General features: G+C 67.8%; 53 protein-coding genes (1 of these 53 running past the window's edge). 26 read left to right on the top strand and 27 right to left on the bottom strand.

Annotated elements, in window-relative coordinates:
- The 6 genes from ACP699_RS12960 to ACP699_RS12935 form a co-directional block, all read right to left on the bottom strand.
- On the bottom strand, positions 1 to 128 hold the beginning of the coding sequence (locus ACP699_RS12960; RefSeq protein ID WP_017831195.1) for a carbohydrate ABC transporter permease. 766 nt of this gene lie to the left of the window's left edge; 128 of the gene's 894 nt are visible here — the first part of the coding sequence; its start codon is at positions 126 to 128; its stop codon lies off the left edge, out of view.
- Between the two features lie 2 nt (positions 129 to 130).
- Positions 131 to 1,444, bottom strand: a complete 1,314-nt coding sequence (locus ACP699_RS12955) for an ABC transporter substrate-binding protein (protein ID WP_302794345.1) — start codon at positions 1,442 to 1,444, stop codon at positions 131 to 133.
- Positions 1,445 to 1,523: 79 nt separating this feature from the next.
- Complete coding sequence (locus ACP699_RS12950; RefSeq protein ID WP_426171662.1) at positions 1,524 to 3,161, bottom strand: amylo-alpha-1,6-glucosidase; 1,638 nt, start codon at positions 3,159 to 3,161, stop codon at positions 1,524 to 1,526.
- Complete coding sequence (locus tag ACP699_RS12945) at positions 3,158 to 4,102, bottom strand: carbohydrate ABC transporter permease (RefSeq protein WP_017831192.1); 945 nt, start codon at positions 4,100 to 4,102, stop codon at positions 3,158 to 3,160. Before ACP699_RS12945 ends, ACP699_RS12950 begins: the two co-directional genes overlap by 4 nt.
- On the bottom strand, positions 4,099 to 5,061 hold the full coding sequence (locus ACP699_RS12940; protein WP_017831191.1) for a carbohydrate ABC transporter permease: 963 nt from the start codon (positions 5,059 to 5,061) through the stop codon (positions 4,099 to 4,101). The genes ACP699_RS12945 and ACP699_RS12940 overlap by 4 nt, the downstream gene beginning before the upstream one ends.
- 5 nt (positions 5,062 to 5,066) lie before the next feature.
- The gene (locus tag ACP699_RS12935; RefSeq protein ID WP_055869232.1) at positions 5,067 to 6,380 is read right to left on the bottom strand and encodes an ABC transporter substrate-binding protein; all 1,314 of its coding nucleotides are present in this window, start codon (positions 6,378 to 6,380) and stop codon (positions 5,067 to 5,069) included.
- Positions 6,381 to 6,543: 163 nt separating this feature from the next.
- Between ACP699_RS12935 and ACP699_RS12930 the strand changes: the two genes are divergently transcribed.
- From ACP699_RS12930 to ACP699_RS12895, 8 genes are all read left to right on the top strand, one after another.
- Positions 6,544 to 6,987 (top strand): hypothetical protein, encoded by a 444-nt coding sequence (locus tag ACP699_RS12930; RefSeq protein ID WP_141387264.1) that lies wholly within the window; start codon positions 6,544 to 6,546, stop codon positions 6,985 to 6,987.
- A gap of 79 nt (positions 6,988 to 7,066) precedes the next feature.
- A complete protein-coding gene (locus ACP699_RS12925; RefSeq protein ID WP_426171658.1) occupies positions 7,067 to 8,137 on the top strand; it encodes a M4 family metallopeptidase in 1,071 nt (356 codons plus the stop codon).
- A complete protein-coding gene (locus tag ACP699_RS12920; RefSeq protein WP_017831187.1) occupies positions 8,112 to 8,417 on the top strand; it encodes a protealysin inhibitor emfourin in 306 nt (101 codons plus the stop codon). The genes ACP699_RS12925 and ACP699_RS12920 overlap by 26 nt, the downstream gene beginning before the upstream one ends.
- Before the next feature lie 60 nt (positions 8,418 to 8,477).
- A complete protein-coding gene (locus ACP699_RS12915; RefSeq protein WP_426171656.1) occupies positions 8,478 to 8,813 on the top strand; it encodes a hypothetical protein in 336 nt (111 codons plus the stop codon).
- Positions 8,814 to 8,896: 83 nt separating this feature from the next.
- Positions 8,897 to 9,142 carry a hypothetical protein gene (locus ACP699_RS12910; RefSeq protein WP_426171654.1) on the top strand — a complete coding sequence of 82 codons (246 nt, stop codon included), beginning with the start codon at positions 8,897 to 8,899 and terminating at the stop codon, positions 9,140 to 9,142.
- Positions 9,143 to 9,253: 111 nt separating this feature from the next.
- On the top strand, positions 9,254 to 10,009 hold the full coding sequence (locus ACP699_RS12905; RefSeq protein ID WP_426171652.1) for a ribonuclease H family protein: 756 nt from the start codon (positions 9,254 to 9,256) through the stop codon (positions 10,007 to 10,009).
- Between the two features lie 29 nt (positions 10,010 to 10,038).
- A complete protein-coding gene (locus tag ACP699_RS12900) occupies positions 10,039 to 10,428 on the top strand; it encodes a DoxX family protein (RefSeq protein WP_055876235.1) in 390 nt (129 codons plus the stop codon).
- Between the two features lie 103 nt (positions 10,429 to 10,531).
- Positions 10,532 to 11,257: a Pr6Pr family membrane protein gene (locus ACP699_RS12895; RefSeq protein WP_426171650.1), complete on the top strand. Its 726-nt coding sequence runs from the start codon at positions 10,532 to 10,534 to the stop codon at positions 11,255 to 11,257.
- Here the strand turns inward: ACP699_RS12895 and ACP699_RS12890 are convergent.
- From ACP699_RS12890 to ACP699_RS12870, 5 genes are all read right to left on the bottom strand, one after another.
- Positions 11,248 to 12,600 carry a flavin monoamine oxidase family protein gene (locus ACP699_RS12890; protein WP_151486725.1) on the bottom strand — a complete coding sequence of 451 codons (1,353 nt, stop codon included), beginning with the start codon at positions 12,598 to 12,600 and terminating at the stop codon, positions 11,248 to 11,250. The two genes, ACP699_RS12895 and ACP699_RS12890, sit on opposite strands and share 10 nt — an antisense overlap.
- Before the next feature lie 146 nt (positions 12,601 to 12,746).
- Positions 12,747 to 13,724 carry an SRPBCC family protein gene (locus ACP699_RS12885; protein ID WP_055876225.1) on the bottom strand — a complete coding sequence of 326 codons (978 nt, stop codon included), beginning with the start codon at positions 13,722 to 13,724 and terminating at the stop codon, positions 12,747 to 12,749.
- 2 nt (positions 13,725 to 13,726) lie between these two features.
- Entirely contained in the window at positions 13,727 to 14,116 is a 390-nt protein-coding gene (locus tag ACP699_RS12880; RefSeq protein ID WP_426171647.1) for an ArsR/SmtB family transcription factor, read from the bottom strand.
- 116 nt (positions 14,117 to 14,232) lie between these two features.
- Positions 14,233 to 15,432 (bottom strand): hypothetical protein, encoded by a 1,200-nt coding sequence (locus ACP699_RS12875; RefSeq protein WP_426171645.1) that lies wholly within the window; start codon positions 15,430 to 15,432, stop codon positions 14,233 to 14,235.
- Positions 15,429 to 15,980, bottom strand: coding sequence for a DUF4365 domain-containing protein (locus tag ACP699_RS12870; RefSeq protein ID WP_426171643.1), 552 nt, complete (start codon positions 15,978 to 15,980; stop codon positions 15,429 to 15,431). The genes ACP699_RS12875 and ACP699_RS12870 overlap by 4 nt, the downstream gene beginning before the upstream one ends.
- 150 nt (positions 15,981 to 16,130) lie before the next feature.
- Here ACP699_RS12870 and ACP699_RS12865 point away from each other — a divergent pair, with 150 nt between their 5' ends.
- The 3 genes from ACP699_RS12865 (at position 16,131) to ACP699_RS12855 (ending at position 21,393) form a co-directional block, all read left to right on the top strand.
- A complete protein-coding gene (locus ACP699_RS12865) occupies positions 16,131 to 17,579 on the top strand; it encodes a hypothetical protein (RefSeq protein WP_426171641.1) in 1,449 nt (482 codons plus the stop codon).
- Complete coding sequence (locus ACP699_RS12860; RefSeq protein ID WP_426171639.1) at positions 17,576 to 19,954, top strand: hypothetical protein; 2,379 nt, start codon at positions 17,576 to 17,578, stop codon at positions 19,952 to 19,954. The genes ACP699_RS12865 and ACP699_RS12860 overlap by 4 nt, the downstream gene beginning before the upstream one ends.
- 668 nt (positions 19,955 to 20,622) lie before the next feature.
- Positions 20,623 to 21,393: a DUF4145 domain-containing protein gene (locus ACP699_RS12855; protein ID WP_426171637.1), complete on the top strand. Its 771-nt coding sequence runs from the start codon at positions 20,623 to 20,625 to the stop codon at positions 21,391 to 21,393.
- 215 nt (positions 21,394 to 21,608) lie between these two features.
- Here ACP699_RS12855 and ACP699_RS12850 read toward each other — a convergent pair whose 3' ends face one another.
- Positions 21,609 to 22,550 carry a hypothetical protein gene (locus ACP699_RS12850; RefSeq protein WP_426171635.1) on the bottom strand — a complete coding sequence of 314 codons (942 nt, stop codon included), beginning with the start codon at positions 22,548 to 22,550 and terminating at the stop codon, positions 21,609 to 21,611.
- A 301-nt stretch (positions 22,551 to 22,851) separates the two neighbouring features.
- Complete coding sequence (locus ACP699_RS12845) at positions 22,852 to 23,502, bottom strand: TetR/AcrR family transcriptional regulator (RefSeq protein ID WP_426171633.1); 651 nt, start codon at positions 23,500 to 23,502, stop codon at positions 22,852 to 22,854.
- Between the two features lie 82 nt (positions 23,503 to 23,584).
- Here ACP699_RS12845 and ACP699_RS12840 point away from each other — a divergent pair, with 82 nt between their 5' ends.
- Entirely contained in the window at positions 23,585 to 24,079 is a 495-nt protein-coding gene (locus ACP699_RS12840) for a DUF6326 family protein (protein WP_426171631.1), read from the top strand.
- Positions 24,080 to 24,208: 129 nt separating this feature from the next.
- A complete protein-coding gene (locus ACP699_RS12835) occupies positions 24,209 to 24,961 on the top strand; it encodes an SDR family NAD(P)-dependent oxidoreductase (RefSeq protein ID WP_055869213.1) in 753 nt (250 codons plus the stop codon).
- A gap of 3 nt (positions 24,962 to 24,964) precedes the next feature.
- Here the strand turns inward: ACP699_RS12835 and ACP699_RS12830 are convergent, their stop codons facing one another.
- Both ACP699_RS12830 and ACP699_RS12825 read right to left on the bottom strand, forming a co-directional pair.
- Positions 24,965 to 25,282 carry an ArsR/SmtB family transcription factor gene (locus ACP699_RS12830; RefSeq protein ID WP_235562564.1) on the bottom strand — a complete coding sequence of 106 codons (318 nt, stop codon included), beginning with the start codon at positions 25,280 to 25,282 and terminating at the stop codon, positions 24,965 to 24,967.
- Positions 25,279 to 25,752 (bottom strand): SRPBCC domain-containing protein, encoded by a 474-nt coding sequence (locus tag ACP699_RS12825; RefSeq protein ID WP_288969195.1) that lies wholly within the window; start codon positions 25,750 to 25,752, stop codon positions 25,279 to 25,281. The genes ACP699_RS12830 and ACP699_RS12825 overlap by 4 nt, the downstream gene beginning before the upstream one ends.
- Positions 25,753 to 26,119: 367 nt before the next feature.
- On the opposite strand from ACP699_RS12825, the gene ACP699_RS12820 reads away from it, so the two are divergent.
- A complete protein-coding gene (locus ACP699_RS12820; protein WP_426171628.1) occupies positions 26,120 to 27,664 on the top strand; it encodes an SDR family oxidoreductase in 1,545 nt (514 codons plus the stop codon).
- Between the two features lie 3 nt (positions 27,665 to 27,667).
- On the opposite strand, the gene ACP699_RS12815 is transcribed toward ACP699_RS12820, so the two are convergent.
- The 3 genes from ACP699_RS12815 to ACP699_RS12805 form a co-directional block, all read right to left on the bottom strand.
- Complete coding sequence (locus ACP699_RS12815) at positions 27,668 to 29,668, bottom strand: BCCT family transporter (RefSeq protein WP_426171626.1); 2,001 nt, start codon at positions 29,666 to 29,668, stop codon at positions 27,668 to 27,670.
- Between the two features lie 135 nt (positions 29,669 to 29,803).
- Positions 29,804 to 31,519, bottom strand: coding sequence for an ABC1 kinase family protein (locus ACP699_RS12810; RefSeq protein ID WP_426171624.1), 1,716 nt, complete (start codon positions 31,517 to 31,519; stop codon positions 29,804 to 29,806).
- 48 nt (positions 31,520 to 31,567) lie between these two features.
- A complete protein-coding gene (locus tag ACP699_RS12805) occupies positions 31,568 to 32,203 on the bottom strand; it encodes a PadR family transcriptional regulator (RefSeq protein ID WP_426171622.1) in 636 nt (211 codons plus the stop codon).
- Positions 32,204 to 32,428: 225 nt separating this feature from the next.
- On the opposite strand from ACP699_RS12805, the gene ACP699_RS12800 reads away from it, so the two are divergent.
- The 3 genes from ACP699_RS12800 (at position 32,429) to ACP699_RS12790 (ending at position 34,915) form a co-directional block, all read left to right on the top strand.
- Positions 32,429 to 34,084 (top strand): glycosyltransferase family 2 protein, encoded by a 1,656-nt coding sequence (locus ACP699_RS12800; protein ID WP_426171620.1) that lies wholly within the window; start codon positions 32,429 to 32,431, stop codon positions 34,082 to 34,084.
- Positions 34,085 to 34,199: 115 nt separating this feature from the next.
- Positions 34,200 to 34,688 carry a DUF2975 domain-containing protein gene (locus ACP699_RS12795; protein WP_055869207.1) on the top strand — a complete coding sequence of 163 codons (489 nt, stop codon included), beginning with the start codon at positions 34,200 to 34,202 and terminating at the stop codon, positions 34,686 to 34,688.
- Entirely contained in the window at positions 34,688 to 34,915 is a 228-nt protein-coding gene (locus tag ACP699_RS12790; protein WP_055869206.1) for a helix-turn-helix domain-containing protein, read from the top strand. Before ACP699_RS12795 ends, ACP699_RS12790 begins: the two co-directional genes overlap by 1 nt.
- 71 nt (positions 34,916 to 34,986) lie before the next feature.
- On the opposite strand, the gene ACP699_RS12785 is transcribed toward ACP699_RS12790, so the two are convergent.
- From ACP699_RS12785 to ACP699_RS12760, 6 genes are all read right to left on the bottom strand, one after another.
- Positions 34,987 to 36,243: a hypothetical protein gene (locus ACP699_RS12785; RefSeq protein WP_426171617.1), complete on the bottom strand. Its 1,257-nt coding sequence runs from the start codon at positions 36,241 to 36,243 to the stop codon at positions 34,987 to 34,989.
- 187 nt (positions 36,244 to 36,430) lie between these two features.
- Positions 36,431 to 38,638, bottom strand: coding sequence for a chitobiase/beta-hexosaminidase C-terminal domain-containing protein (locus tag ACP699_RS12780; RefSeq protein WP_426171615.1), 2,208 nt, complete (start codon positions 38,636 to 38,638; stop codon positions 36,431 to 36,433).
- A gap of 168 nt (positions 38,639 to 38,806) precedes the next feature.
- Positions 38,807 to 39,676: a 3-methyl-2-oxobutanoate hydroxymethyltransferase gene (gene panB, locus ACP699_RS12775; RefSeq protein ID WP_426171613.1), complete on the bottom strand. Its 870-nt coding sequence runs from the start codon at positions 39,674 to 39,676 to the stop codon at positions 38,807 to 38,809.
- Positions 39,673 to 40,557 (bottom strand): pantoate--beta-alanine ligase, encoded by an 885-nt coding sequence (gene panC, locus ACP699_RS12770; RefSeq protein ID WP_426171611.1) that lies wholly within the window; start codon positions 40,555 to 40,557, stop codon positions 39,673 to 39,675. The genes panB and panC overlap by 4 nt, the downstream gene beginning before the upstream one ends.
- Complete coding sequence (locus ACP699_RS12765; protein ID WP_426171609.1) at positions 40,554 to 41,315, bottom strand: DUF2520 domain-containing protein; 762 nt, start codon at positions 41,313 to 41,315, stop codon at positions 40,554 to 40,556. The genes panC and ACP699_RS12765 overlap by 4 nt, the downstream gene beginning before the upstream one ends.
- Before the next feature lie 176 nt (positions 41,316 to 41,491).
- Positions 41,492 to 42,496 (bottom strand): LacI family DNA-binding transcriptional regulator, encoded by a 1,005-nt coding sequence (locus ACP699_RS12760; RefSeq protein WP_151486709.1) that lies wholly within the window; start codon positions 42,494 to 42,496, stop codon positions 41,492 to 41,494.
- A gap of 151 nt (positions 42,497 to 42,647) precedes the next feature.
- Here ACP699_RS12760 and ACP699_RS12755 point away from each other — a divergent pair, with 151 nt between their 5' ends.
- From ACP699_RS12755 to ACP699_RS12740, 4 genes are read left to right on the top strand one after another with little or no spacing between them, the layout of a single operon-like run.
- Positions 42,648 to 43,898 (top strand): sugar ABC transporter substrate-binding protein, encoded by a 1,251-nt coding sequence (locus tag ACP699_RS12755; protein ID WP_127481576.1) that lies wholly within the window; start codon positions 42,648 to 42,650, stop codon positions 43,896 to 43,898.
- 2 nt (positions 43,899 to 43,900) lie between these two features.
- Positions 43,901 to 44,998 carry a carbohydrate ABC transporter permease gene (locus tag ACP699_RS12750; RefSeq protein ID WP_426171606.1) on the top strand — a complete coding sequence of 366 codons (1,098 nt, stop codon included), beginning with the start codon at positions 43,901 to 43,903 and terminating at the stop codon, positions 44,996 to 44,998.
- On the top strand, positions 44,995 to 45,837 hold the full coding sequence (locus ACP699_RS12745) for a carbohydrate ABC transporter permease (RefSeq protein ID WP_017831150.1): 843 nt from the start codon (positions 44,995 to 44,997) through the stop codon (positions 45,835 to 45,837). The genes ACP699_RS12750 and ACP699_RS12745 overlap by 4 nt, the downstream gene beginning before the upstream one ends.
- On the top strand, positions 45,834 to 47,699 hold the full coding sequence (locus ACP699_RS12740) for a glycogen debranching N-terminal domain-containing protein (RefSeq protein ID WP_426171603.1): 1,866 nt from the start codon (positions 45,834 to 45,836) through the stop codon (positions 47,697 to 47,699). Before ACP699_RS12745 ends, ACP699_RS12740 begins: the two co-directional genes overlap by 4 nt.
- A 31-nt stretch (positions 47,700 to 47,730) precedes the next feature.
- Here the strand turns inward: ACP699_RS12740 and hutI are convergent, their stop codons facing one another.
- Genes hutI through hutH form a run of 3 tightly spaced genes read right to left on the bottom strand, consistent with a single transcriptional unit; the run spans position 47,731 to position 52,105 of the window.
- A complete protein-coding gene (gene hutI / locus ACP699_RS12735; protein ID WP_426171601.1) occupies positions 47,731 to 48,894 on the bottom strand; it encodes an imidazolonepropionase in 1,164 nt (387 codons plus the stop codon).
- 12 nt (positions 48,895 to 48,906) lie between these two features.
- The gene (gene hutU / locus ACP699_RS12730; RefSeq protein WP_426171599.1) at positions 48,907 to 50,571 is read right to left on the bottom strand and encodes a urocanate hydratase; all 1,665 of its coding nucleotides are present in this window, start codon (positions 50,569 to 50,571) and stop codon (positions 48,907 to 48,909) included.
- Complete coding sequence (hutH, locus tag ACP699_RS12725) at positions 50,564 to 52,105, bottom strand: histidine ammonia-lyase (protein ID WP_055876177.1); 1,542 nt, start codon at positions 52,103 to 52,105, stop codon at positions 50,564 to 50,566. Before hutH ends, hutU begins: the two co-directional genes overlap by 8 nt.
- Before the next feature lie 58 nt (positions 52,106 to 52,163).
- Between hutH and ACP699_RS12720 the strand changes: the two genes are divergently transcribed.
- From ACP699_RS12720 to ACP699_RS12700, 5 genes are all read left to right on the top strand, one after another.
- Positions 52,164 to 52,946, top strand: a complete 783-nt coding sequence (locus ACP699_RS12720; protein ID WP_055869197.1) for an IclR family transcriptional regulator — start codon at positions 52,164 to 52,166, stop codon at positions 52,944 to 52,946.
- A gap of 68 nt (positions 52,947 to 53,014) precedes the next feature.
- On the top strand, positions 53,015 to 54,223 hold the full coding sequence (locus ACP699_RS12715) for an OmpA family protein (protein ID WP_055876175.1): 1,209 nt from the start codon (positions 53,015 to 53,017) through the stop codon (positions 54,221 to 54,223).
- A gap of 18 nt (positions 54,224 to 54,241) precedes the next feature.
- Positions 54,242 to 54,775, top strand: a complete 534-nt coding sequence (locus ACP699_RS12710; RefSeq protein ID WP_426171596.1) for a hypothetical protein — start codon at positions 54,242 to 54,244, stop codon at positions 54,773 to 54,775.
- On the top strand, positions 54,775 to 55,500 hold the full coding sequence (locus ACP699_RS12705; protein ID WP_055869194.1) for a response regulator transcription factor: 726 nt from the start codon (positions 54,775 to 54,777) through the stop codon (positions 55,498 to 55,500). The genes ACP699_RS12710 and ACP699_RS12705 overlap by 1 nt, the downstream gene beginning before the upstream one ends.
- On the top strand, positions 55,497 to 56,432 hold the full coding sequence (locus ACP699_RS12700; RefSeq protein WP_426171594.1) for a sensor histidine kinase: 936 nt from the start codon (positions 55,497 to 55,499) through the stop codon (positions 56,430 to 56,432). Before ACP699_RS12705 ends, ACP699_RS12700 begins: the two co-directional genes overlap by 4 nt.
- Positions 56,433 to 56,636: the final 204 nt, after the last annotated feature.

Below are 56,636 nucleotides of genomic sequence, written 5' to 3'. Positions count from 1 at the left end.
AGCGAGGCGCCCAGCGGATAGGCGAAGAAGAACAGGAGCAGGGCGGCAGCCGGCAGCACGAACCAGCGTCCGGCCCTACCCGGGTCCAGCCGTCGACGGCCGGACCCGGGCGAGGTCCGAGAGGTCATGGTTACTCCGCGACCTCTCGACCGGTGGAGGTAGCGAGCTGCTTCGCCGCGTCGGCGAGCACGGTGGCGGGGTCGGCGCCGTTCAGCACGGCGGCGGCGACGGCGTTGGCGACGATGTCCGAGGCCTCTGCACTGTCCGAGGTGTAGACGATCGGCGGGATCTGGCCCGTGAGCTCGGCGAAGGTCTCGTAGACCGGCTGACCGCCGAAGTACTCGACCGGCTTGGAGAAGTAGTCCGACTCCAGCGCGGGCAGGTACGACGGGAAGAGACCCTCGTTCGTCATCATCGACACCTGGTTGTCGGCATCCGCGAGCACGAAGTCGACGAACGCCGCGGCCAGCTGCGGGTTCTTCGCCTGCGCAGGCACCGCGAGGCCGGATCCGCCGTTGTTCGACGTGCGGGCGCCGCCCTCGTCGAACACCGGGAGCGGGAGCACGGCGTACTTGCCGCTCAGCTCGGGGGCATCGCCCTGGAGCGTGCCGATCCACCAGACCGCGTCTGCGGTCACGGCGGAGTCGCCGTCCTTCGCGGACGTGACCCGCCCGTCCCATCCGGTGACGTTCTTGATGAGACCGGCCTCGTTCATCTCCTGCAGCATGGTGAGCACGCGCACGGCTTCCGGCGAGTCGAGCGTGATCTCCCCCGCCTCGTTGAACAACCCCTGCCCGAGCTGCTGCAGCAGCATCTGGAAGCCGCCACCGGCGGAGAGGTCGGTGGACAGCAGCGTGTGTCCGGTCTTCTCCTTGATGACCTTGCCCGCCGCGATCAGATCGTCCCAGGTCTCCGCGGCTTCGATGTCGACGCCCGCCTGCTCGACGATGTCGGTGCGGTAGTACAGCGCAACGGTGCCGGAGTCCCACGGGGCGATGCGCAGCGAGCCCTCGGAATCCGATCCCGCCGACCACTTGAACGGGTCGAAGTCGGCTTCGTCGTCGCCCAGGATCGGGTTCAGATCGAGCATACCCTTCGGGAACTGCGTGATGTAGCCGGGGGCCGCATCGGTCTCGATCGTGACGACGTCGGGCAGCCCGGTGCCGGCCTGGAAGCCGACCGACATCTTGTCGTACGCGTTGTCGTATCCCACGTCGACCACCTTCACGGTGGTGCCATCGTGAGCCTTCTCGAAGTCGGCGGCCAGACGCTCGAGCGCGACGGCGCCCACGTCCCAGGACCAGACCGTGATCTCGCCGTCGAGCGTCGCATCGGGGTCGAGCGCGACCCCGGATCCGCCGCCGGGCACTCCTCCGGCCGCACATCCGGCGAGGCCGACTCCCACTGCCACGAGCGCGGCGATTCCGGTGAGCTTCTTCTTCATGACTGACTCCTTCGTCCGTGAAATGAATATTGAATACAACAGGAGAGCGCAGAGCCCCGCGATGTTCCGCGACGCGGGGTCAGCTGAGCTGCACCGCGAGGTCGACGAACAGCGCGGCCGACCAGCCGAAGGCGGTGGTGGCGGTGCGGGCCTTCTGGCCCGTCTGCGGATTGAAGTACTCGTGCGGGCCCCCGCCGTGGATCACCAGGGCCACGGTCTGCTCACGCAGCTCCCGCGCGCGCTCGGGATGCCCCGACGCCTCCAGCCCCTCGGCGACGAGCATGCTCGTGTTGACCCACACCGGTCCGCGCCACATGCGCTCCTCCGAGAAATCGGGATCGGAGGCCGCGACGGTCGGCAGCCCCCAGGGCAGGGCGAAGCGCTCGGGGTCGTCGACGGCCTGACGCAGCGCCGCGGCGATGGGAGCCGGCAACGTGCCCGTGAGCAGCGGCATCAGCCCGACGACGGTGTCGCTGAGCTGCGGCTCTCCGCCGCCGAAGGCGAGGAACCGGCTCCGCTCGGGATCCCACATGCGCAACAGCAGCTCCTGTGTGGTCTCGGCCCGCGCACGAAACCGCTCCACGTCGGCATCCGGCTCGTACTTCACCAGCAGGGAGGCGAGCTCCCGATCCTGCTGCACGAGGTAGGCACCGAGGTCGGGAGCCGCGGTCGGCAGGGGACCGTCGAAGATCGGGCTGTCGTCGAGCCCGGAGGAGTACGGATGCCCGTACTCGGGCATCCCGTCGTGGTCGAGGTCGCTCCCGGCGAACCACCAGTCCTGCGAGCGCACGATGCGGGCCAGCTGCGTGCGCGCATAGTCGGGAGCATCCTCGACCTCGAGCACCTTGCGCAGCGCCCACGCGGCGAGCGGCGGCTTGGTCAGGGGCACGGGCGCACTCGGATCGGCGATCTGCGATCCGGCACGACGCAGGTTCGCGCGGTCGCTCTCGGGAAGGTCGTCGCTGGTCGCCAGCACTCCAAGCTCGTGCACGACATCGGGCAGCTGCCCGTCGGGCTGCGGGAACCGGAAGGCGATATCGAGCTGCTCACGAGCGAGCTCGGGGTCGCCGTGCCGCAGGCCGACGGCGATGAAGTAGGCATCCCACTGCCAGAGACCGACGTAGCCGATCTTCGACGGCACGATCGCCCTGGCATCGCCCAGCGACGGCAGCTCGACGATGTTCGCACCGAGCACCCACCAGCAAAACGCCGCCATCTCCTGCAGATCGTCGCGCACGCTCGGGCACTTCGCGAACCAGTCGGCCCAGATCGCCTCGGTCGCGGCGAGCGCTGCGCAGTGGTCTCCGCTCTCCACCGCGACGGCACGATCCGCGGCGACGTGCAACCGGATGCCGCCGCCGAGCAGATGCTCCTCGACATGACCGTCCGGACGCCGCAGCCGCACCCGCGCCCCCGGTTCTCCCCCGAGGCTCAGCGTCGACGGATCGGCGAAGGTCAGCGTCGCCGCAGCAGCGCCGAACGTCACTCGCGCAGGATGCACGTCGGTCACCGGAAGCACCTCGCCCCCGGCGCCGATCACGGTCAGCGCATCCAGCACCCGGCAGTCCGACAGCCGCCGCTCGTACTCCGAGGTGTGCACGCGCACGCCCTCGCCGTCGTCGCCGCGGAACACCAGCACGCGCGAGCGCGGCAGCGTGAAGGGCGCGGACACCAGGTCGAGGCGGCGCCCGGCGAGCGCGGCGGCATCCGTCATCATCGCCCTCCGAGTCCCGAGGCGGCCATGCTGTTGAGGATCTTGCGTTGACCGATCACGAACACGATCAGCATCGGCACGGTCGCGATCGCGGAAGCCGCCATCACGAGTCCGTAATTGATGGATCCCTGCTGGCCCTCGAAAGCGTTCAGGAGGAGCGGCACCGTGAACAGGTCGGGCGAGTTCAGCAGCACGAGCGGGAACAGGAAGGCGTTCCAGACGTCGAGTGCGACGATGATGCTGAGTGCCGCGAGACCGGGCTTGAGGTTCGGGAGCACGACACTCCAGAAGATGCGCCAGCGGCCGGCGCCGTCGACGATGGCCGCCTCTTCCAGTTCCCGCGGCAGGGCGAGCACGAACTGCCGCATCAGGAACACCGCGAAGGGGTTCGCCATGATGCCGGGCACGATCAGCGCGAGATGCGAGTCGACCCAGCCGAGGTTCGACATCAGCAGGTAGAACGGGATCAGCGTCACCTGCTTCGGGATCATCTGCGTCGCGAGGAAGACGATGAAGAGCACCTTGCTGCCGCGGAACCGGATCCGCGCGAACGCATATCCCGCCATCGACGCCGTGAGCAGCGTGCCGACCACCACGAGGATCGCGATGTACGCGCTGTTCAGGTACGCCTGACCGAACGGGACCGCGTTCCAGGCCTGCGTGTAGTTCTCGAAGGTCCAGGGATCAGGGAGGAACTGCAGCGGGTTCTTCAGCAGCTGCGGCAGGGTCTTGAACGAGGTCAGCAGCATCCAGACGAACGGGAACACCATGCCGATCCCTGCCACCACGAGCACCACGTGCAGCAGGGTCGACCCGAACCGGCGGCGCGCGCGATCGACGGAGGGGCCTCCCCGCCCGCGCGAGCGGTATCCGGGCGCGGTGATGGCGATGGTGGAGTCGGTCGCCGGAGCGGGGCCGGTCAGCGGAGGAGTCTGAATGCTCATGCGGGGTCATCCTCGTAGTGGACGAACTTCTTCTGCGCGCCGAACTGCACCGCGGTGATGACGAGCGTCAGCAGCAGCAGGATGATGCTCGCGGCACTCGACGGACCGAACTCGAAGCGCCCGAAGCCCAGATCGAAGATGTGATAGACGATCGTGCGGGTCGCGTTGTCGGGGCCGGCGTCCTGCACCAGCACGTAGACCGTGTCGAACGTCTGCAGGGAGGAGATGAAGGCGACCACCGACGAGAAGAACACGATCGGGGACAGCAGCGGCAGGCGGATGCTCGTGAACAGCCTCCAGGGCCCTGCGCCGTCGATGCGGGCGGCCTCGATCACCGAGGGGGAGATGTTCTGCAGCCCGGCGAGGAAGATCACGACGTTGAGGCCCATCGAGGACCAGATGGTGACGATGCAGACGGCGAGGAGGGCGAGCTTCGGGTCCTGCAGCCAGTCGGGCGGGGTGACCCCGAAGACCTTCGAGATCGTCGTGGACAGCAGCCCGTCGGAGCGGAACATCTGCTGCCAGATCATCGCCACCGCGACCGTGGAGGTCACGACCGGGGCGAAGAACAGGATCAGGTAGAGCGTGCGCGTCTTGAGCTTCTCGAGCGCGACGGCGACGATCACCGAGAGTCCGAGGCCGATCGGCACCGTGACGATCGCGATGATGAGCGTGTTGAGGATCGCGCGACCGAGGAGCGGGTCGGTCAGCTGATCGGCGAAGTTGGCGAAACCCACCCAGGTGAGGTCGGTCAGACCGTCCCAGTCCGCGAACGCGAGCACCAGGCTGGCGGCGAACGGCAGCACGACGAACAGCCCCATGCCGATCATCTGAGGGCCGACGAAGACGTAGCCCCACAGGCGGTCGCGGCGACGCCAGAGCGCCTCCTTGCGCAGGGGCGGGGCGGATGCCGCAGGGGTGACCTGCGGCATCCGCCCGTTCTCGGTGAGAGTGCTCACTCGTTCTACTCCGACCGTTCCTTGACCAGGTCGGCGATGGTGTCGAGCGTCTCCTGTGCGTCGGCCTTGCCCTGGTAGAGCTTCAGGAACTCATCGGCGATGGCGGTCGGCAGGCCGGGCACGCGTGCCTCGGCGGGGTAGTCCTCGAAACCGATGTCGCGCATGTCGAGGAAGGTCTGGGCGTGTGCGGGATAGTCGCCCTCGAGCACGACCTCGTCGGCGCCCTTGATCGAGGGGACCGCGTTGCCGCCGCCCTGCAGACGGAAGGTCTGCCCCTCGGCGGAGAGGAACTCGGTCCAGAACGTGAAGGCCGCGTCCTTCACCTTGGTCTTGCCGTTGATCGCGAGGAAGCTGGTCGCCACGCCCGTGGGAGCGGCCTCGCCGTCGGGGGTCGGCCACTGCACGATGTCGTAGCTGTCCTGCTCGCCCGTCGCATCGACCGTGCCGATCGTGTAGCGGCCCTGCACGAAGAAGCCGGCCTTGTGCGTGACGAACACGCTGTCGGCGCCGGCGCCGTCAGGGAGCGTGTCGGCGACGACGAAGGTGCCGTCCTCGAACAGGTCGCCGAGCTGCTGCACCGACTCGACGGTGTCGGCATCCTTGTTCGCGACGAAGGCTCCGGAATCGTCATAGGGAGCATCGAGGCCCTGCGACGAGAGCCAGCTCCAGTGCGTCGCCCAGTAGTTCCAGTACATGGTGCCGGTGAGACCCGCGTCGTGGAGCTTCTTGTTCATCTCCAGGAACTTGTCGGTGGTCCACTCGCCGTTCTCGGCCAGGGTCGCGGGGTCCTCGGTGATCCCGGCGGTCGCCAGCGCCTGCTTGTCGTACCAGAACACGTCGGGATTGGAGTCGTTCGGAGCAGCGTAGACCTCTCCGTCGTTCTCGGCGGCGCCGAAGAGACCGGGGAAGAAGTCGTCCTTCTTTGTCTTGCTGTCCTTCGAGTCCATCAGCTCGCTGAGCGGCATCAGGCGCTTCGAGTCGACGAACTGACCGATCTTGTCGTCACCGACGTAGAACACGTCGGGCGCGGTGTTGCTGGTGAGCTGCGCGAGCAGCTTGGAGTGGTAGTCGCCGTAGTCGGCGACGGGCTGCAGCTTGACGGTGATGTCGGGGTGGCGCTTCATGAAGTCCTTGTTGAACTCCTCGTAGCGGGTGAGCTCGTCGGCCGTGCCCCAGGTGGACCAGACGACCGTGGCCTTGCCGTCGGCGTCGACACCCCCTCCGCCTCCTCCGCCCCCACCGCTGCACGCGGCGAGTCCGAGTGCCAGAGCGCCGGCGGCACCCAGTGCCAGATACCGCGTCACGTTCGCACGTGCCATCTCGCTACCTCTTTCATCATTGGAAGATCTAGGTCGGGATCACCCCTTCGGGCGTACTGGTATTCTGTATACAGAACGCAATCCTGTCAAGGATCGCCGGTCCGGATCGCTCCATCGAGACCATCCCGTGACGTGCCGGTCACCCGTGGCGCAGACTGGATGCATGACCGATTCCGATCCGCACCTGCTCGGCCCCGGACTCCTGCCGACGCCGTTCACCGCCGCCGAGATCCGCGACGCCACCGGAACAGGCACCGTGATCCGGCTTCTGCTGGAAGGCCCCGACGGCCCGATGGCCGAGCACGTCAACCGCTTCCACGACACCGATGACGAGGGAGCGACCCTCGACCGCTGGGCCGCGGAGGACCCCAAGGCCGTCGTCTCGAACCGGGTGACCTGGGCCGAGCTGCAGGGCCATGCCGCCTTCGACGCCGGCACCACGAGCGTGTCGACCGTGAGCCTGTCGACACCGCTCGGCGCGCTCACCTGCCGCCGGTACGACACCGACGACGGCATCTTCTGGTTCTCGATCGACCACCCGGGCATGCCCGTGCAGTACGAGTCCGGCGGACTGCGTACGACCGTTCTGAGCATCGAGCGCGACTGACCGGGGCGTCGAGCGGAGAAGTTCCCCGGAACGCGGGCGAGACCGCTCGAACGTCGGCCCTCCGGCGTAGGGTCGCAGCATGAGCAGCACAGCATCCGCACAACATCATGGAGTGGTCCCCTCCTATCTGCTCGCGCGCCTGGCCGAGTCGGGTCGCTTCCCGAAGGCCGCGGCCGCCGCACGGCAGACGCTCACGGCCGGCCGCCCGCCGTTCCGCGCGCGCATCGACCTCTCGATCGACGAGAACGGCGACCTCGTGGCCCAGCTGTCCGAGGCCCCGAACCGCACGATCAGCGATGCGGGCAACACGCAGCAGCTGCCGGGCGCGATCGTGCGCGGCGAAGACGACGGGCCCGTCGAAGACCCCGCGGTCAACGAGGCCTTCGACGGACTCGGCGCCACGTTCGAGATGCTCCTGGCCGCTTTCGATCGCAACTCGCTCGACGATGCCGGGGCGCCGCTCGATGCGACCGTGCACTACGGCGTCGACTACGACAACGCGTTCTGGGACGGCGAGCGCATGGTGTTCGGCGACGGCGACGGCGAGGTGTTCCAGCACTTCACCGGCTCGCTCACCGTCATCGGACACGAACTCGCGCACGGCGTCGTGCAGCACACCGCGAACCTCGAGTACCAGGGCCAGCCCGGCGCACTGAACGAGTCGATCGCCGATGTGTTCGGCGCCCTGACCGAGCAGTACGCCCTTGGCCAGACGGCTGACCAGGCCTCGTGGCTGATCGGCGCCGAGATCTTCACCGACGCCGTCGAGGGCTCGGCTCTGCGTTCGATGATCGCGCCGGGCACCGCCTACGACGACGACGAGCTCGGCAAAGACCCGCAGCCCGACCACATGAGCGGCTTCGTGCGCACCACGGAAGACAACGGCGGAGTGCACATCAACTCCGGAATCCCCAACCGCGCGTTCGCCCTCTTCGCGATCGACCTCGGTGGCAAGGCGTGGGAACGCGCGGGCACCGTCTGGTATCGCGCGCTCACGGGCGGCCTGTCGAGCACCGCGACCTTCACGCAGTTCGCCGATGCCACCGTCGCCGCGGCCGCAGCCGTCGATGCCGCCACAGCCGCAGCGGCTCGACGCGCGTGGACGACCGTGGGAGTCTATGGAGATGAGCGAGTCCCCTCCACCGACTGACGCGCAGGTCGCGATCGCGGTGGTGCGCACCGGCGGCATCGCCGGCATCCGCCGGCAATGGCGGGTGGAGGCCGCGCCCGACGATGCGGTGCACTGGATCGACCTGATCGACCGCTGCCCGTGGGACCAGGAGACGGACGCCGGATCCGGCGCCGACCGGTTCGTGTGGAGCATCCGGGCGCGCACACCGTCGGAGCGCCGCGAACGGGAGCTGCCCGACTCGGCGCTCGACGGCCCCTGGCGCGCGCTCGTCGAAGCCGTGCGTGCGGCCTCCGTCTGAGGCCCCACCGACGTACGCTCGCAGATGAGCCGTCGACCGACGGCGCATAGAAGGGGGATCATGCTGACGATAGAAGAAGCCGAACGGCTGCTCGGCGCGGCACGCGAGGCACACACCCGCGGCGACCCCCTGCTGCACCTGCAGGTCGAGGTCAGCCGTCTCACCGGAGCACCGTCATCGTGGGGTTCGGCGGCGAACGAGTGCCTCCAGAACGAGAGCGTCGGCTACTTCCTCGGCGAGGTCGAGCGCGTCGGCTGGCGACTCGAGCACACCGGATACGCCTTCGTCGACTCGGGCGCGACCACATCCGATCGGGTGATGAGCACCGGAACGGGTGTGGTGAATCACGGGGCCGTGTCGGGATACTTCACGTTCCGCCGTGCGGCCGCGGCCTGACGTCGTCACCCGCGCGGGCCGCATCCGATCAATCCTGTGTGAATCCGGCCTCTTCGCCGCGACGCGGGTTCACAATGGAACCCATGGGACTGTTTCAGCAGAAGCCTGAAGAGCAAGAGAACCAGTGGGTGCTGCCCTCGGAGCCGCTCGAGCGCTCCGAGACGGATGTGCTCGACTCGGCGCCGGTCGTCGATCCGCTGTCGATCGGCCTCGGCGCGGAGGCCAGCGGCGACCTGAGCTCCGTCCTGTTCCCGGTCGCGCCTCCCGTCCCCGAGGCCACCTCGACCGAGAACGCCGAGCCGCTGAGCGAAGATCCCGAAGAGGACTGACGCCTCGCGGCAGGATCGCCGGATCGGCGAGGCTCCTCCGCGACGCGCGTTGCGTCCGATCCCTGCGGCCCGAGTGCGAATGAAGGACGGGCGCGCGGCTACGGTTGAGGAATGACGATCACCGCCGCCGCAGACGGCTCCGCCCTGGGCAACCCCGGCCCCAACGGCTGGGCCTGGTACATCGACGACGAGAACTGGGCGGCCGGCGGATCCCCGCACGGCACCAACAATCAGGGCGAGCTGCGGGCCGTGCTCGAGCTGCTGCTCGCGACGGCGGGCACCGACGAGAAGCTGCTGATCGAATGCGACAGCCGCTACGTGATCGACTCCGTGACCAAGTGGATGCCGGGGTGGAAGCGCAAGGGCTGGCGCAAGTCCGACGGCGGGCCCGTGCTCAACCGCGATCTGCTGGAGGGCATCGATGAGGCCATCCGTGGCCGGAACGTCGAGTTCTCCTGGGTCAAAGGCCACGCAGGACACCCGCTGAACGAGGCCGCCGACGAGCGCGCGAACGCCGCGGCCAAGGCGTACCAGGCGAAGCAGGAACCGCGCCGAGGGCCCGGCTTCACCCGCGCGACAGACGCCGGAGCCGCCGTCGCCGCGTCGGCACCGGTCGCCGCTTCCTCGTCCGCCGCGCCGTCGAGCACGCCTGCAGCCGCAGCTCCCGCGCCCTCCCCCGCGGCCCCGACGTCGGTCGCTGAGCCGCTCTGGGCCGAGGCCGCCGACCTCCTCGACGGGTGGGACGCACCGGCGGATGACCCGATCGAGCTGCGCATCCCCCTCTCCTCCGACGAGCACGCGCGGCTGCGCGACCGGGCCGAGGCTCAGGGCATCTCGCTCGAAGAGGCGCTCCGCCGCCTGATCTGAGCGCAGCGACCGCGGCGTACACTCGCACCATGTCGACTCCCACCCGCACCATCGGCCGTATCTTCCTCGGCGCCTCCCTCGTCTTCGCGGGCGTCTCGCACCTCACGGTGGCGCGCGAGGAGTTCCAGGCGCAGGTCCCCGAGTCGCTGCCGTTGGATCCTGACACCACGGTGCTCGCCTCCGGCGTGGCCGAGATCGCACTCGGATCCGCCCTGCTGCTGGCACGACGCCGTCGGCGCACGGTCGGCACGATCGCTGCTCTGTTCTTCGTCGCCGTGTTCCCCGGCAACGTGGCGCAGTGGATGCACCACCGCGACGGCTTCGGTCTCGACACGGACATGAAGCGCTTCGTGCGGCTGTTCTTCCAGCCCGTGCTCGTCGCGCTGGCGCTGTGGTCGACCCGCGAACCCCGACGCTGACGGGCCGGACCACCCGCACGGACTCACCACTGTCAGGGACGCGTGCCCTCTGCGGCACAACGGGTCCTCCGAGCTGAGGTCCGTAGACTCGGCAGATGAAGGAATGGCGGGTGACGCAGCGGTGAAGGCGCGTACCGTCTTCGGCCTGCTCCGCCTCAGCGCGGCCGCCGTCTGTCTCGTGGCGCTCATCCACCGGCTCGCCTGGGGTCTCGCATCGAACACGATCGCGAGCCAGAACTTCTTCGCATATCTGACGAACCAGTCGAACATCGCTTTCGTGGTGCTGCTCACCGTCGCCGGCATCCTCGCGCTGCGCCGCGCGAAGGATCCTCGCTGGCTCACCGTCGCCCTGGCACTCGTTCTGACCTGGACGATCACGGCCGGACTCGTGTTCGCGATCCTGGTCTGGCAGGCCGGCATCCGCGGCATCCGCATCGACGTGCCCTGGTCGGATCAGGTGCTGCACTTCTGGCTCCCCGCCGTCACCGTGGCGGCCTGGGCTCTCGCACCCGGTCACCGCTCCGTGCCCTGGCGCGTGATCCCGGTGTCGCTGGCGTACCCGGTGATCTGGGGCGTCGCCACCATGATCCGCGGCCCACTGATCGGCTGGTACCCGTACTACTTCCTCGATCCGCGGCAGGTGAGCGGTCCGATGGAGTTCCTGATCTCATCCGCGATCGCGCTGGGCACGTTCACGGTCGTCGCCACCGTGCTCGTGCTGATCAGCCGGATGCCGGTGCCGAAACGGCTGCGCGGGAAGCCCGAGGGCACTGCGCAGGCATCGACGCCGGAGCAGGCGAGAGCCGGTGAACGGGTCGGTCAGACGTAGAGGGCGAGCGAGGCGAGGGCCGCTTCGATCGCCTCGTCTTCGTCGAGCTTCGCGAACTCCGCTGCCGCCGCGCCGCCGACGATCCCGACGAGCACGTTCTCGCCGGTCGCGGGTCGCAGGTTGATCCAGGTCGCGATGGCCACGTCGGCGCCGACGGAGTGCCAGATCGCCTCGTCGTTCTCCCAGAACGGCTCGTCCCACCTCAGCCAGACCGTCTCGATCGCGCCCATGCCGAGTGCCGAGATCGCCCCGCGATTGGAGAATGGCAGGGGCGGGTCGAACTCGATGCTGCGGTCTTGGAGCACGCCGAGTGGAACCGTCACGATGACCCGATCGAATGACAGCGCCTCACCGGTGCCGAGGCGCACGCTCACCCCGGAATCGTCGTAGGCGAGGCGGGCGACCGGAGAGTTGAGCCCCACCTTGACCCCGTCGAGGGCCTGCTCGATGAACGGTGCGACGTCGCCGGTCGCGGCCTTCGGGTCTCCCGTGGGCAGGGGAGGCGCGAACCAGCTCGACAGTTCGTCGGCGCCGGCACCGGTGCGGGCGGCGAGGATCGCGAGCAGGGCCGCGGTCGCCGGATCACTCGGATCGATACCCGCGGCGGTCAACGCATCGGTGACCGAGGAGTCTTCGGGGGCGGCCTGCGCCGCTGTGATCGCCGCGTCGAAAGGCTGGGGGTCGATCGGGTCGAGGTCGCCCTCGGGCCCGTGCCAGAGCTGACCCGCCAGTTCGACGACGCCGACGTCTCCGCTGCTCATCAGGTCGAGCACCTCGGCGTCGTCCGTGCCGAAGAGCCAGGCGCCGAGCTGCACCGGCAGGGGCCACGAGTCGTCGACGCGGGAGTGCATGCGCCCGCCGACCCGGTCCCTCGCCTCGAAGACGGTGACCTCCATGCCGCCCTCGGCGAGCACAGCGGCAGCGGTGGCGCCGGCGAGCCCCGCCCCCACGACCGCGACGCGCTCCCCTGAGGTCGCCGGGACCAGAAGCTCTTCTGCCGCGCGCGTGCCCGAGCTGATCGCGCCGCGCACCGTGCCGGGAGCGTCCTCATCCGTCGCCTCGCCCGCGAAGAACAGGCGTGCGTCCACGGGGGCGCCCAGCGCCAGGCGGGTGCCGGCGAGCACGCCGACGGGTGTGAAACTGGCGGCGCCGAGGGCGTAGGGATCGGTGGTCCAGGTGCTGCGGATGCTGCCGGCTGCGGCGGGGACGCCGGGCGGCGGCTCCGGCTCGCGGGTGCGAGTGGGCGTCGGCGTGGGTGTCGGTTCCGGGGTGCAGGAGGCGAGAAGAACCGAAGCGACACCGGCTCCGGCGCCGAGGAGCAGAGTGCGGCGCGTGATCCTCATCGTGTCGCCACTTTATCCCGAGCGGCCGGGTTCCGCCTGTCGGCGTCCGCCTGCCGCGTTCACAACTCAGGAAGAGGTGTGCCCGCAGACGGCGAAACCGGCCGGATCCTGGCGGATCCGGCCGGTTCGTCCGGAGTTGTGCGCGCTCAGACGGAGAGCAGCTCCCGCTCCAGGCGGGCGAACGACGACTCCATGCCGTCGGCCATGCCGGTGGCGAGGATCATGTCGCGCGTCTCCTTGTCGGGGTACTCGATGAGCAGCGTGACCAGGGTCGCACCGTCCTCCTCGTACAGGTTCAGGTCGTTGAGCGTCTCGACAGGCATGCCCTGCATCCGCTCGGTGCTGACGGCGCGGCGCGGGGCGTCGATCAGGAGCGCCTCCCCCTCGAAGCCGAACGGCTCCCCTTCGGTGTCGCCGACCGGCGCCCACGAGTTGCGGTAGGACTGGCCCACCTCGGTGGCGGCGACGCATTCCGTCATCTCCCAGCCGTCGGGTCCGAGCATCCACTTGCGGATGAGCTCGGGCTCGAAGTGGGCACGCCACACCAGCTCGCGCGGCCCCTCGACCAGACGCGTGATGCGCACGTGCGTGTCGTCGAGCAGCTCGACGCGCGTGCCCTTGCCCTGTGCGTAGTCGCGGAGGTCCTGCAGCACGGTGTCGAGCTGCGCCATCGCCATTTTGAGGCCCTCGACCTGACCCATCTCGACGACCTGCTCGAGCGCATCGACCGAGTCGAAGTGACTCGTGGTGACCATGCGGGTGCCTTCGGCGGTGGGCTCGAAGACGAACGACATCCGCTGCGCGGGGAAACCGTCGAGCGGCTTACCGCTCTCATCGACGAACGAGTCGATGACCTCGAAGCTGTTCGGCGCGTCGATCGACACGAACTCCCACGCCCCTGACGACTTCTCCCCGCGCGGACCACTCATCGAGTAGACGGCACGCCCGCCGACGGTGTGGTCCCAGGCGGTGAAGGTGGCCGGCCACCCGGGAGGACCCCAGAAGCGCTCGAGCTGACGCGGGTCGGAGTACGCGCTCCACACCCGCTCGATCGGGGCTGCGAAGTCGGCGACCACGGTCATGGTCAGATTCTCGGCATCGGTGGTGACGTCGGTGACAGGCATGTTCAGTCTCCTTGCTCGTTCTTGTAGTTGTCGCTGGTGTCGGATGAGCCGGACCGAGGCGTCTCGGCCAGCAGGTCGTCGAGTCGGGCGATGCGCGACCGCCACAACTCTTCGTATCGGGCGAGGAGCGCCCTGGCGCGGGCGATCATCTCGGGGTTCGCGCGGACGAGCCGCTCGCGTCCCTCGGCGCGCTTGACGATGAGGTTCGCGGCCTCGAGCACGGCGACGTGCTTCTGCACCGCGGCGAACGACATCTCGTAGTCTGCGGCGAGGGTCGATACCGACTGCTCGCGCTCGATCGTCCGGCGCAGGATGTCGCGCCGGGTCGACGTCGCCAGTGCGTGGAAGACACGGTCGACCTCCGCTTCGCTCAGTTCTCTTTGTGCAACCATTTGGTTGTACGTTATGCCCGAGCGGGGCGGGTGTCAAGAGCGACCTGTTGGGAACGCTTTGGGCTTGCACAAACACTCTTCGACTTACACAGTGGCTCCGCTCCGATACACTGTTGTCAGTCTTCCTTCTGTGGCAGAAACGCACCCATCGTCTCGTCGTCCCACACCGTCTGCTGATATCCCACTGGCCCTTCGTCCGGGGGTGTGGGCGCAACCTCTCCTGCGTGATAGAGCCACCAGTCCCGGCCGTCCTTCTCCAAAGAGCCCGACATGGTGAGCCACTGCCTCGCCGCATGCGCCGAGACTGCGAGGTCATACTGTCCAGGGGTGAGGCGCACGCGAACGCGTCGCACCTTTGCCCCCTTCATCACGTCCACACGAACCAGGTGAACGGGCGCCGCCGTGGAGTTGTCCAAGAGGCTGACCTCGCCGGTTATAACCACCTTCTGCGGCTCCGGAACCTGCTCGAACGACGCGACAACACGGTCTAGCACCGGCGCTTCAACTGCATCGAAGGTGATCTCGCGACGAACAGTGGTCTGCTCAGAACGTTGGATACTCACGGCGGCGTCGCCGTCTCGCGTCAATGTAGCGAGAGCGCGAACGAGCTCTAAGGAGACGCCCTCGGGCACAAGCTCAGCAAACATCTCGACCCGGGGCGTATGGCGGAACTCGGTCAGCGCCTCACGGACGGCACCGATGGAGTTCTCGAAGACGTCGATGATTGCCCTGCCCGGCACCAAGTCGGCTTTGCGGGGATCCGTCTGTGCGAGCTTCTCGGACTTCTGACTGGTGTGAAAGCGCGTCGAGGCGGGGATATGGGCAGTAACGATGTAGCTCCCCACTTCGGTCTGCCCCATGAACACCTGTTCCATGAACCTCTTCGCGAGGAATCCGCTCGACTTGCCTTGCACCGTCCTCTTGGATCGCACCGCACGCGCTGCGGCGACCAGGGAGTCCCGTGCTGCGTCAAAGATTGCCTCGCCTTGAGCCCACGGGATGAGCCCTGCATCCACCGTGGTGTCCTTCTTCCACTGGGTCGAGTCAAGATCAGCGGTCGCGCTGATGAGGATCAGCGCCTCGATGCGCTCTGCTTCAGACCCGTATCGGTGTAGGAGGTAGCGTCGCGCCCTATTGAGGAGTTGAAGATAGTCGCCGCTCTCCGGGTTGAGTGGGACGATGACTTCCTCGAGATCAGAATCGCGCGGCGACCAGACCTCATATCGCCCCGGCGCTTTCGAGGCCGGCGCCCACTGCAGACGGCGTAGCAGCGCGGTGATGTGCAGGGTCGAGTCACCTGTGCCGTAGAGGGTCATGGCTTACCCCCGTTGCCGATGCGCACCATCATGTCGCACAGTGCCCGGTCGTCGAACCGCTGGGTCAGAGGTGCGGTCACCGTCGGCTCCTTCGCGGTGCTGGATGGCGCGCCGTCGAGGTTTACCCAATATGCGGAATGCCGTACCCGCGCGCGCTTGTCGGTTAGATGTATCCAGTCATCTTGACTCTGCGGCACCGACATTACGATGAGAATCTTGCTGACTGCAGGGTTTGCGCTACGGAGCATGTCGTAGCGTTCCTGAGCGATCTGAACGCTGAGACCTTTCGAGCCCGGTGCGGTGATCGTCGCCTTCAGCTGAACCTCGAGGCGAGCGACCTCGTCCACGGTGTGGACGTTGCTGCGATGCGTGAGGATCAGGTCGATACCCTCGTCTATATCTGGCTTCGCCACGACGACGCCGCTCGCAGCGGCGATAGCTCGAACGAGTCCCTCCTGGTACGCCTCTTTGAGGTTCGAGAGCCGTTTCGGAGATCCCCGAACGATGGGCGGCGGGGGTGGAGCGGCCTCCGGACTCAAGGTGGACATGACCACATGCTAGCTACAACGCGACTCGGCCCTTCGACGCGGCCCGCTACTACGGGGCGGACGTGCGTCGTTGCGCAGTTCCTGCTCGAACGACATCTAGTGCCAAGATGATGCCAAACGCCTCACCGCCAGTCATCGCCCTAGGGGCGCATGACCATGGCGGTCCGCGCGAACTCGCCTTGGAGGGTGTCTGTGACCGCATCAGAACTGGTACTTCCCGATTCGGGGGTTCGCTCAGCGTGGCTTGAGTTCCATCAAGCGGTCGATTCGCATGATCCCACGAGGCCCTTGGTCCTCGCCCTCCCCGGGACGCTCCCCGACGGAGGCATGTCCGATTTTGGCCTGCGCATGCAAGCCGTCCTGACCTGGGGCCAGCGCGCCACTCGACCCGTTCTGCGCCTGGTTGGTTACGAGCACGGGGACGATGGCAGCATCTTTCAGGATGCTTCAGACCATCATCTCGTCGCTGCTTCTCTGGCCCACGGCATCCTCGACCACGAAGGCAACGACGTCACCTCGGATTTGACTCCCCTGTTGCGGATCGCTCTTGCAACAAGGAGAGAACTCCCGGAGCTTTCCCCCGCCCATCTGGAACGCGGGAGACACTCCATACTCCTTGCATCGCACCTGCCGAGACAGAGTCGAAGTCTCGACCTGCACACGAGGAAGGGGCGAGGCTGGGGTATCGAGGAAGAAGCTCGAACCTTATACCACGACATCTGGCGGGAGCGCGGCGTCACCGAATCGCTCCGAGATCCGTGGATGGAGCAGGATGAGCAGCTCGTTCCCGAACAGGCCCCGACCCACATCACGCGCACCGAATGGCCCGTGGGCCATCCGCTGGCTGAGTCTGCGACACCGTTCGTCCCTCTGGCGTCGCGTACTCTGAGCCCGACTGGCCGGGCTTTGGAACTCGCAACACAGACACGGGTCCAGGAACGCCGGATCTCCGACGAGGTGGGCGAGGTGCTCTTCGAGCTCATCCAGAACACCGAGTGGCACGGGCTACCGCCACAATCTGGCAACGGTCGCGGATGCCGAGTCGTCAGCTTCGACGTGGCAAAGACCAGTCGGTCGACCCTACCTTCCTTGCCGGAAACGGATTCCTACTTCGCCCGGTACGCCGAAGCGCTCCTCGACGAGTTCGCGGCCGACCCCTCTGTCGACTCCAGCGTTCTTCTTGGCGTGGCAACCATCGTGGACAGTGGCCTCGGGCTTGCCCGATCCGCTGCGAGTGCGCTCAAGCAGGACCACCTCTTCACCACCTCCAACGAGGTGACCTACCTGATTAAGGCGCTCGATAAGAGCGTGCGAGTAAGCCGCCGGGCAATGGGAAACATCGGACTCCCCCGCGTCCAACAGCTGCTGTCGAATCTGCGAGGGTTCATGTCTATCCGGACAGGGCAGACAGAGATCCACCGGGACTTTCTACGAAATCCCTTCGAGGACCTCGCCCGTCACGAAGGTCGTACTCGACCTTCGCAGTTCGTCGACTGGTTACCAGAGACATACGAGGACTTCGCCGTTGGTCCTCGTGTTGGAACGGACGTCACCATCATGTTCCCCGTCGCGTACGAGAAGGACGGGGTGCGCCTGTGACTGTCACGCAGGTGGACGAGAACTGTCTGCTGCTCGTCTGCGATGTAGAGAGCGAAGGCGCCCGGACGCCCATCCTGCTGCACTGGACTGGACACGAGTTCACCGCAAGCTCAGACCATGTACTCCGCCTAGCGAAGTACGAAGGCCTCCACCCCGAAGTCGCAGAGGTCTGGTTCGTCTACCCGCAGGACTTGCAGAACACGATGAGCTCGCTACGAGAGCTCAAGGACTATAAGGACCGCACCAGCGCGAACAACCCGTTGGCACATCGCTTTTTCGAGGTTGATGCTCAAGGAGCATGGATCGAGCAACCGCCAAGCGCCCCGGACTACTTGGGGGTAACACCCGCAATCGCTAAAGCCGTGCGCGAGGACGGCATGCGGCAGATCTTCCGCGACGCTGACGCCATCGCCAGCGCTAGCGCCGGCTACCACTTCGAGCACCCTGGCGGGAAGCATTCGGAGTACTTCCTACGTGCCGCACAGGCCGTCGCCAGGACTCAACACGCGTACTTCACTGCCATGTGCCTCCTTCCCCTCGTCTCCGTCACCGACCGCGCGCGCTTCTGGGCGGACACTGCAGGAATCCTTCCCGCTTTGAGCGCTCTCCGAGATCTGCTGCTCCGCCTCTCGCCAACACCGCTTGAGATCTCTATCGATTCGTTCGGCGGACATAGCGGCCAAGACGCGCTTCGGACAGTGCCTCACGATGTGGTGTTCATCTCCAGCAGCACGTCAGGCAACTTGGGTGCAGCGCTCGTGGACCGAAAGAAGGCACAGGCGGACCGGCTCATCACGCTCTACCTCCTCTCGGAGACACTGCCCGAGGACATCACTGGACTGGTCGCGTGCGACCTCACTGACAGGGACCACAACCCCATCCGCACTCGACGAACCTCTCGTTTCACGCCGCACCCGACCGTGACCATCGACGACTGTAAGGACTGCGCCAAAGGCCATGGCGTCACAGTCCTCACCGGGGACGGATTCTTCCCGAGCGCCAGCAACCTGCGCCTTCGGATGCCGAGCTACCTCGACCGGCCCCTCACCGTCGACAACATCCCGCTTAGAGGCCGGCTCGACAAGTTCGACGGCGACACATTCTTCGATGACTTCTACGGGTTGAACGTCGTTCGTCCACGCGCTCTCAACAGCAACGACGACCTCACCACCACAATCGCGCACCTGCTTACCGACAACCCAGCCGCGCAACACGTCCGCGACCGCCTCGGACTGGTCCTAGATGGGATGGTCGACCCAGGCAGACCGATCCTGGCGATTCGGGCCCTCGCCGACGAGGACTCCCGTGCACTCGCCGCGTTCGCTGCCGGGCATGTTCTCGCTGGCGCTGTGCACACCCCAGAGCTCGATATATGGGTGCACCCTGACCACTCTGTCGACCTCGAGTCACTTCCTGAAACCTCGACCGTGCTTATCTGCGCTGGCGTCATCGCCTCAGGACGAACCCTGCTCTCGATGAACAGAGAACTGCGGTCACTCCCCGACGGCGTGGACACTGCCTATCTTCTCGGCGTTGCTCACCCCGATGTCACGGGCTGGGACATCCTCCAGAAAACTCTCGGCGTACGGAGCAGCGATGAGACGAATCGAGTCGGGCATGGGTGGCTCCTTCCGCGTGAGCTTCGTCAACCAGGTACGCCCAATGCATGGGGCCGGGAGCAGCGCGTCCTTGAGGTCATCGATGAGTGGCTCAGCAGCCAGCCGGACACAGATGAGCTACAAGCAGCCATTCAAGACCGCTTCACGAAGTTGTCGAGCCTCGACGTAAACACCCTCTTCCCGGGTGCCTCCGACGATGCAATCTGGGAACTCAACCGACGCTTCGCGCTGTGGACGAAGGACTGGAAGACCCATCCTCGAACGGCTGCTCTCGACGTGAAGCCAACGCACGCCGAGGTGATGATCACCGTCGCGCACCTGATGTTCGAGTCGAGGCGCTCGAACAATAGCCTCGACCACGTGCGCGGAACGACGAAGCGGCACGGCTACGCGCTGAACCCTGCACTGTTTGACCGTTTCAACGACCCGATGCTCCAAGCAGCCATCTTGCGATGCGCAGAACTTGGTGAGCTCGACTATGGAACGTCAATCGAACCGAGCCGCATCTTCGCTGACATCGTCCTCTACGCACTCCAGCACGTCACAGAGCAGGGAGGCGACTCGAGCTACGAGTTCCTGCTCGCGCTGGTAGCTCCCTTCGCCTCGCCGGGTAGCCCCGGAGTTATCCTCAATGCGAGCAGCCTCGCGTCGTTGCTCGACGGCGCCTTGGAAGCCGGCGGAGAGAACTTTGAACGATTCCCACCGCGAGTGCACGCGCTACTGCTGTACCTTCACGCACAGCATGCGCCTCAATAGACGGCATCGCGACCGGGCATCTCCGCCACGCTACGCACCGAACATGGATATCCATCTCCAGCTGGCCGACCCATCAACCCCAGTCGATGACACCCTCCCGCCATGGCGTTACCTCGACTTTCCAAAATTTCTGGACATGGTTGCTTCGAGAGCGCTCAAGATGCCGCGGGTGACAAGCATGGAAGATCCATACGAGGGCGTGATGGGATCGGGAGCTACTCGGATCGCCGATGATCCCGCTACCCAGGAACTCGCTCAAGCGATGAGAGAGCTCTCGCCGTGGCGAGGTAAGCGCAGGAGTCGACCGCGTTCTCGAGGAGCCCCCGGAACTACGCAAGGAGGACCCCATCCTCCTACTGCAGCGCCTGCTCGACGACAACGCAAAAAGAGCCACGCAGCAGTCGCTGGAACCTGGCGCGGATGAGGAGGGCGATCCTTCCGAGTCGTGACGCGGGTGCTTTGGTGCACGACAGAGGCCTCATCCAGTGAGACGGGCGCCGACCCCGGGAAAGTGGCACGATAATGTCCCTCCGGACCGCTCAGATCCGCGCGATCTAGCTGACACCTAGTGTCATCTCATCGCGTTCCCAGAATCCGCGAGTATCGGACCCGGTGGCGTCCCATCCTCGCCGCGGTTCAGCGAGCTAATTGTGCCTTAGGGTCAGATCGTGCTGCACCGTCACGCTCTGCTCCCACTTGCCGACTGGTTCCCCGATGACCATTGGCCCAGCATCTCCTGCCCCGTCTGCCAACGAAGCACTGTCCAACGCGTCGGCAAGACGGTCACGGTCTCATCAACACAGACCGCCTATCAAGCCGTCGTTGCCGACGGCTATCTTGACCCCGACACCCTCCATGGAACGTTCACCTCAATGCTGCGGTGTTCCGACCCAAGTTGCACAGCCCAGCTCACCATCGCCGGCGATTGGTTCGTCAGCGACGAATCTAACGAATTCGACGGACCCAAGTGGGGAGATAACCTCCGCGTGAAATACATCTCGCCTGCGTTGCACATCATCGCCCCAGTCCCAGGTACACCGGATCCCGTGACCGCTGCGATTGGCGCCGCGAACGAGCTGATCTGGATCAACCCCAGCGCCGCGGCCAACCAGCTTCGCCAGGCTGTCGAGATCCTCCTCAATCACCTCAAGGTCCGAAAGACGCAACCGGCAAACGACAAACGGCGCCTGACAACCCACGCCAGGATCGAGGCACTGCGCCCGACGTATCCCGACGTGGCCGACGCCCTCGAAGCCGTCAAATGGATCGGCAACACCGGCTCCCACGAATCCGCCGTGACCATAAATTACGTGCTCGAGGGCGCTCGATACCTCGAGCTTGCACTACGCCGCCTCTACGACCGCACCGACCAGCAGCTGCTCAAGAACGCCGCCAAGGTCAACGCCCGAAAAGGACGGCCTGCCCACTCCCAGAGGTAGGGGTGCAGCGCTCGCAGCGTTGCGGACATGATCGGCGCGTCTGAGAATCGTTAGGAGCTCAATGTCACCCGGCAGCGCCTGAGTAGTTGATAGCTGCGGCGAATGCAGAGGAGCCCAGCCGGCGGGTGGGTGAGTGCTGCACGTGACATCAACCCGAAATCACGGTCAAGGTCACGGTCAGGCCCCCCAATTCACCACATCTCACATCGCAGGCACTACAGCCTCGGCTTCCGGATGATCCCTATGGCGGACTCCATCACCCAAAGGACAGCGGCACCAGCTATCCCCACGAGGGCGCCAGCGGCAAAGAGCCCCACACTCGCGCTCGCCTGCGCGTTTTCCAAGACTCCAGAGACGCGATACTCACTTGGTGGTATCGCCGATCCCAGCGTTGACGTCCATGAGAGCTGACCGTCTGCCGGGATCTGCGGCATCGATTGCGAAACCTGCAAATCCGCTGGTACATCGCGCAAGGAAACGGTGATCTCTGTTTCAGACGGAAGCGGAATCGCGGTCGAAGCGTTGATTGACTCGGGGAGGAACGGTGCTACGACGCCAGGAAATGCGTACAAGACGCGTGAACCCTCGGTCGATGCGAATGCCGTATCAGTCGAGCCGCTAAGCGCGACCTGGCTCGTGATACCGGTGATCTCGAGATAGTCGCATTCAGCACGTTCGCCAACAACTGAGTCGAATATGGTCGAGCCAGTTACGGGCGTCGGGGAAGGTTGCCGGCCCTGATTGGCCTCGGTGAGAGTCAGGCCCTCGCGCAAGTCCCCGCAGAAGAGAAATCCGATAGTGGGCTTGAAAGTCGAGGTGAGCAAATTTTGCGCTGGGCTGGGATACACCGAAACTACGATGCTGAACGAGCCTGGCTCTTCGCTTGAGGCGCTGAAGTCGGCGTCCACCCGGACGATAGATTCAGGCAGAGAACCCACCGAAACGATGCCGATCCGACCCGTGGGGCTTATGGCCGGTGAGGTCTGCGGAGTCGAAGCGAGCAGCAGCCCCCATCCCGATGCCCCCGCCAAGAGTGCGAGAGCAATTCCCGCGCCGACACTCAACCACCTGCGCCGCCGAGCGTCGAGCCGTTCGGCCTGGAGTTCTTGGAGGAGTTGGTCCACGCTCGCCGACGTACGGTCGGACGATTCGCGCATCGCGTCTACGCTTGCTGCTACCTTGTCGACGGAACGAGGAATCCGAGGCCATCTCACGGTACGAGTCCAAGTCCTTCCTGCGCGAGCTACAGCTCTATCCTGCAACCTCGGGCGAGATATCACACAGTCGATCTTGACCCAGGTCACGCCGCAACCCCCGAACATGTCTGGGAAGTGTAACGACAAAGTTGCTTGAAGCAGCCGCAAATAAGGCCCGACAAGCGACACTCAGTGTCGTCTCACCGCGTTCCCGACATGACCTTCGCAAGACGCTTCAGGAGCGCCCCTCGGCCGCACGGATTCAGGAAGCCTGTGCGAGTCGGCGCTCGAACCCCTCGAGGAGGAGATCGAGACCGACGTCGAACTCGTCGGCGAAAGAGTACGTCCCCCCGCTCATGAGACCCTCCAACGCTCGCGCGAGATGCGGGTACTCATCAGGGCTCGGTGCGACGTCTTCCGCGAAAGAGTCCTCGGCCCCTTCGGCGGGAGCGAAGGGAAGGGTGGACTCGGTGAGGGCGAAGCCGTAGATGTAGGCATCGAGCGCCGAGAACATGTGCGTGGCGAGCTCCGGCGAGAAGCCGGAGTTCAGGAGGCATCCGTAGACCCGATCGAAGTGCCGGAGAAGCGGAGTCCCTGGGCGAGGGCGCGCCTCGATCATGCCGAGCGCCCACGGATGCCGGACGAGCACCGACCGCGCCGATCGAGCTCGAACGACCATCGCCGACCGCCATGGGGCATCGACCTCGGGGGCGCTGATCTGTTCGAACGCCCAATCCGCGAGCGCATCCAGCAGAGCACTCTTGTTGGCCACGTGGTGGTAGAGAGACATCGCCTCCACGCCGAGCTCGGCCGCCACCGAACGCATGCTGACGGCGCTCACACCGCCTCGATCCGCGACCACCGCCGCCGCTTCCACGATCCGGGCCTTGCTGAGCAGCGCTCGTGCATTCATGAGGTCATTGACTCCTTACACGCGTAAGGCTAGCATCGCTCTCATCCTTACAGCTGTAAGGATGAGAGCGAAGGAGCCCATGATGAACACCCGCCGACCCACCAGTGCACTCGAAGATCACCGCATTCCGGTGCACGCCAAACTCGCCGCCGCGTGGACCAGCTTCATGTTCCTGTACATCTACGTCGACTACTTCCACCTCTACAAGCCCGGCACCGTCGACGGCATCCAGGCCGGAGTCGTCTACGAGTTCAGCATCAGCCCGACCCTGCTGACCGGTATGCTCGCGTCCGTGGCGATCCCTGCACTGATGGTGACGCTCTCCATGACCCTTCACTCCCGGGCGAACCGGATCACGAACCTCATCGTCGCGGCGCTCTATATCCCGTATTCGCTGTTCAACGCAGCCGGAGAGTCGTGGGACTGGGCGTTCTTCTACGGGCTGTCCATCGGCATCGAGGTTCTGCTCCTCGCCTTCATCCTGCGTTCCGCTTGGACGTGGCCTCGCGTCCGCTCCGGCGCAGAAGCCGCAGGCCCTGCGGCAGACGATCGACAGCACGAGCAAGCCACCGCCTGAACCGCTGCACCCGATGCCCGCATCCATTCACGTGAATCCACCCCCGTCTTTCGGGCGTAGGCTGGAGAGAAGGACGGACCGTCCGAGAAGATCTCCCGGCACCGTGCCCGCCCGGAAGTGGAGTCACTCGTGGCTCAGTACGACGTCTCGAACCGCTCGGCGATCGTGACGGGAGCAGGAAGCGGAATCGGTCGCTCGACCGCCCTCCTGCTGGCGAAGAACGGCGCATCGGTCGTGGTCAACGACCTGAATGCGGATCACGCGAATGCGGTCGTCGAGGAGATCCGCGCGGCTGGCGGCACGGCCGAGGCTTCGGTCGGCGACGCGACGGATGCGGCGTGGATCGCGTCTTCCATCGAACTCGCGAACTCGCTCGCGCCCCTGCGCATCGGCGTCAACAACGCCGGCATCGGCGGTGCCACCGCTCCGACGGCCGAGTACGAGGACGAGGCCTGGGACAAGGTCATCGCGATCAACCTCAACGCGGTCTTCCGCAACATGAAGGCGCAGATCCCGTCGATCCTCGCGAACGGCGGCGGCTCGGTCGTGAACATCGCCTCCATCCTCGGCAGCGTCGGCTTCGCCGGCTCCCCCGCCTACGTCACGGCCAAGCACGGCGTGGTCGGGATGACCAAGTCGGCGGCGCTCGAGTACTCCGCCAAGGGCGTGCGCGTGAACTCGGTCGGCCCCGGCTTCATCGACACCCCGCTGCTGGCGAACATGGGCGACGAGGCGAAGGAGTTCCTCGTGAGCAAGCACCCGATCGGCCGCCTGGGGCAGGCAGACGAGGTCGCGAACCTCATCGCCTTCCTCGCGAGCGACGCGGCGAGCTTCATCACCGGCAGCTACCACCTGGTCGACGGCGGATACACCGCCCTCTGAGACCTACAGCCCCTCCGCGATCTCCTTGATCGCAGCGAGACGACGATCCCACTCGCGTCCGATCGCGTCGAGCTTCGCCGCCGTGGCGGAGAGCTCGGTGCCGACGACGCGGAAGCGCACCTCGCGCCCCACCGGCACGGGCTCCACGAGCCCCACCTCCTGCAAGACCGCGAGGTGCTTCGCGATCGCCTGGCGAGACACCGGAAGGCGCCCGGCGAGGGCGGATGCCGAAGCATCCCCCTCGCCGAGAGCCGTCAGGATGCTCCAGCGTGTCTCGTCCGCGAGTGCCGCGAACATGGGCAGCAGGGCTTCTGAGATCACGCTTCGCCTTCCACCAGTGCCACCATCTTGTCCAGCTCCAGGTCCCAGCCCGTGCGATGCGACTCGAGGTTGGCCCGTGGCTCGGACGTGCGCTCGAAGCCGCTCTCGACGACCGTGAGCCGCGTGCCCCCATCCACCTCTTCGAGAGTGAAGGTGAACACGGTCGAGGTCGACTCGTCGATGCTGTCCGGCAGCTTCCCGAGGGCGTCGTCGTTGTTCCAGCGATAGGTGATGCGCCGCGGTTCGTCGTACTCCTCCACGCGAAGGGGAATCACGTCGTAGTCCGGGAACGTCATCGTGCCGGTCGCGCCGACACCGACGCCGTCGAGCTCGGTGCGCCCGAACCAGCGGGAGATGTGCTGCGGCTCGGCCACGGCACGCCACACCTTCTCGACGGGTGCCGCGATCTGGATGCTTCGCCGAACCGAGAACGACTCCTCGTCGACGACGGATGCCTCGTTGTGGGTCATGCTCACCATGATGGGTCCTTTCGGGATCTCCCGCATGTTCCGTCGACCGGTCGGCCGACCGCAACCCCAGGGTTGCACATGCGACCCCTGGTGCGCAACCCTCAGGTTGCACCAAACCCCTCACGTCGTGCCACTTGTCGGAGGAAATGACGGATGCAGGACGAATCGCCGCACGGGTTCCCTGCATGCGTGCATCCTTCCGACATCTGAACCGTCCGCGCCGGACCGCACGCCCGACGCCTTCCGTCCCCCGCCCGCCCGTCCGACGCCGCCCGTCCGCCCGTCCGGCGCACCGCATCCCCTACCGATCGCCGTCACACCCCGCAACCCCGTTCCTCTCGGCGCCCTCCCGGCCTACGCTCGTGGCATGCCCGAACTCACCCAGCCCACCGGCCGCGAAGAGACTCTGCGCGCCATCCCCCGCGACGACGGATCCGCACCGCGCGCGCTCGTGCTCGGCGCGACCGGATACATCGGCGGTCGGCTGACGCCGCGCCTGCTGAACGCGGGGTACCGGGTGCGGGTGCTGGCACGGGATGCCGCGCGTGCGGCGTCGTTCCCCTGGGGGGCGGACTGCGAGATCGTCGAGGGCTCGGCAGACGATGCGGATGCCGTCGCCGAAGCCATGGACGACGTCGATGTCGTGTACTACCTGATCCATTCGATGTCGGCGGGCAAGGGCTTCGAGGAGAGCGATGAGCGTGCGGCGCAGACCGTTGCCGCTGCCGCGGCACACGCGGGCGTGCATCGCATCGTCTACCTCGGTGGGCTGCATCCGAACGACGCGAAGCTCTCGCCGCACCTGCGTTCGCGTGTGCATGTGGGCGAGATCTTCCTGCGGTCGGGCGTGCCGACCCTCGTGCTGCAGGCCGGAGTCGTGATCGGATCGGGGTCGGCATCGTTCGAGATGATCCGCCACCTCACCGACGTGCTGCCCTACATGCCGGCGCCGAAATGGGTGCGCAATCGCATCCAGCCGATCGCCGTGCGCGATGTGCTGCACTACCTGCTCGGGGCGGCGCGAGTCGACGCCGATGTGAACCGCGCCGTCGACATCGGGGGCCCCGACGTGCTGCGTTACGGCCAGATGATGAACGGCTATGCGGTCGAGGCGGGACTCCGCCAGCGCGCGATCGCCGCCCTCCCGGTGCTGACGCCCGGGCTCGCCTCGCACTGGGTCAACCTGGTGACCCCGGTGCCGCGCTCGATCGCGCGCCCTCTCGTGGCGTCGCTGCAGAACGAGTGCATCATGAAGGACCACGAGGTCGACGAGCTCATCCCCCGCCCCGAGAACGGCCTGACACCCTACCGACGCGCTGTGGACCTCGCGCTCGGTCGGGTGCGCGGCGACACCATCGAGACCAGCTGGCAGGATTCCGAGGTCTCCGGAGCGCCCAGCGACCCGCTGCCGAGCGACCCGGAGTGGGCCGGACGCACGGTGTTCACCGACTCCCGTTCCGTGACAACCAGCGCCTCACCCGACGAGCTGTGGCGCGTGATCCTCGGCATCGGCGGGGAGAACGGCTGGTACTCCTCGCCGCTGCTCTGGGCCGTGCGCGGGTGGATGGACCGCATCGTCGGCGGTGTCGGCCTCCGCCGCGGCCGCCGCAGTCGCACTGCCGCGCGCGTCGGCGATGCGATCGACTTCTGGCGCGTCGAGGCCGTGGAGACGGCGGATGCCGGGTCGCTGCTGCGCCTGCGCGCCGAGATGAAGGTCCCGGGCGAGGCGTGGCTCGAACTGCGCGCCCTTCCCGATGAAGAAGGCGCCCGCTACGAGCAGCGCGCGATCTTCTTCCCCCGCGGGCTGACCGGACGACTGTACTGGCTCGCCGTGCTCCCGTTCCACGGGGCGATCTTCGCCGGCATGGCCGCGCGCATCACCGCCACCGCGGAAGCGGCGAAGGCGAAGTAGCGCTCAGTCGGCGCGAGGACGCTCCGGAGCATCTGCCGCATCCGGTGCGACGGGGCCGTCCTCCAGAGCCGCATCGACCACCGCATCCACGTCGGCCGGCGGGATGATGTCGATCGCCTCGGTCGCCGCCTCGTACACCTCGGCGAGCGAGTCGTCGACGGTCGACTCGTCGATCCAGTCGAGGTCGTCCTCGGAGTGGTCGTACTCGACCGCCACGAGAGCGAAGTCGTCGCCGTACTCCTCGAGCCCTGCCATGACGCTGTGCCGCACCGCGGCCTTGGCGTAGCGCTCGCGAAGGATCAGCGGATCACGCCGCAGGTCCTTCATGAAGGCGACCATCATGAACGCCATGATGATCGCGAACGGCAGCGCGGCGATGATGGTCACGTTCTGCAGAGACTTCAGACCGCTCCCCTCCTCGCCGGTGACGAGCAGCACGGCGGCGATCACGCCGACGAGCGATCCCCAGACGATCGTCACCCAGCGGGTCGGCTCGGGTCGCCCCTGCTGCGACAGGGTGCCCATCACGAGGGACGACGAATCCGCACCGGTGATGAAGAAGATCGAGATGAGCAGGATGAGCAGCACACTCGTGATCAGCGGGAACGGCAGGTTCTCCAGCACACCGAAGAGCACTTCCTCCGGCGGGTCCACCGTGAGCCCCGCTCCATCCATCTGCTGCTGGATGGCTGTCGAGCCGAAGATCGCGAACCAGACGAGGGAGATGGCCGAGGGGACGAGGATCACGACCGACACGAACTGGCGGAGCGTCCGTCCGCGTGAGATCTTCGCGATGAACATGCCCACGAACGGAGACCATGAGATCCACCAGGCCCAGTAGAAGATGGTCCAGCTCGACAGGAAGGCCTGAGCTTCCTCACCCTGTGATGCCGAGCGTGCGATCATCTGCGGCAGATCGCCGACGAACTGCACCGCGATGGAGGGGATGATGTTCAGGATGAGCATCGTCGGACCGACGAAGAACACGAAGAAGGCGAGCACGAGCGCCATCACCGCATTGATGTTCGACAGCGCACGGATGCCCTTGGAGACTCCCGAGACCGCCGACGCGATGAAGCACGCCGTGAGCAACGCGATGACGGTGATCAGCACACCGTTTCCGAGCTCGCCGATGCCACTGACCAGCTCGACGCCGTGCCCGATCTGCAGAGCACCGAGACCGAGCGAGGCAGCGGTACCGAACAGCGTGACGATGATCGCGAACACGTCGATCGTGCGACCGAGAGGCCCGGCCGTGCGCCCCTCGCCGAGCAACGGCGCGAAGATCGAGGAGATGAGCGGGGTGCGACCGCGGCGGAACGCCCCATACGCGATGGCGCCGCCGACCAGGGCATAGAACGCCCATGCCTGCGGACCCCAGTGGTAGAGCACCTGCGCCTGAGCCGTGTGCATGGCCTCGAGGGTGTTCGCCTCGACGGTGCCGGGCGGCGGGCTCTCGAAGAACGTCAGCGGCTCAGCCGCGCCCCAGAAGACGAGTCCGATGCCCATGCCCGCGGCGAAGAGCATCGAGATCCAGGAGAACATCGAGAACTCGGGCTCTTCGTCGTCGCGGCCGAGGGGGATGCGACCGTATCGGCTGAAGCCGACGAAGAGCATGAACACCAACACGATCGTGGCGATGGTGGTGAAGAAGAAACCGAAGTACTCCACGACCCAGCCGAGAACCGCAGAGGTGGTGCCGGAGAGGTTGTCGCCGGCGAAGATGCCCCAGGCGATGAAGGAGACGACGAGGGTGACCGCGACTCCGAACACGAGCGGGTCGGTGCGGTAGGTGCGTCCGGTCTCCTCGACCGAGACGCCGGGCACGAGGGCCGGGTGCACACTGCGCGGGGGGACGGCGGCGATGTCGCGGACGATCTTCCTCGCCGTCGCGGTGGCCTTGGTCGGGAGGCGGTTCGCGCCTGTGCCGACGGCATCCGTGCGAGGACGCGGAGGTGTGTGTCCTGCGGAGCGATCGTCGGGCTTCTCGTCAGGGGTCTCCATGGCATCCCATCCTGTCATGCGAGCCGTGGGCCCGCGAAAGCGGAGGACCGGGACCATCGGCCCGATCCGCCGCGTATCGGGGAACGGCGCGGCGACCCGATGCCGTGTGGTGCGGGTTTCCCGGGCGCGCCACGGTCAACGCGGGCCGCGGCGGCCGAACCCTGCGAACAGGGCGTGCAGCAGCGGAAGCGCCGAGGCGCAGATCAGCGTGATGCCCAAGGGCGCGATCGACGGGACCAGCAGCGCACCGCCGATGAGCAGGGCCGCGAACAGCACTCCCGAGGCGATGCGACGGGCGATGCCTTCGAGGCGATCGAGGCGACGTTCCAGACGCGAGGTGTCGAAGGAGATGTTGCCGTCGTCGATGCGGGTGATGATCCTGTCGATGCGACCGGGCAGGCTCCAGGTCGTGCTCATCGTGTCCATCGCCTGATTCGCGAAGGCCTGCACGATGTTGCCGCTCTCGTCGCGCAGCAGGCGCCCGGCGTAGGGTTCGGCCGCATCCCACACGTTGAAGGCCGGGTCGAGCCCGCTGCACATGCCCGAGGTGAGCGACACGGCACGGATGAGCAGCAGCATATTCTCGGGCAGCTGGAGCGGGAGAGAGCGCACCATGTCGCCGAACTCCTCGGCGAAGTCGCGGAACTCGCGCGGATCGACCTTGCTCAGCTCGGCGAAGCCCATGCCGCCGAAGCGGGCGAACAACGCCGTCAGCGCACGTTCGAGCTCGGCGGTGTCGGCGGAGGGCAGCAGCACGCCGATCTCCTGCGCCGCCGCGACGAGGCCGCGGCTGTCGCGCCCGGCGACGGCGATCAGGAGCATGCGCAGCCCGTCGCGAAGACTCGCGGGGATCTCGGCCATCATCCCGAAGTCGATGAAGGTGAGCCGGAAGCCCCGATCAGAGCCCTGCTCGACCGCGCCCTCCGCAGAGGGCGACGGCGTGACGAAGATGTTGCCGGGGTGGGGGTCGGCGTGTACGAAGCTGTGCGTGAAGACCTGATCGAACATGACCTCGGCGAACACGGCGGCGACGTCGGACGGATCGATGCCGGCCGCGCGAAGAGCGTCGGTGTCGTTGATCTTGATGGCCGTGACGTCCGACAGCGTCAGCACCCGACGCGTCGAGCGCTCCCACACGATCTCGGGGGTGCCGACGCGAGGGTCGCCGGCGAAGTTCTCGCGGAACCGTTCGGCGCTGGCAGCCTCATGAAGGTAGTCGATCTCTTCCAGACTGGTCTCGGCGAACTCCTCCACGAGCGCCGGGGCGTCGACGCGGTCTGCGACCAGGCGCACACGGGTCAGCCACCGCGCGACGCGTCGAAGCGCCGCCAGGTCGACCGCGACGATCTCATCGATGCCCGGACGCTGCACCTTCACCACGACGTCGTCGAGGCCGGTGTCGGCGGCGTCGAGCTCCGAGAGACGGGCACGGTGCACCTGACCGAGGGACGCCGCAGCCACCGGCGTCTCGTCGAACCAGGCGTACGCCTGCGCGAGCGGTCGGCCCAGCTCCGCCTCGGCAGCGCGGCGGATGTCGGCGAAGGGCACGGCAGGCACCTCGTCCTGCAGCCCCTCCAGCTCGGCGGTGATCTCCGGAGGCAGCACGTCCAGGCGCGACGACATGAACTGCCCGACCTTGATCATGAGACCGCCGAGCTCGATCGCGAGCGCGTGGAAGCGCCGTGCGAACTTCTGCATGCGCGGTCCACGCGTGCGCTCCGCGACCGCACTCATCCCGAACCGCGGGAGGACCAGCTCGAACCACCAGATCTTGACGAGTTCTCGCGCCGCGAACGAGAGGATGCGGCGGTAGCGGGCACGATGGGCGCCCTGCGCCGCGGCATCCTTCATCGCGTCATCCTCTTTTCGCCGCTCCTCACCGGATGCCGCACTGCGCGATCAGTCCTGGGCGAGGATCGAGTACAGCCTACGGCGCGCCTCGTCGAGGATCTCGATGGTCGCCTGCACCTGCTCCGGGCTTCCGCTGCGACCGACCTGGGCGGCCGCCGCTGCGAGGTCTACGCCCGCCTTGGGCAGCGCGTGGAAGCGGGCGTTGTCGCGGCTCCCGTCCTTGCTGGAGGACGACTCCCACGGAGCCGGGGTCTCGGAGCTCTCGTCGGCGATCGCTCGCCCTGCTTCGGTGAGCGAGTAGGTCTTACGACCGTTCTGCTCCTCGGCCTCGATGAGTCCTTCATCGGCGAGCAGCTGCAGCGTCGGGTACACGGAGCCGGCGCTCGGCTTCCAGGTGCCGCCGCTGCGCTCGGCGATCTCGTTGATGATCTGGTAGCCGTGCATGGGCTTCTCGGCGAGGAGTGAGAGCACGGCCGTGCGGACGTCGCCGCGGGCCATGCGCGAGCCTCCGGAAGGGCGGGACTCGAAGGACTTGCGGAGCTGGTCCATCGCCTCGAAGATCGCGGAGGCCGGACCACCGGGGCCCGCTCCGAAGCCGGAGCCGCCGAAGAGTCCGCCGGGTCCGCCGTTGCTCCCGGAGCCGCCGTTGCCGCCGAACGGGTTGGAGGGGAATGCGTTGTTCATGATGACCTCCTGCTGTGGTGAACGATACTCAACGATATATCGTTCATGCTGTGTGTGGGGTGGGAGTCCCCGAGCCCGGAGTGCACACGCCCGGGCATCGCGCAAGCCCGGTGACGCACACAGGAAGTCGTGGTTAGCTCGGTGACTTGTCGACTTGGGGGAGTGAGACGTTTGTCACAGAGTGATCGACCGGAGAACAGCACCAGCGCTGGAGACGCCATCCGCGTGAGCGTGGTCGTCCCGGTGTTCCGACCCGGACCCTCGTTCGACGACCTCATCGCTTCGCTCGATCGCCAGACCTTGGGCACCTCGGCCTTCGAGGTGCTCCTGTGCGACGACGGCTCCGGCGAGCCCACCGGCGCGCGCCTGGCGGCCATCGCCCGCGATCGACCCCACGTGCGCGTGCTCTCGCTGGAGCACTCCGGCTGGCCGGGCATGCCCCGCAACCACGGAGTCGATGCCGCCCGCGGCACCTACGTGCAGTTCGTCGACCAGGACGACTACCTGTTCGATGGCGCGCTCGAGAAGCTGTGCGACTACGCCGACCTGAACTCGTCCGACGTGATCGTGGGCAAGGAGGTCGGCATCGGTCGTCGCCTCCCGAGCCGGATCTTCAGCCACGACGTCCCTCGCGCGGTGCTCGGGACCGATCCCCTGCTGGAGATGCTCACACCGCACAAGATGTTCCGCACCTCGTTCCTCCGGGCCAACGGCATCCGTTTCCCCGAGGGCAAGGTGCGACTCGAGGATCATCTGTTCGTGATGCAGGCCTACTTCGCCGCATCGACGATCTCGATCCTGGCGAGCGAGCCCTGCTACGCCTGGGTGAAGGAGCCCGGCAGCGCGAGCTCGTCGCGCATCGACCCCGACACGTACTTCCCCCACCTGGAGACGGTGCTCGATCTCGTCGAGGCGCACACCGAACCCGGGAAGCTGCGTGACCGCCTGCTGCGGCACTGGTTCCGCGGCAAGATCCTGAAACGGCTCTCCGGACGACAGATGGTCCGGTATCCCGACGACTACCGCGACCGCCTCCTCGACGTCGTGACCCCGTTGGTGCAGGAGAAGTTCGGCCCGGGAGTCGATGCCGGCCTCGGCTTCCCCCACCGGATCCGCGCGGCCCTGCTCCGTGCCGGCCGTCGCGATGACCTGCTCGGCCTTGCGCGGTTCGAGGCCGAGACCGTGTGCCGGGCCGTCGTGACCGAAGCGCACTGGTCTCGTGGCGGCGGCCTTCACCTGACCCTCCGCGTGACGCTCACGAGAGACGGCCACGACGCCTTCGTCTTCGAGACGTCGCGCTCCGAGGTGACGCCCTCGGCGCCCACCGACGACGGCGGCTCAGATTCCGCACACCAGGACGCCGCGGCGAAGAGCGTCGGTGCGGCGGATGCCGGATCCACGCCCACGCGCTCGAAGAAGATCACCCGGCTCGTCTCCCTCCCCGTCTCCACGATCGAGGGTCTTCCGGACAACCTGCTGGTCGCCGGCCGAGAACTGCGAAACGACCGGGTCGACCTGTTCCTCCGAGATGGAGAGACCGGCGCCGAACGTCACATCGGCGGCCGGCACCCCCGCAATCTCGACGCCGCCCGCGTCGCGATCGATCCGTTGAAGGTGTTCAGCCCGAGCGACGAGTCGCGCGGAGGCGCCCTGACCGTGAAGGTCCGCCGCGCGGGGTGGACGTTCGAGACCCCACTCGAGGCCACCCCCGCCGTGCTCGCCCGCGCCGGGCGGTCGCCTCTGCTCGCCGGACGCTCATGCGCTCTCGTGGCGACGGATGACGGCCGCGTCGAGCTCCGCCGCGAATGGCCGGGTGGACGCGTGAAGGACTTCGCCGGACGAACCGCCCGCAGACTCCGCGCTCTCCTGCGGAAGCACTGAGGCCCCTCCGAGGTCTCCATCCGAGGGGGTCTCGACGGTCGCTCGGAGTGATCCGACTTGCCAGATCGAACGAATATCGATAGATTTCCCATGTTCTTCGATGAAAGGTCACTCCATGGGAAAACTGACGATCCTCGTGCTGCGCATCGTGATCGCTGTGGCGATGCTCGGCTCCGTGGCGGTGCAGGCCCTGATCGTCCCTCTGCTGTGGCTCGACCTCGGCGAGAACGAGCTGTGGGGCCGGATCTTCCTGGTCTCCCTCGTCGTCCTGGGTGTCGGCACACTCCAGGTCTTCGGCGTGTGCGTGTGGATGCTGCTGACCAGGGTGCGCGCCGGCTCGATCTTCTCGGAGTCCTCCTTCCGGTACGTCGACGTGATCATCGGAGCGATCCTGACGGCTGCGCTGCTCACGTGGATCCTGGCGGCCCTGCTCGCACAGGGATCGATCGCTCCCGGTGTCGTGGCGCTGATCGGGGGCGCAGGAGTGGTGCTCGCCGGAATGGCGCTGCTGGTCGTGGTGATGAAGGCGCTGCTGCGGCAGGCGATCGACCGCGAGGCAGAGGCGCGCTCGTGGCGCTCAGAGCTCGACAACGAGGTGATCTGATGCCCGTCGTGGTCGATATCGACGTGATGATGGCGCGGCGGAAGATGAGCGTCGGCGAACTCGCCGACAGGATCGGCATCACCCCGACCAACCTCGCCGTCTTGAAGAATGGTCGCGCGAAGGCCGTGCGGTTCACCACGCTCGACGCGCTGTGCGCCGTGCTCGAATGCCAGCCGGGCGACCTGTTGCGCTGGGAGCCCGATGTGCCCGCGGGCCGCGCAGACTGACATCACAGCGACGGCGCTCCAGCAGCCGTCAGCCGTCAGCCGTCAGCCGTCGACCGCGATCGCCACCGCCCTCACCACAGAGCTGCGCCCGCGACGGCGCGCATCGCTGGAGTTATCGATGCGAATGCTCCGGGCGACGAGAGGGCGCACAGGCTCTCGACCACCCGCCGCACCGCATATCGATCTCCGGATCCGCGCTCCGCGTCGCCCTCCCGTTGCGATCGCAGTGACCACTCGGAGAACCTCCCGCCGTGGCCTCGCCCCTCGTCGACCGCAGCCTCACCGCGCGTGACGGTTTCGGGAAGCTCGTCGAACGCCATGACCGACCCGTCGGCGACGGCCAGCAGTGCGAGGGTGACGGCGCGCAGCTGCCCATGCGGGAACAGCCGCTCCTTGCCGTGCGCTCTCACGACGCCGACGACCCGGAGGAAGCCGCGCGCTTCACCGTTCGCCAGCGCGTGCCCGAGGTGCGTGACCACGATGCGACCGCGCAGCCTGCGCACCGCCTTCGTCTGCCGTGCCAGCGATGCCAGGGCATCGACGGGGTCTGGCACGTCGGACGCCTCCGCGTCGTGCCACCCGAGGTCTTCGACGGCCTCGGCGACGGCCGCGCGGGGCAGCCACCCGGCTACCGGGTCCTGCTCGACGCCGTCGGGGCCGATCCGCGCAACGAGACCCCGCAGTCCTGCGGTCGCCGATTCCACGGTCGCCGAGTCCGCGGCCACCTGGCCGGGCGGAGCGGCGTCGATGAGCCCCGTGCCTTCGAGGTGTGCGAGAAGCGCCAGTCGACGGACGGGCGTCAACGACTCGCACAGCGTCACCAGCGAGGAGGAGGCGCGCAGGCCGTCGCCCCGCTCACTCGCAGCGATCGGGTCGAGTCGCGGCTGCACCAGGCCGAAGCGCTGCGCGAGTTCGAACGCCACATGCTCCGCCCGGAACGGTGGTCGCTGCACCTGCCAGCCCGCGGCCTCCGTCTGCTCTTCCGCCTGCACGCGACCCGCATCGACGACGGTGACGCGCGGCTCCCCCATCCTGGTCTCGAACGGTCCGCTGATCGTCACGTCGACCACGTCAGCGACGCCGGGAATCGACACCCGCTGCGTCTTACCTCTCCAGGACACGAGATCGATGAGGGGCGAGTGGTCGGGTCCGTCTTCAGAGTCGGGTGTCTCGGGCTCGAGCCCGAGGCTCAGCCGGTAGGCCTCCACGATCCAATAGGAGGGCGCGTCGCGCGGCACACCGATGACCCGGGTGAGGTCAGGCCGATCGGTCACCGACATCTCGACGTGAAGAGCCCAGGTGACGTGGACGTGCTCGGAGAGGTTCATCCGCGCAACGCTAGACCTCTCCCGCCCCTGCTCCCCGCCACGAAAGCACGAACTGTCGAGAACTTCTCGAACCCTCTGGTCGTGCAGGAAGACTCGGAGCATGCACCGGTCATCTGGCGGACGCCGGGAGGCCCTGCGGTGCGAGAGGACACGGCCTCGCCTCACCACAGGGCCCCACCACTGCATGTCAGCGCAGCACGAACTCCACCGTCGTGACATTGCCGGCGACGTCGTAGACGAGAAGCGTGTTCTCGCCCTTCACCCCGCCGAAGGTCCCCGGCTTCACGAAGTTGAGGTCGGACCAGGCGTTGTTCGTCAGATCCTTCTCGACGCCGTTGAGCGCGATCCGGTCGACTTTGCCGGCATCGTTGAGCTTGAAGCTGACCTTGTCATATCCCGCCGCATCGCCGACCGTGAACGAGCCGCCGGTCTTCACGGTCACCGTGGGGGCTGTGGCGTCGACGACGACATCGAAGGTCGAGGTCTTCGAGATGTTGCCGGCCGCATCCCGGGCGTTGTACTTGACCGTGTACGCACCGTCGGGAAGCTTGACCGTCGCGACATGCGAGCCGCTCGCACCCGAGACCGCCGACTGCGTGCTCTTGACGAGCTTCCCGCCCTGGTAGATGTTCGCGACGATGCGGGCGAGCCCCACCTCATCGGTCGCATCGACCCGGATGTCGATGGACTTCGAGGGGCCGGCCGACGCCGGACTGACGAGCGTGACCTGCGGGCGCGTGGTGTCCGGCACCTCGCCGGCGACGAATGCGACCGAGGTCTTCTCGGAGCGGTTGCCGTACATGTCGACCGCGGTGACCTCGGCGATGTAGCTCGTCCCCTTCGTGAGGGTGAGGAGCGGAGCATCGGCCTGTCGGCCGTTGCGGATGGCGAGCGGGATCTCGAGCACGCTCGGGCGCGGCGCGATCTGGAAGTCGGCGAGCACCTTCGCCCCGGCCCTGATCGGCAGCGCCTCGGCGCCCGTGACCGCATCGCGGACCCGCACGTCGTAGCCGTACACCGCTTCGTCATCGGTCGCGGCGGGAACGCGGAGCACATCGGCCCCGTTCGTCACGATGTGCTCGGGTGCTCCCTGCTGCACCGGAGCGACCGCATCGCGCGCGGCGGCCGTGTAGTCGAAGTTCGCGCGCACCTCTTCGGCGGTGCTGCCGTCGAGGCGGACGGTCCACGTCGGCCCTGCGAGCGTCCCCGCGCTGGCGAACGGGTAGCCGGACTGGTAGCCCCACGCGCCGTTCGTGTAGGTGCGTTCGTCCTCGGCGGCGAAGTTGATCCGGTCGATCTCGGTGCGGTCTGAGTAGACCTCGACGTAGAGGGCCTGCGCGGTGGGGATCGTGAACTCGTCCCAGAGCGCATCGCCGTAGATCTGGTACGCATCGTGGGGAGTCTCGGTGTACGACATGGATCCGTCGTTCACAGCCGTGAAGGCCCCCTGCCAGATGGAGCGCTCGTCGTTCAGGTGCAGGTGCGAATGGCCGGAGAAGTAGACGGCCTGCGGGTACCCGGAGAGGTCGCTCGTGAGCGCGGCGTTCGAGGCCTGGGCCCCGTCGTAGACCGTGTTGGCGGTCGGTCGGTGGCCGACGACGAAGATCGGCGTGTTGAGAGCGCCCGACTCGGCCGAGAGGGCGGCGAGACGACCCTGCAGCCACGTGCGCTGCGCGCCCGAGTACCGCTCGGTGTCGATCACGAGGAAGGTCTGACCGTCGATCGTCTTCTCGTAGTAGCCGCCGGACGCGTTGGGGAACCAGTCGCCGTAGTACTCGGCCATGTCGGCGTTGCCCACGTCGTGGTTGCCGTGGGACATCAGGATCGGAGTGCCGTCGAGTCCGAGGCGATCGATGTTCTCGTCGAAGATGGTCTTCACGACCTGGTGGTCGGGCGCGGTGCTGTTGTTGTTGTCGTTGATCTGGTCGCCGTTGGAGATGATCAGGTCGGGATCGGGGTTGATCGATGCCAGGGTGTCGAAGTGGCTGCTCCAGATGCCCCGATTCTTGTCGTCGAGGGACGACGTGTGCACGTCGCTCATCACGAAGAACGACAGCTGCGGCTCCTCCTCCGTCTTGATGATGTAGCCCTCGATCTCGGCGGGCGATGTGACACCACCCTTGATCGAGACCGTGGCGAGGTTCGACGTCTCCTCGATGACGAGCGGCTTCTTGTAGATCGGGCTCTTCGCGGTCGGCGTCGAGCCGTCGAGCGTGTACCTGATCTCGGCGCCCTGCGGCGCGGTGAGCGCGACGGTGGCCGACTCGGTGAACCGGCCGCCCTCCTGACTGAACGTCGGTGCGGCCAGTCCGTCAGCGGCGCTCGCCGCGAGGGGGAACGCGACGGCTGCGGCGACGGCCGCGAGCGTGCACACTCCTGCGATCTGTCTCTTCACTTGATCCTCTTCCACGTGTATATCTACGACGCACCGAACCGGCGCTGAGATCGACGCTAGGGAGCCGTTCGAGACAGGGAACAGCGAAAGCAGGAACGTTAGGTAAACAACTTTGCCGAGAGCACCCCGGATGTCGCGAGAAGAAGTAAATACAAGATCACGAAGGTCTCAACGCCCCGCGAGCAGCTCCTCGAGGCGCGCGGCCTCTTCTCGCGGCATGGAGTACCCGTGCTCGATCGCGGGGTAGGCGCCGGAGCGCACCTCGGCTGCATACGCCTCGACACCCGCGATCGCCGCTGCGCGCAGGTCGGCGTAGCGCTTGACGAACTTGGCAGCTCCGCCGTCGTAGAGTCCGAGCAGATCGTGGAACACGAGCACCTGTCCGTCGGCATCCGCGCCGGCTCCGATGCCGATCACCGGGATGTCGAGCAGCGGCACGAGGGCGGCCGTCACCTCGGCGGGCACCGCCTCGACCACGAGCATCGAGCACCCGGCATCCTGCAACGCCAGCGCATCGTCGATCACGGCGAGCGCGGCCTGGGCGGTGCGCCCCTGCGCGCGGTAGCCGCCGAGCGCGACGGCCGTCTGCGGGGTGAGCCCGACGTGCCCGACGACGGGGATGCCCGCCTGCACGAGCGCTCGCGCGCGGTGGACGGTGGTGCCGCCGCGCTCGATCTTCACCAGGTCGCAGCCGGCTTCCTTCACGAAGCGCTGCGCGGTCGCGATGGCCACCTCGTCGGAGGCTTCATACGAGCCGAACGGCAGGTCGCCGACGAGCAACGGGACCGTGAGGCCGCGTCGAACAGCCTTGGTCAGCATGAGCATCTCGTCGATCGTGACCGGCACCGTGCTGTCGTAGCCGAGCACGGTCATCGCGGCCGAGTCACCCACGAGGACGACATCGACGCCCGCGGCCTCCGCGATCTGCGCGCTCGGATGGTCGTACGCGGTCACCATGACGATCGGCTCTCCGGCCGCCTTCTTCGCGGCGAGGCCGGCGAGTGTGACCCGCGTGCGGGGAGCGGCATGAGCGCTCATGCGCCGGCCTCCGTCTCTCTGTCGTTCGAAGCTTCCGCCACGCGCAGGACGTGGTTGTCGATCAGTCGTGCGGCCCCGACGTGCGCGGCGACGGCGAGCAGGGCGTCGCGGTCGACCCGTGCGAGGGGGCGCAGTGTCTCGGCGTCGCGGAGCTCGAGGTATTCGGGGTCGATCCCGGCGTCGCCGAGCACGTCGCGCGCGGCGGAGAGGATGCTCCCGGCGGCGGCGTCACCCGCCTCGAACACCGCGGCGCCCGCGTCGAGGGCACGGTTGAGCGCGGTCGCCTGCACACGGGCGGCGGGGTCGAGGTACACGTTGCGCGAGCTCATGGCGAGCCCGTCGGCTTCCCGCACGATCGGGCAGGCGACGATCCGCACGTCGAGGTCGAGGTCCCGCACGACACGGCGGACCACGAGCACCTGCTGCGCGTCCTTCTGCCCGAAGTAGGCGGTGTCGGGCCGGACGATGCCGAACAGCTTCGTGACGACCGTGGCGACCCCGTCGAAGTGGTGCGCCCCACGGCTCGCACCGTCGAGCACGTCGGTGAGGCCCGCGACGTGGATGTTCGTCGCGAACCCCTCGGGGTAGATCTCCGACGGTGCGGGAGCGAAGAGGATGTCGACGCCTGCAGCTTCCGCGAGCGCGGCATCGCGTGCCTCATCGCGCGGGTAGGCGCTGAGGTCTTCGTTCGCGCCGAACTGGGTCGGATTGACGAAGAGCGAGACGACGACCAGGTCGGATACCGCGCGCGCGGCCCGCATCAGCGACAGGTGCCCGTCGTGGAAGGCGCCCATCGTGGGCACGAGACCGATCGTCGAGCCCCCGACCCTCGCTTCGCGGATAGCGGCTCTGACCTCGGGGATCGTGCGGAGGATTCTCATGTGGAGGGCTCCTCGGTTGCAGGGGCGGGGCGGGCGGCGATCGTGCGCGTGACGGCGGCGAGGGCGTCGAACAGGTCGGACAGCTCGAGCTCCGCCGCGGCGGCACGTTGGCGCGCGACGGTCGCCTCATCGCCCCGGGCGATGGGTCCGGTCAGAACCGCAGGAGCACCACTCGCCTCCCAGTTCTCGACCGTCCGCCGCACGAGCGGTGCCAGGAGCGCCCGCGCGTCGTCGCCGGGAACACCCGCGGCGGAGGCGAGCCTCTCCGCGGAGTCGAGGACGGCGAGGAGGAAGTTCGAGGCGAAGGACGCGGCCGCGTGGTAGCTCGCCCGGTAAGCGTCGTCGACCGGGAACGGACGAGCGCCGAGGGCGATGGCGAGCTGTTCCGCGACCTCGCGCGCTGCGGACGTACGGCCGGCGACAGCGGCGCCGATGCCGTGGAACACCTCAGCCGACTCCGTGCCGGTGAAGGTCTGCAACGGGTGGAGGCTGAAATCCACGTCGTCGAGAGGGGTCGCACCGGAGACGTGTCCGAGCACACCGGCATGCGGGCGAGCCGCGAGGGCGGTCTCGGTAATCGCGGCATCCGGCACGCAGAGCACGACGATGTCCGCATCCGGGATTTGCTCCGCGCGGCCGAAAGGGCCGAACACGTCGAACCGCGCCGCGCGCAGCGCCCGCGCGAGTACGCGTCCGAGACGGCCGGCGCCGACGATGGCGATGGTCGTTCCTGGTGCGAGAGAAGAGGGTGTCTGCATGGGGATGCCCCGGTCCGGATCACGCGGTTCGGGTGCCAGAAGTATCCGCCCTTCTCGGCGCCTGCTCCAAATCCGAGCGCAGAACGACAATTGGTGAAGGCATGTGGCTTCACATGTTGATCAACAAAAGCCCCAGAGAGTGACCAGAAGGCATTCCGTCTCCTTTGAGACGCTCCTCAGCGCACGACCAGTTCCGGCGTGATCAGCGCATGGGCGGAGCCCGCCTCCAAGGTGCGCGGAGCGACGATCTCGCCCGTCGGGCCCATGAGCAGTTCGAGGACCGCCGTGGCCACATCCTCCGGCCGCTGCTCGACGCTCGTGAAGCCCAGGGCCTCCGCGGTCGGCGTGTTGTCGAAGCCTGTCACGGGCAAGGAGAGTCCCGCCGAGGCGACGGCCAGCAGCGCACCGACGGCGAGCGAGTCGCTGGCGCACACGAGGGCATCCGGTGCCGGCCCCGCGGCGAGCGCTGCCTCCACGCAGGCCCGCGCGAGCGGAACACCCTCCTCCGCCGTCAGCCGCGCACCGTGCGCTCCGGCCGCAGCCATCGCCTCACGCCAGCCGCGCTCGCGGTCGTCGCCGGTCCCCGAGCCCGCCGGCCATCCGAGGAACATGACGTCGCTGCCGCGGTTCAGCGCGTGCTCGGTCGCGGCGCGCGTGCCTGCGGCGCCGTCGACGTCGACCCAGAGGTGATGCGGATCGGCGATGTCGTCCTCGCCCCACGGCCGGCCGAACGAGATGAAGGGCAGGCCATCCCGATCCAGACTGCGCACGCGCGGGTCGTCGCGCGAGGTGCCGGTGATGATCGCGGCGTCGATCTCCGACCCCTCCCAGAGCTCCGACAGCCGCTGGATCTCCTCTTCGCGCGTACGGGCGGCGTAGACCAGCATCCGCATGCCGCGCTCGCTCGCGCGCTCGGTGATCGCATGCACGAATCGATCGAGGACGACGCCGGAGATCCCGCCGAGATACGGATCGAGGCGGATGCCGATCGTGGAGCTCCGCCGCAGCCGCAGCCGCCGTGCGGCCGCATGACGTCGGTAGCCGAGCTCATGGATCGCCGCGATCACGCGTTCCCTGGTCGCCGGTCGGACGATGTCCGGGGTGTTGAGCACGTTCGAGACCGTCTGTCGCGAGACGCCAGCGCGCTCGGCGACGTCTTCGACGGTCGGCGCCTTCACCATCGAACCTCCTCGCTCGCGCACGGGTTGACACTTCCCGCGACTCGCCCTTAGCCTATTCCACGCAGAGTTTGATCGTTCAAATTTCTGCGCACGATCCCGCACGGTCCTCCCGAGACCGTCGCCCGCAGTGACTCATCAAAGGAGAGAGACCATGACACGGCACACCACTCGCGCAGTCTTCGGCACCGGGGCGGTGCTCCTCACCGGCGCGCTCGTGCTCACCGGCTGCGGATCCGGTTTCGCAGGAGACGACACGAAGGCGGACGCCGAGGGCCTCACCTCCTCCGACGACGCGCTCACGGTCCTGATCGGCTCGTCCGGCGACGCCGAGACCGCCGCCGTGCAGTCCGCCGTCGACGCGTGGTCGGCCGATTCCGGGACGAAGGTCACGGTGCAGGTGGCCAGCAACCTCGACCAGGAGCTGTCGCAGGGCTTCGCCGCCGGCGACCCGGCCGATCTCTTCTACCTCTCGACCGACCAGGCCTCCGGCTACGCGGCCAACGGATCGCTCAAGGCCTATGGCGACCAGCTCACCAACAAGGACGACTTCTACCCCTCGCTCGTGGAGAACTTCACGGTCGACGGCACGTTCTACTGCGCGCCCAAGGACTTCTCGACGCTGTCCCTCATCATCAACACGCAGATGTGGACCGAGGCCGGCCTCACCGACGCCGACCTCCCGAAGACGTGGGACGACCTCGCCGCCGTCGCGCAGAAGCTCACGACCGCCGACCACGTCGGTCTCGCCTTCGGCGCCGAGTACCAGCGCGTGGGCGTCTTCATGGCACAGGCAGGGGGCGGTCTCGTCAGCGACGGCACGGTCATCGCGGATGACGCCGCCAACGTCGAGGCTCTCGACTACGTGAAATCGCACCTCGTCGACGGCACGTTCGCGTACGCCAAGGACGTCGGGGCGGGCTGGGGCGGCGAAGCCCTCGGCAAGCAGTCCGCGGCCATGGTGATCGAGGGCAACTGGATCACCGGAGCACTCTCGAACGACTACAGCACCCTGGAGTACACCGTCGCCGAGCTCCCCGAGGGCGCCGGTGGCAAGGGCACGCTCCAGTTCACGAACTGCTGGGGCATGGCCGCCGACAGCCCGAACCAGCAGGCAGCCCTCGACCTGGTGGAGTACCTCACGAGCGCCGACAGCCAGCTCGCATTCTCGAAGGCCTTCGGCCCGATGCCGTCGATCAAGTCCGCCGCCGCAGACTGGACGTCGGCGAACCCGACCCTGGAGGCCTTCCTCGCCGGCGCGGACTACGCGCAGTTCCCGCCGAACCAGGCCGGAACCGCCGACGTCATCGCGGACTTCAACTCGCAGCTCGAGTCGCTGAAGACCACCGACCCGAAGACGATCCTCGACGGGGTGCAGTCGAACCTCGAAGCGGTCGTCGAGTAACCATGGCGGTCAAGGCAACGCCTCGTCGCGGCGGGGCCTCCGGGCTCCGCCGCGGCGAGGCGGCAGCCGGCTGGCTGTTCACGGCGCCGGTGATCGTGATCCTCGGCGTCTTCCTCCTCATCCCCGTTGTGATGGCGCTCTGGGTGAGCGTCTCGGACTGGGCCGGACGCGGCAGCCCCCTCTCCGGATCGGTGTCGTTCGTCGGCGCCGACAACTTCGCCGCCGTGCTCACCGACGGCGGTCTCGCCACGAAGGACTTCGGCACGGCTCTGCGCAACAACGCGTGGTATGTCCTGCTCGTCGTCCCGCTGCAGACCGCCCTCGCCCTGTTCCTCGCCATCCTCGTCAACCGCGCCATTCTCCGCGGCCGCGGGTTCTTCCGCACGGCCTACTACTTCCCGTCCGTGACCAGCTCCGTCGCGATCACCGTGCTGTGGATGTTCCTCTTCACCGCGAGCGGAGCCGTGAACGACGTGCTCTCGTGGTTCGGCATCAACGGTCCCAACTGGTTCAACGATCCGCGCGGCATCCTCCACCTCGCACTCGGCACGGTCGGCGTCGATGCCGGCCCCGCAGCCCTCACGCAGGGCGGCACGCTCGGAGTGTCGTGGTGGGAGTGGCTCGCGGGCCCCTCCGTCGCGATGAGCGCCTACATCCTGATGGCGATCTTCACGACCTCGGGCACGTTCATGCTCATCTTCCTCGCCGGCCTCCAGAACCTCGGCGCCGACGTCGACGAGGCCGCCATGATGGACGGCGCGAACGGCTGGCAGCGCTTCTGGCGCATCACCCTCCCTCAGCTGCGTCCGACGCTCTTCACCGTGCTCACCCTCGGTCTCATCGGCTGCTGGCAGGTGTTCGACCAGATCTACACGGGCACCCGAGGAGCGCCCAGCAAGACCACGCTCACCCCGGCCTATCTGTCGTACCAGACCGCATTCCAGAACCAGGAGTGGGGGCAGGGTGCGGCGATCGCATTCATGCTCTTCGTGATCATCGTGATCTTCACGCTCCTGCAACGGTGGGTGCTGCGCGATCGGCCGGTCTCGAAGCGTCGCATCCGCGCCTACCAGTCCTCCTCGAAGGGAGCATCGTCATGAAACGGCTCTCCCCCAAGCAGTTAACCTGGCAGATCGCGCTCTACGCCCTGCTGATCGTCCTCGCGATCATCTACATCTACCCGTTCCTCATCCAGGTGGCGACGAGCTTCAAGACCGACGAGGATGCCGCCTCCAGCGGAGTCACGCTCATCCCCGAGGTCTGGACGTTCGCGGCGTACGAGCGGCTGTTCCGCAACTCCGACTTCCCGTCGTGGTTCGTCAACAGCGCGATCGTGACGATCTTCGTCACGATCGGCCGCGTGTTCTTCAACTCCCTCGCCGGGTACGCTCTCGCCCGGCTGCGCTTCCGCGGACGCGGTGTCGTCTTCGCGGCGCTGATCGCCGTGATGTCGGTGCCGGCCGTGGTGCTGCTGATCCCCAAGTTCCTCGTGATCAACCAGCTCGGCATCTTCAACTCCTATGCCGGGATGATCCTGCCGCTGCTCGTCGATGCGGCCGGGGTGTTCATCATGAAGAACTTCTTCGAATCGATCCCCGAGTCGGTCGAGGAGCAGGCGCGGATCGACGGCGCCGGCACGTTCCGGCTGTTCTGGTCCGTGGTCCTGCCGATGGCGACGCCCGCCCTCGTGACGATCGTCATCCTGTCGTTTCAGGGTTCGTGGAACGAGCTCAGCCACTTCATCGTGTCGACCAACGACCCCGCGCTGACCACCCTGACCAAGGGCGTCGCGTCGCTGGCCAGCGGCGGACTCAGCCAGGGCACCCAGTACCCGCTCAAGCTGGCGGCGGCGCTCATCATGACGATCCCCGTCGCCGTGATGTTCTTCGTCTTCCAGCGCCGCATCATGAACTCCACAGAAGGAGCCGTCAAGGAATGACCCCCTCCCCGCCCCTCCAGCCGCTGCTGGACGACGCCATGATCATGCTCGAGGCGCCGACCCAGGCATGGTCCGACGACGTCGGCCGCATGGGCACCGCGCCGATCCACGGCATCTATCACGGCGACGTGCGACACATCCGGAGCATCGAGATAGAGGTCGACGGCACCGCGCTCGAGTCCATCGGTTGCGCTTCGCCGGTGCCGCAGCAGACGGTCCTGACGGATCTGCTCCGAGGGCTCGACGACGGATCGGCCGATCCGAAGGTGCGGATGGACCGCGACCGGCGGGTCGCCGCGGGCTCGTTCACCGAGCGCGTCACGGTCGCCTCCCACCTGCTCACCGAGATCCCGGTGGCCATCACGGTGCGCGTCGTCCCCGACTTCGCCCCGATGCAACAGGTCAAGGCCGGACTCGGCGCCGATGCGACGTGGAGCTGGGACGGATCCGTCTGCCGCGCGGGAGAGGCATCCTTCACGCTCGCCGCCCCCGCGGCCACCGTAACGCACGACGCGGACGCCCTGGTGCTGCGGTGGGACGTGGTGGTGCCCCCGCGGGGATCCGTCGCCGTGGACTGGTCGGCAGACCTCGATGACCCGAGCCTCGTGGTCACGGCCGCGCGGCCATCGCGTGCCCCGAGACCCGAGGCCCCCGCCGACTCACGTGCCGCGCGCTGGATGGAGCAGGCGATCGCCGACCTCTCCGCCCTGCGCCTCGCTCTTCCCGCACATCCGGATGACGCGTTCTATGCCGCCGGTGCGCCGTGGTTCTTCACCCTCTTCGGGCGGGATTCGCTCTGGGCCGCGCGGCTCGCCCTCACCGTCGACCCCGACATCGCGGCCTCGACGCTGCGGGTGCTGGCCCGGCTCCAGGGCACCGCACACGACGCATCGGCCGCCGAGGCGCCGGGCAAGATCGCCCATGAGCTGCGCAGCGGTGTCCTGTCGCTTCCCCAAGAGGACGTGCACCTCCCCCCGCTGTACTACGGCACAGTGGATGCGACCCCGCTCTGGATCTGCCTGCTCGCCGACGCCCACGCCGGGGGGATGTCCGAGCGCGAGGTGCGGGCACTGCTTCCCGCGCTGCGTGCGGCATTGACCTGGATGACGGTGCACGGCGACGCCTCCGGCAGCGGATTCATCGACTACGCGGACGAGTCGGGCCACGGGCTCGCGAACCAGGGGTGGAAGGACTCCGGCGACTCGATCCAGTGGCGCGACGGCCACCTGGCCGAGGGGCCGATCGCCCTGAGCGAGGTGCAGGGCTATGCGTATGAGGCGGCGATCCGCGGCGCAGACCTGCTCGACACCTTCGGCGAACCCGGTGCTGCCGAGCTCCGGGTCTGGGCCGCAGATCTCCGCGAACGCTTCCGCGCCGCGTACTGGGTGACCACGCCCGAGGGCCGCTACCCGGCGATCGCCCTCGACGCGCACGGCGCCCCGGTCGACACGCTCACGAGCAACATCGGCCACCTCATCGGCACCGGCATCCTCGATCCCGAAGAGGAGCAGGCGTGCGCTGCGCTGCTGACGGCACCGAGCATGTCCAGCGGCTACGGCATCCGCACCATGTCGACCGGAGCCGCCGGCTATTGGCCGCTGAGCTATCACGGCGGCAGCGTGTGGGCGCATGACACCGCCATCGCCGTGCACGGCATGATGCGAGCCGGACTCGACACCGAGGCGAGGATGATCGCGGGGCAGTTGCTCGACCTCGCAGAAGGCTTCGACTACCGCGTGCCCGAGCTGCATTCCGGCGATGCCCTGGTGCCCGGTGGCGCGCCCCTGCCCTACCCCGCGGCCTGCCGTCCGCAGGCGTGGTCGGCCGCCGCAGCCGTCGTCGTCACGCAGGCGCTCGGGTGATCCGGAGCGATCGGCTGAGCGCCCCGTAGCCTCAGCCGATCGCTCGCCCGTCCTTCCAGACTGCCCGCACGAGCGGAACGCCGGGTCGATAGGCGAGGTGGATGCGGGTCGGCGCGTCGAGCAGCACGAGGTCGGCTCTGGCGCCAGGGGTGATCACGCCCACGTCGTCGCGTCGGAGCGCCTTCGCGCCCCCGGCGGTCGCCGCCCAGACCGCCTCGGCCGGAGTCATCCCCATGTCGCGCACGGCCACGGCGATGCAGAACGGCATCGACGAGGTGAAGCTCGACCCCGGGTTCGTGTCGCAGGCCAGGGCCACGGTCACTCCCGCGTCGATCAGGCGGCGGGCGTCAGGATACGGCTGCCGCGTCGAGAACTCCACGCCCGCCAGCAGCGTGAGCACGGTGTCGGAGCCGGCGAGCGCGTCGACGTCGGCATCCGTCAGATAGGTGCCGTGGTCGATGGATGCCGCACCGAGCTCGACCGCCAGACGCACACCCTCCCCCGGACCGAGCTGGCTCGCATGCACCCGAGGCACGAGGCCGCGCGTGATCCCGGCTTCCAGAACCCGGCGTGACTGCGCCACCGTGAAGGCGCCGGTCTCGCAGAACACGTCGACCCACTTCGCGTGCGGTGCGCAGGCATCGAGCATGGGTCCGGTGACCAGATCGACGTACTCGTCCGGCCGGTCGGCATACTCGGCAGGCACGACGTGTGCTCCGAGGAAGGTCACCTCGGGTGTCACCTCTGCGGCCAGGCGCACGAGGCGCTCCTCGTCGGCGACGCTCAGCCCGTAGCCGCTCTTGATCTCGACGGTCGTCGTGCCCTGTGCGAGCATCTCGTCGAGGAAGCCGCGAAGGCGTGCGCGCAGCTCGTCATCAGTGGCGGCCCGGGTCGCGGCGACGGTCGAGCGGATGCCGCCGGCGGCGTACTTCTGCCCTGCCATGCGGGCCTCGAACTCAGCCGCGCGGTCGCCCGCGAAGACCAGGTGGCTGTGACTGTCGACGAACCCGGGGATCACCGCACGCCCACCGGCGTCGACGACCTCATCGGCCTCAGGTGCGTCCGCGGCGGCGCCCACCCAGGCGATCCGCTCGCCCTCGATCAGCACCGCGGCATCGAGAACGGTCCCCGTGCGGTCGCCGCCGGTGGAGACGTTGGTGGTCAGTTCCGCGATGTTCGTGATGAGCGTCGACATGCCCTCACCCTCTCAGAGCATCGGCACGTTGAGGCCGCGCTCGCGCGCCACCTCACGGGCGTGCTCGTATCCGGCGTCGACGTGCCGCATCACTCCGGTGCCCGGATCGTTCGTCAGCACGCGTTCGAGCTTCTCTGCCGCGAGGGCGCTGCCGTCGGCGACCGTGACCTGACCGGCGTGGATGGAGCGACCGATGCCGACGCCGCCGCCATGGTGCAGCGACACCCAGGAGGCGCCGGATGCCGTGTTGAGCAGGGCGTTCAGCAGGGGCCAGTCGGCGATCGCGTCGGAGCCGTCCTTCATGGCCTCGGTCTCGCGGTACGGCGATGCCACGGAGCCTGCGTCGAGGTGGTCGCGACCGATCACGATCGGGGCCGACAGCTCGCCCGAGGCGACCATCTCGTTGAACTTGAGCCCGGCGAGGTGGCGCTCCTTGTAGCCGAGCCAGCAGATGCGGGCGGGCAGACCCTCGAAGTGCACCTTCGCCCCGGCCTTCTCGAGCCAGCGGTGCAGGGCGGCATCCTCGGGGAAGAGCTCGGCGATGGCCCGGTCGGTCTTGTAGATGTCTTCCGGGTCGCCGGAGAGGGCAGCCCAGCGGAACGGCCCGCGTCCTTCCTCGAACTGCGGGCGGATGTACGCCGGCACGAACCCGGGGAACTCGAACGCCCGGTCGAACCCGCCCAGCTGCGCTTCGGCCCTGATCGAGTTGCCGTAGTCGAACACCGCGGCCCCCGCATCCTGGAAGGCCACCATCGCCGCGACGTGCGCGGCCATCGATTCGCGCGAGCGGCGCGTGAACTCCTCCGGGTCGCGCGCGGCCTCGGCCTTCCAGTCCGCGACCGTGATGCCGAGCGGCAGGTAGGCGAGCGGGTCGTGGGCGCTGGTCTGATCGGTCACGATGTCGATCGGCACGCCGCGGCGCCGCAGCTCGGGGAAGACCTCGGCCGCGTTGCCGACCACGCCGACCGAGAGGGCTTCGCCCGCCTCCTTGGCGGCGACGACCCGGGCGACGGCCGCATCGAGGTCGGTCGTGTACTCGTCGAGGTAGCCGTGCTCCACGCGACGGGCGAGACGCGACTCATCCACATCGACGATCAGCACCGCTCCGTCGTTCAGAGTCACGGCGAGCGGCTGAGCGCCGCCCATGCCACCGGCTCCACCGGTGAGGGTGAGGGTGCCGCGGAGCGAGTCGCGGCCGAGCGAGCGGGCGACGGCCGCGAACGTCTCGTACGTGCCCTGCAGGATTCCCTGCGTGCCGATGTAGATCCAGGATCCGGCGGTCATCTGCCCGTACATGATGAGGCCGAGCTCTTCGAGCTTGCGGAACTCGGGCCAGTTCGCCCAGTCCCCCACCAGGTTGGAGTTGGCGATCAGCACACGCGGCGCCCACTCGTGGGTGCGGAAGACGCCGACCGGCTTGCCCGACTGCACCAGCAGGGTCTCATCCGGTTCGAGCTCGTCGAGAGTGCGCACGATCGCGTCGTACGCCTCCCAGCTGCGCGCGGCCTTGCCGGTGCCGCCGTAGACGACCAGGTCTTCGGGGTGCTCGGCGACCTCGGGATCGAGGTTGTTCATCAGCATGCGCTTGGCGGCTTCGGCGCCCCAGCTCTTCGCGGTGCGCTGGTTGCCGCGGGCGGCGCGGACGACGCGGGGCCCGGATACGGGGGACTCAGCCATGGGTGTGCTCCTTTGCGATGCGGGCGACGGCGCCCGACTGGACGAGTGCGGTGACGGCTTCCATCTCGGGCGAGAGGAAGCGGTCGGGGCCGGGACCGGCGGCGACGGTGCGCACCAGGTCGCGCACGGCACCGGTCGCGGGTCCGGCCTGAAGCGGGGCGCGCAGGTCGAGGGCGCGCGCACCGGTGAGGATCTCGATCGCGAGCACGCGTCCGAGTCCGTCGATCGCGCGTCGCAGCTTGCGCGCGGCGGCCCACCCCATCGACACGTGGTCTTCCTGCATGGCGGACGACGGGATCGAGTCGACGGATGCCGGCACCGCGAGGCGCTTGAGCTCGGAGACGATTCCGGCGGCCGCGTACTGCGCGATCATGAGACCGGAGTCGACGCCGACCTCATCGGCGAGGAACGGCGGGAGACCGTGGCTGCGGGCCGGATCCAGCGCGCGGTCCGTACGACGCTCGGAGACCGAGGCGACGTCGGCGACCGAGATCGCGAGGAAGTCGAGGACGGCCGCGACGGGAGCGCCGTGGAAGTTGCCGTTGGACTCGATGCGGCCGTCGAGGGTGATGACGGGGTTGTCGATCACGCTGGCGAGCTCGCGCCCGGCGATCAGCGTCGCATGGGCGAGGGTGTCGCGCGCGGCGCCGTGCACCTGGGGCGAGCAGCGCAGCGAGTAGGCATCCTGCACGCGGCCGTCGTCCGGTCCCTTGTGGCTCGCGACCATGGGGGAGTCGCCGAGGAACGCGCGCAGGTTCGCCGCCGACGCGGACTGTCCCGTCTGGGCGCGCAGCGCCATCAGGTCGGCGGCGAACACGGCGTCGGTGCCGAGCTGCGATTCGACCGACATCGCCGCGGCGATGTCGGCGGTGAGCAGAAGGGTCTCCAGGTCGTGGAGTGCGAGCACCAGCATGCCGAGCATGCCGTCGGTGCCGTTGATGAGTGCCAGCCCCTCCTTCTCGACGAGGGTGAGCGGCTCGATGCCCGCGGCGGCGAGGGCGTCGGATGCGGGAACCAGGGCGCCGGAGGCATCGCGCACGTCGCCTTCGCCCATCGTGGCCAGGGCGATGTGGGCGAGAGGCGCGAGGTCGCCCGAGCAGCCGAGCGAGCCGTACTCGCGCACCACGGGCGTGATGTCGGAGTTGAGCAGGGCCGCGTAGGTCTCGACGACGACCGGGCGGACACCCGTGCGCCCGGAGGCGAGCGTCTGCAGGCGCAGGAGCTGAAGACCGCGGACGACCTCGCGCTCGACCTCGGTGCCCGTGCCGGCGGCGTGCGAGCGGATCAGGCTGGCCTGCAGCTGCAGGCGGCGGTCGGGAGCGATGAACGTGGTCGCGAGGGCCCCGAAGCCGGTGGAGACGCCGTAGTGCGGGTTCGGATCAGCCGCGAGGCCGTCGATCACGCGGCGGGTGTCGGCGACGCGTGCGAGCGCCTCCGCGTCGATCTGGACGGGAGCGTCGTGGCGGACGACAGCGACGACATCGGCGGGAGACAGCGGAGCCGCTCCGACCAGCACGGGGGCAAGTTCGGTCATGTTCTGATTCCACACCCGCGGTGTCGACGGGGATACCCGTTCGTGCGATGCTTTGTCTGTGATCCCAGACAGGAGTGCGGCCTCCCGCGCAGCCGAGCCGCAGGTCCCGGCGGCCGAGAACACCCTCCGCATCCTCAGCTACCTCGCAGGACGCCCGGCTCCTGTGGCGGCATCTGCGATCGCGCGCGAGCTCGACCTGCCGCGCTCCACGGTCTATCACCTGCTCACCACGTTGGCCGCGCACGGCTTCGTGCTTCATCTCCGTGAGGAGCAGAGATGGGGTCTGGGCACCTCGGCGTTCGAGCTGGCCGGCGGCTACACCCGCCAGCAGCCGCTCGCCCGACTCGGCCGACCGCTGATCGCCGCGCTGTCCGACCGCCTGGGCGAGAGCGCCCACCTCGCCGTGATGAGCGGTGGCGACGTGCTCTACATCGTCGAGGAGCGCGCACCCCGCCGCCCCGCCCTCGTGACGGATGTCGGCGTACGCCTTCCTGCGCACCTCACCGCGAGCGGGCGGGCGATGCTGGCCGCCCTGCCCCGCGAACAGGTGCGCGCGCTGTATCCGAGCGCGTCGGCGTTCCCCGACCGCACAGGGCTGGGGCCGCGTCGCCCCGCAGAGCTGCGCGAACTCCTGCGGGAAGTGCGGGCGCGCGGCTATGCGGTCGAGGACAGCGAGGTGGCAGACGGGCTCCGATCGGTCGGAGCCGTCGTGCGCGACCACACCGGCTGGCCGGTCGCCGCAGTGGCTGTCACGTGGGGCGGCGAAGGACTCGATGAGCGGACGCTCGCGGATGCCGTCATCGACACCGCGGGGGTTCTGGAGTCGCGGGTCAAGCGGTGAACGGACGTGTCGCAGGCTTGCGACAACTCCGCGACAGTATCGCCACACCGGCTGGATACGCTCGATCCATGACCACCGCCGCACGCATCGCCTCGTCTGCCTCCCGCCGTCGCCGCCAGGGCGTCGCACTCGGACTCCTGGCCTCCCTCGTCGTCACCGGGTGTGCCGCGACGCCGCCGGGCGCCCCGAAGCCGAGCGGCGCCCCGACGTCGCCCGATGCCCCGACTTCCGCCGTCGCCACGGTTCCCGGATACGACGTGGGCCAGTTCCCGCCCGTGCCGCTGTTCGTCCTACCCGACCTCTCGCTGCTGGACTCGTCGGCATCCGCCTTCGCGATCGAGGTCAACGATGCGCTCGCCGACATCCCCGGGGTCACGGCGACACCGGCGCACTGCGATGCGACCGGGAATGTGATCTCCGGCAACGGCACCGCGCTGCTGTACGGCGACGGATCCGGCACCTTCACGGGGCCGGACGGAACCGTGCAGAACTTCGGCGACGGATCGGGCACCTCCACGATCAACGGCGTCACGATCCAGAACTTCGGTGACGGATCGGGCAACTACACCGATGGCGCGGTCACGATCCAGAACTTCGGCGACGGCTCCGGCAACTACACCGATGCGACCAAGACGGTGCAGATCTTCGGCGACGGTTCCGGCAACTACACCGACGGCGACGTGAGCATCCAGAACTTCGGCGACGGCTCCGGCAACTACGAGGCCGGGGCCGTGACCATCCAGAACTTCGGCGACGGATCGGGCAACTACACCAGCCGCGACATCACCATCCAGAACTTCGGCGACGGCACGGCACAGGTGAACGGCGAGCGGGTGAAGGCCGAGCCGTTGCCGGTCGTCCCCACGCTCGGGGTGTTCCCGCCGCTGGGCACGCTCGCCCCGTTGGAGTCCTGCGGCACGACCCTCACATTCGAGGACGGGGTGCTGTTCGACTTCGACAAGAGCGACATCCGCGCCGATGCGGCCGCCACGCTGGATGCCGTGGCCGACGCGCTCACCGCGCTCGAGGTCGCGCAGGCCTCGGTGTCGGGCCACACGGACGCCATCGGATCGGATGCCGAGAACCAGACACTGTCGGAGGACCGCGCGGATGCGGTGGTCGATGGCCTCCAGGACCGCGGGGTCGGCACGGCACTCACCGCCGAGGGCTTCGGGGAGTCCCGGCCTGTCGCCGCGAACGAGATCGACGGCGTCGACAACCCCGCGGGGCGCCAGCTCAACCGACGCGTCGAGATCTTCATCCCGGCGACCTTCTGACACGAGAAGATGGATGCCATGCGCGCTGCACGCCGGCACATCGCCGCGATCACTCCTGTGGTGATCGCGGCGCTGCTGCTCACCGGATGCACGGTCCGCATCATCGATCCCTCCGCAGACGATGCCCGCTCGCCTGCACCACAGGAGGCCGTCCCCGCCCCGCAGGACGAGACCACGCCGCGCGCGACCTCGTCACCGGACGAGGGGACAGAGGCGGCACCACCAGCGCTCTCCGCACCGAACGCGGCCGAACGCGAGCGGCTGATCGCTGCGGCCACGATCACGATGACCTGCCCGAGCGGGCCACTGGACCACGACGGCGCCGTGGTCCGCGTCGAGGGGTCGTGCGCGAGTCTGGTGATCGACATCGATGCGGGCGTCGTGATCGCCGACGACGTCGATGAGCTCCTGCTCCGCGGCTCCGGCACCGTCGTCTATGCCGGGACGATAGGCACGGCGACCGTGTCGGGGAGCGCCAACGAGGTGTACTGGACGGGGCCGACACCGACGCTGGAAGACGACGGCAGCGCGAACTCCCTCGGGCGGGGCTGATGATCACCGAACAGACCGAGCGCCCCCGGATCCTGCTCGTCGACGACGACGAGGCGATCACCGGGGCGCTGGCCGCGTTCCTGGGGAGGAGCGGCTTCGACGTGCGCATTGCCGAAGACGGGCGCGCGGGTCTGGCCGAGGTGGAGCGCGAGGTGCCCGACCTGGTGGTGTGCGACGTGATCATGCCCCATGTCGACGGGCGCGAGTTCGTCCGTCGCATCCGGGGCCGGCAGCTCTGGCTCCCGATCATCCTGCTCACCCAGGTCGGCGAGTCGTGGGAGCGCAGCGCGGCCCTCGACGAGGGCGCCGACGACTATCTGAACAAGCCCTTCGATCCGCACGAGCTGATCTCGCGCATCCGCGCCGTGCTGCGTCGAAGCTCGCAGGGCGCCGGTGCCCTCCGGGGCTCGCAACGGCTGCAGGCACTGGACATCACGCTGGATCGCACCGCGCGTCGCGTGTGGCGGGGCGACACCGAACTCACCCTCACCCCGAAAGCCCTCACCCTGCTCGAGTACTTGATGCTGCATCCGCAGGAGGTGCACACGCGAGAGCGGCTCCTGTCAGCGCTGTGGGGCTTCGACTTCGCCTCATCGAGCCGTGCCGTCGACCACCGCATCGCCGAGCTGCGCCGGGTGCTCGGCGACTCCGCAGGAGAAGCGCGCCTCATCGAGACCGCGCAGAGCATGGGCTACCTGTTCGTTCCGCGGGTGGTGGGCGCATGACCGACCGCAGGGGCGTGGCACTCGGGGTGGCGTCGGCCGTGCCGATCGGGGTGTGCGCTCTCGCCGCGGGGGTGATGACTGCAGCCGGCGACCAGCGCCTTCTCGCGATCGACCTCGCGCTGCCCGGTGCCGTGGTGCTCGCGGGTGCCCTCGTCTCCGCCGTTCCGGCGATCATGCTCGTCATTCATCGCACGCGGCGTCGTGAGCGCACCAGGATGCAGAAGGCCGTGGCCGATGCCGCCGCACAGGCGGCACAGACCGAGCACGCGAATCACCAACGGTTCCTTGCGCGGCTCGATCATGAGCTGAAGAACCCGTTGACGGCTATTCGGGCGACGGCGGCCGCAGCTGCGGCACAGGATGGATCCTCACTCGACGAGTGGCGGGTGGTGGACACACAGGCGACGAAGCTGAGCGCTCTGGTTCGGGACCTGCGCAAACTGGCGGAGCTGGAGACGCGCCCCTTGGAGCTCGAGATGGTCGATCTCGAGCAGGTCCTCAGCGAGGCGGTGGCGGCGTTGGCTACCCAGAACCCTGCGGCAGGCGCACGGATGTCGTTGACGGTCACCCGGGTGCCGTGGCCCGTACCACCGCTGCATGCAGACCTCGACCTGCTGTCGCTTGCGATCGACAACGTGCTGTCGAACGCTGCCAAGTACTCGGCGCAGGGTCCGATCGAGGTGCGGCTGCGTGAACAAGACGGCTGGGCTGTCATCGACGTCGCGGATGCCGGTCGGGGAATCCCTGCGGGAGACCTGCCGACGGTCTTCGATGAGCTCGCGCGGGCTCAGAACGCGCGAGACGTCACGGGCTCAGGCATCGGGCTCACGCTCGTCGCCACGGTGATGCGGCATCACGGTGGGGATGTGTCGATCCGCTCCGCCGAGGGCGCCGGCACCGTTCTCACGCTGCGTCTTCCGATCCGCCGTTGAGCTGAACGCTCCCTCGACGTGCGACGTTAACGAAGAAGAGCCACCCCTTGCGGGATGGCTCTTGCTTCTGCTTCGTACGCACTCGCGTGTAAACGCAAAATGGCCACCCAACGATGGGTGGCCATTTTGACTAAAAGGAGTCCGGCGGTGTCCTACTCTCCCACAGGGTCCCCCCTGCAGTACCATCGGCGCTGTGAGGCTTAG

The sequence above is a fragment of the Microbacterium sp. DWRC1-3 genome (genome assembly GCF_049896645.1).
Taxonomy (GTDB): Bacteria; Actinomycetota; Actinomycetes; order Actinomycetales; family Microbacteriaceae; genus Microbacterium; species Microbacterium maritypicum.
The sequence above is the reverse complement of the archived record's forward strand: the minus strand, read 5'-3'. Positions and strand labels throughout refer to the sequence as shown.

Bases quoted from the DNA above. Each gene is read 5' to 3' on its own strand.
- ACP699_RS12935 (WP_055869232.1), bottom strand. From the start codon at position 6,380: ATGGCACGTGCGAACGTGACGCGGTATCTGGCACTGGGTGCCGCCGGC.
- ACP699_RS12750 (WP_426171606.1), top strand. From the start codon at position 43,901: ATGGCGGTCAAGGCAACGCCTCGTCGCGGCGGGGCCTCCGGGCTCCGC.
- ACP699_RS12875 (WP_426171645.1), bottom strand. From the start codon at position 15,432: ATGACCCTCTACGGCACAGGTGACTCGACCCTGCACATCACCGCGCTG.
- ACP699_RS12885 (WP_055876225.1), bottom strand. From the start codon at position 13,724: ATGCCTGTCACCGACGTCACCACCGATGCCGAGAATCTGACCATGACC.
- ACP699_RS12880 (WP_426171647.1), bottom strand. From the start codon at position 14,116: ATGGTTGCACAAAGAGAACTGAGCGAAGCGGAGGTCGACCGTGTCTTC.
- ACP699_RS12870 (WP_426171643.1), bottom strand. From the start codon at position 15,980: ATGTCCACCTTGAGTCCGGAGGCCGCTCCACCCCCGCCGCCCATCGTT.
- hutI (WP_426171601.1), bottom strand. From the start codon at position 48,894: ATGTCGACGCTCATCACGAACATCGCGGAACTGACCACCAACGTCTCC.
- ACP699_RS12815 (WP_426171626.1), bottom strand. From the start codon at position 29,668: ATGGAGACCCCTGACGAGAAGCCCGACGATCGCTCCGCAGGACACACA.
- panB (WP_426171613.1), bottom strand. From the start codon at position 39,676: ATGAGCGCTCATGCCGCTCCCCGCACGCGGGTCACACTCGCCGGCCTC.
- ACP699_RS12910 (WP_426171654.1), top strand. From the start codon at position 8,897: ATGGGACTGTTTCAGCAGAAGCCTGAAGAGCAAGAGAACCAGTGGGTG.
- ACP699_RS12915 (WP_426171656.1), top strand. From the start codon at position 8,478: ATGCTGACGATAGAAGAAGCCGAACGGCTGCTCGGCGCGGCACGCGAG.
- ACP699_RS12955 (WP_302794345.1), bottom strand. From the start codon at position 1,444: ATGAAGAAGAAGCTCACCGGAATCGCCGCGCTCGTGGCAGTGGGAGTC.
- ACP699_RS12715 (WP_055876175.1), top strand. From the start codon at position 53,015: ATGACCACCGCCGCACGCATCGCCTCGTCTGCCTCCCGCCGTCGCCGC.
- ACP699_RS12785 (WP_426171617.1), bottom strand. From the start codon at position 36,243: ATGAACCTCTCCGAGCACGTCCACGTCACCTGGGCTCTTCACGTCGAG.
- ACP699_RS12905 (WP_426171652.1), top strand. From the start codon at position 9,254: ATGACGATCACCGCCGCCGCAGACGGCTCCGCCCTGGGCAACCCCGGC.
- ACP699_RS12700 (WP_426171594.1), top strand. From the start codon at position 55,497: ATGACCGACCGCAGGGGCGTGGCACTCGGGGTGGCGTCGGCCGTGCCG.
- ACP699_RS12845 (WP_426171633.1), bottom strand. From the start codon at position 23,502: ATGAATGCACGAGCGCTGCTCAGCAAGGCCCGGATCGTGGAAGCGGCG.
- ACP699_RS12740 (WP_426171603.1), top strand. From the start codon at position 45,834: ATGACCCCCTCCCCGCCCCTCCAGCCGCTGCTGGACGACGCCATGATC.
- hutU (WP_426171599.1), bottom strand. From the start codon at position 50,571: ATGGCTGAGTCCCCCGTATCCGGGCCCCGCGTCGTCCGCGCCGCCCGC.
- ACP699_RS12805 (WP_426171622.1), bottom strand. From the start codon at position 32,203: ATGAACAACGCATTCCCCTCCAACCCGTTCGGCGGCAACGGCGGCTCC.
- ACP699_RS12795 (WP_055869207.1), top strand. From the start codon at position 34,200: ATGGGAAAACTGACGATCCTCGTGCTGCGCATCGTGATCGCTGTGGCG.
- ACP699_RS12890 (WP_151486725.1), bottom strand. From the start codon at position 12,600: ATGAGGATCACGCGCCGCACTCTGCTCCTCGGCGCCGGAGCCGGTGTC.
- ACP699_RS12825 (WP_288969195.1), bottom strand. From the start codon at position 25,752: ATGACCCACAACGAGGCATCCGTCGTCGACGAGGAGTCGTTCTCGGTT.
- ACP699_RS12925 (WP_426171658.1), top strand. From the start codon at position 7,067: ATGAGCAGCACAGCATCCGCACAACATCATGGAGTGGTCCCCTCCTAT.
- ACP699_RS12930 (WP_141387264.1), top strand. From the start codon at position 6,544: ATGACCGATTCCGATCCGCACCTGCTCGGCCCCGGACTCCTGCCGACG.
- ACP699_RS12950 (WP_426171662.1), bottom strand. From the start codon at position 3,161: ATGATGACGGATGCCGCCGCGCTCGCCGGGCGCCGCCTCGACCTGGTG.
- ACP699_RS12760 (WP_151486709.1), bottom strand. From the start codon at position 42,496: ATGGTGAAGGCGCCGACCGTCGAAGACGTCGCCGAGCGCGCTGGCGTC.
- panC (WP_426171611.1), bottom strand. From the start codon at position 40,557: ATGAGAATCCTCCGCACGATCCCCGAGGTCAGAGCCGCTATCCGCGAA.
- ACP699_RS12895 (WP_426171650.1), top strand. From the start codon at position 10,532: ATGGCGGGTGACGCAGCGGTGAAGGCGCGTACCGTCTTCGGCCTGCTC.
- ACP699_RS12900 (WP_055876235.1), top strand. From the start codon at position 10,039: ATGTCGACTCCCACCCGCACCATCGGCCGTATCTTCCTCGGCGCCTCC.
- ACP699_RS12705 (WP_055869194.1), top strand. From the start codon at position 54,775: ATGATCACCGAACAGACCGAGCGCCCCCGGATCCTGCTCGTCGACGAC.
- hutH (WP_055876177.1), bottom strand. From the start codon at position 52,105: ATGACCGAACTTGCCCCCGTGCTGGTCGGAGCGGCTCCGCTGTCTCCC.
- ACP699_RS12840 (WP_426171631.1), top strand. From the start codon at position 23,585: ATGAACACCCGCCGACCCACCAGTGCACTCGAAGATCACCGCATTCCG.
- ACP699_RS12810 (WP_426171624.1), bottom strand. From the start codon at position 31,519: ATGAAGGATGCCGCGGCGCAGGGCGCCCATCGTGCCCGCTACCGCCGC.
- ACP699_RS12745 (WP_017831150.1), top strand. From the start codon at position 44,995: ATGAAACGGCTCTCCCCCAAGCAGTTAACCTGGCAGATCGCGCTCTAC.
- ACP699_RS12765 (WP_426171609.1), bottom strand. From the start codon at position 41,315: ATGCAGACACCCTCTTCTCTCGCACCAGGAACGACCATCGCCATCGTC.
- ACP699_RS12920 (WP_017831187.1), top strand. From the start codon at position 8,112: ATGAGCGAGTCCCCTCCACCGACTGACGCGCAGGTCGCGATCGCGGTG.
- ACP699_RS12755 (WP_127481576.1), top strand. From the start codon at position 42,648: ATGACACGGCACACCACTCGCGCAGTCTTCGGCACCGGGGCGGTGCTC.
- ACP699_RS12850 (WP_426171635.1), bottom strand. From the start codon at position 22,550: ATGCGCGAATCGTCCGACCGTACGTCGGCGAGCGTGGACCAACTCCTC.
- ACP699_RS12710 (WP_426171596.1), top strand. From the start codon at position 54,242: ATGCGCGCTGCACGCCGGCACATCGCCGCGATCACTCCTGTGGTGATC.
- ACP699_RS12865 (WP_426171641.1), top strand. From the start codon at position 16,131: ATGACCATGGCGGTCCGCGCGAACTCGCCTTGGAGGGTGTCTGTGACC.
- ACP699_RS12945 (WP_017831192.1), bottom strand. From the start codon at position 4,102: ATGAGCATTCAGACTCCTCCGCTGACCGGCCCCGCTCCGGCGACCGAC.
- ACP699_RS12790 (WP_055869206.1), top strand. From the start codon at position 34,688: ATGCCCGTCGTGGTCGATATCGACGTGATGATGGCGCGGCGGAAGATG.
- ACP699_RS12820 (WP_426171628.1), top strand. From the start codon at position 26,120: ATGCCCGAACTCACCCAGCCCACCGGCCGCGAAGAGACTCTGCGCGCC.